Source organism: Streptomyces sp. NPDC016459 (assembly GCF_040632845.1).
Lineage (GTDB): Bacteria > Actinomycetota > Actinomycetes > Streptomycetales > Streptomycetaceae > Streptomyces.
In genome coordinates this window covers 170,253-225,425 of sequence record NZ_JBEYCR010000010.1, presented here as the reverse complement: position 1 = coordinate 225,425, position 55,173 = coordinate 170,253, and the positions used below count along the sequence as shown (strand labels likewise).

Below are 55,173 nucleotides of genomic sequence, written 5' to 3'. Positions count from 1 at the left end.
TGCGTCCCGATGCCGTCCTTGTGGTAGACGATCTTGGGGTGGGTGCCGTCCCAGCGGATCCGGTCGCGACCGTGGATGTCGAAGGCGCCGTGGGCGGACGTGGAGACGTACTGCGCCTGGTTGTTCTGCACCCACACGACGACGTGCTCCCAGTCGTGGCGGTGTCCCCCGAGGCCACTGCCGGCCACGGCCTGGTCCTTCTCGAAGTACAGGCCGTAGATGATGGCGCACCAGCCGTTGTTGCACTTCGCGCGGGCGTATCCGTTGGTCTGGGTGAGGTCCCAGGAGTCCCGGCACTGGCCGTTGACCGCGCCGGACGGGTTGAGGCCGCCGTTGACCGTGCCGTCGGGCCCGATCGCGGGGGTGGGGTAGCAGCCGTCGGTGTCGTAGTCGTAGGCCGGCTGGAACGTCTGCTCAAGTCCGTCGGCGTTGGCGGGCAGCGCCGGGGGCGGAGCGGCGAGGGCGCTGCCGGGCAGGGCGATGATCAACGTGAGAGCGCCGGCGAGGGCGAGGGCGCCCCTGGCGGCGTACGCCTGTGTCTTCACTGTCTCCCCTGGGTCGGGCGGCATGATGCGAGGGCCGTCATTTTGGCATGCACAGTTCATGAATGGAGGAACCGTGCGTGAACTCGACGCGTCACGTCCGCCACCGGCGGCCGGCCCCCGGGCCCGGAACCCCGTGGAATGCAGTAGACGATACGTATCGTCTCGCTTATGGTGGCCGTCATGACCACCACCGCGTCCCCCGCGCACATCGCCATGTTCTCCATCGCCGCCCACGGCCATGTGAACCCCAGTCTCGAAGTCGTCCGGGAGCTCGTCGCCCGGGGCCATCGGGTCAGCTACGCCGTCCCCGCGTCCTTCGCCGACAAGGTCGCGGAGACCGGGGCCACACCCGTCGTCTACACCTCGACCCTCCCGACGGACGACGACCCCGACGCCTGGGGGACGGAACTGATCGACCACCTGGAACCGTTCCTGAGGGACGCGGTCCAGGTCCTTCCGCAGCTCGCCGAAGCCTTCGACGGGGACCGGCCGGACCTCGTGCTCCACGACATCACGGCCTATCCGGCACCCGTCCTCGCCCACACCTGGGGCGTCCCCGCCATCTCCCTGTGGCCGAACCTCGTGCCCTGGGAGGGGTACGAGAAGGAGGTCGCCGAGCCGATGACCGCCGACCTCAAGGCCTCCCCGCGCGGCAAGGCGTACTACGCGCGGTTCGCGGCCTGGCTCGCGGAACACGGGCTCGACGACGACCCCGAGAGGTTCGTCGCCCGTCCGCGCCGCGCGCTCGTGCTCATCCCGAAGGCGCTCCAGCCGCACGCCGAGCGCGTCGACGAGTCCGTCTACACCTTCGTCGGCGCCTGCCAGGGCGAGCACGCCGCTCAGGGCGAGTGGCGGCGGCCGGCGGACGCGGAGAAGGTCGTCCTGGTCTCGCTCGGTTCCTCCTTCACCAAGCAGCCCGGCTTCTACCGGGACTGCGTCGAGGCGTTCGCCGGCCTCCCGGGCTGGCACGTCGTCCTGCAGATCGGCAGGTTCGTCGACGCGTCCGAACTCGGCGCCCTGCCGCCGAACGTCGAAGTGCACTCCTGGGTGCCCCAATTGGCGATCCTGCGCCAGGCCGACGCGTTCGTGACCCACGCGGGCGCCGGCGGCAGTCAGGAGGGCCTGGCCACCGCCACCCCCATGGTGGCCGTCCCGCAGGCCGTCGACCAGTTCGGGAACGCCGACATGCTCCAGTCCCTGGGCGTGGCGCGCCACCTGCCGATGGAGGAGGTCTCCCCCGAGCGGCTGCGGAAGGACGTGCTGGCCCTGCTCGACGACCCCGAGGTGGCGCGCCGCGCACGGGAGATCCAGGAGTCGATGGCCCGCGAGGGTGGAACGCGCCGGGCCGCCGACCTGATCGAGGCCGAGCTCCCGGGGTCCTGACGGGGACGGCGGCCCTGCGGACGGGTCGGACCGGGTGCGGCAGCTGAGTACGCGTGCTCATGTGGAGAACGGGCGCGGACCGCACGATGAGGGGGTCAGTGCTTCGTCCTCGGACCCAGGGGGCCCGCTCGTGCTCAGCCGTCTCGCCGCCCATGTCGTGCCGTTCTTGGGACGGTTGACCATCACCACCGACCCGGAGGCCCGGATCGAACCCGGCAGCATCCTGGTCGTGAACCACACCTCGACGGCCGACCCGGCGCTCGTCCTCGCCGCGCTCCGCAGGCGGCTGGCCGTCGAGCCCGTCCTGCTCGCCACCTCCGGGCTGTGGCGGATCCCCCTGCTCGGCCGGGCCCTGACCCGCGAGGGCCATGTGCCCGTCCACCGCAACTCGGCGCGCGCGGCCGCCGCCCTCGACCGCGCCGCGGTCGCGCTCGCCTCGGGGCGGCACGTCATGCTGTACGCGGAGGGCCGCATCCCTCGGCGTCCGGACGCCGGCGAGAACCCGCCGGAGGCCTTCCGCACCGGGCTCGCCCGCCTGGCCGCGGCCACCGGCGCGCCGGTCGTTCCCATCGGCCAGGCCGGGGCGCGACGGATCACCTCAGGCGGGCGCGTGAAGCAGGTCGCGGGGGTGCTCACGGCCCCCGTCCGCAGACCGGGCCTGCACGTCCACATCGGTACGCCGCTGCGGTTGCCCGCCGACGTGGGCGCGGCGACGGCGCTGGCCCACCGGGCCGTCACGGAGGCGTGGCGGACGGCGGCCGGGGCGCTCGGCGAACCCGCGGCGCACAGGTGACGGGCCTCGCCCCCCGTTTGACGGTCACGGTCCGGCCGGGCTCCCGGGCCGCGCGGTAGCGGCCGGGCGACTCCTCACGCGCCTTTCCCGGCTCACCGGTCCGCGGAGGCCCGCCGGGCGGCGGCGAGACCGAGGTCGCCACCGGGCGGTGCGACGAAGTAGCGGGAGACGGCCTCGTCCGTGACCTCGGGGAGCGTCGGCGGGGCCCAACGGGGGGTGCGGTCCTTGTCCACGACCTGGGCCCGGATGCCCTCGACGAGGTCGGGGGTGGTGAGAGCGGCGCAGGACACCCGGTACTCCAGGTCCAGGGCCTCTTCGAGAGTGGCGAGGGCGCGGGAGCGGCGGAGGGTGGCCAGGGTCGCCTTGAGCGCGGTCGGTGACTTCGCGAGGAGGGTGGTGGCGGCGTCCTTGGCCGCGGGCACACCGGTGCCGAAGAGGCGCTCGACGACGCTCTCGACGGTCTCGGCCGGGTAGCAGGCGTCGATCCACCGCCGCTGCTCGGCGAGGACGCCGGGCGGGGCCGCGGCGGTGTGGCGGGCGACGGCCTCCGCGGCGGGCAGCAGGGTCAGGTCGCGGGCGAGGGCGGGCAGTTCGGCGGCGGGGACGAAGTGGTCGGCGAGGCCGGTGAGGATCGCGTCGGCGGCGCCGACGTGGCCGCCGGTGAGGGCGAGGTGGGTGCCGAGTTCGCCGGGCGCGCGGCCCAGGAGGTGGGTGCCCCCGACGTCGGGGACGAAGCCGATGCCGGTCTCGGGCATGGCGACCCGGGAGCGTTCGGTGACGACGCGGACGGAACCGTGCGCGGAGACGCCGACACCGCCGCCCATGACGATGCCGTCCATGAGGGCGACGTACGGCTTCGGGTAGCGGGCGATCCTGGCGTTGAGCCGGTACTCGTCGCGCCAGAAACCCTGGGACGCGGAGCCGCCGGCGCGCGCGTCGTCGTGGATGGCGCGGATGTCCCCGCCGGCGCAGAGGCCACGCTCGCCCGCGCCTTCGATGACGACGGTGGTGACGGCCGGGTCGTGCTCCCACGCGGTCAGGGCGGCGTCGACGGCGAGGACCATGGTGTGGGTGAGCGCGTTGATGGCGCGGGGGCGGTTCAGGGTGATGAATCCGGCCCGGCCCTCCGTCCGCAGAAGTACGTCGGCGGTCGGCACGATCACTCGGTCCCTTCGGGTGGCGCGGCTCGGTGTCGCGATCACCGTACCGGCCGGGTGCGCGGGAGTGCGGAGCGGGAGGGAACCACCGCTCCGGCGGGGGCGCGAGCACCCGCCGGGGCGGTGACGGAGGGGGTTCAGGCCGGGAGCAGGTCCTGCGGGACGCGCATCTGGCGGGGGCTGGACCTGCGGAGTTGGACGATGTCGCGGACGGTGGGCCATTCCTCGTCGAGGATCGAGTAGAACGCCGTGTCGCGGACGGCTCCGTCGAGCCCGCGGGAGTGGGCGCGGCGGACGCCTTCGCAGCTGGCTCCGAGGCGTTCGATCGCGATTCTGGAACGGGTGTTGCGGGCGTCGGCGCGCATCGTGATCCGGCGGACGCCCCAGGTTTCGAAGGCGTGCCGGAGCATGAGGTACTTGGCCTCGGTGTTGATGCCCGTGCCCCGCGCGTCGCGGGCGATCCAGGTGTTGCCGATCTCGGCGGCGTCCGGCACGGCGGTCAGCGGATCGCCGTGGGGCATGCCGGGGGCGGGCGGCCAGATCAGCGGCCCCCGCCAGTAGTCGAGTTCGAGGAACCGGGTCGAGCCGACGACTCGCTCGTCGGCGGTACTGATCAGGGCGAAGGGAAGGGAACGTCCCACCGCCTGATCCGTCAGGGCGCGGGCGATGTAGTCGAGGGCCGATTCGAGGCCGTCGGGTACGGGGGTGAAGGCGTAGGCCGATCGGTCCGCCCCGCCGGCCCACGCGAGGGCTTCGGCGTGCCGCATCGCCAGCGGCTCCAGACGCACGGAGCGTCCGGTCAGGAGAACAGGTACTGGCACGGGTCCTCGGGTCTTTCACGGGCAGGGAGAGCTTCCGCCGAGGGGTGACCGCGGCGGCAGCAGGAGGGAGGTTCTCGCCGGGTGCCGATCGCGTCGTGAAGCGACAAATGTGCAGGTAAAACGGTTCGTCACCGGTGCGAGGAGGACAGTATGCAGCCCCGGGCGCTCGGAGAACAGAACCCCCGGCGAACCCGGATACACGCGTGGGTGAAGGCTCACGCGCGCCCGGGTCGACCGGTCTCACGCAACGGACGGCGCCGCCCGCCAGTCGGACGGCACAGGGGTCAGACGCAGGCGGGATGGCCCCAGCCGTCGGGGTTCTTCGCGATGGTCTCGCCCTTGTCGTAGGCCTTGCCGCACCGGCAGCGCCCGGCGAACCTCGCCTTGAGCGTGCCGCCGGACGGGCGTGTCCGACGCGCGGACGAACCACCGGCGGAACCGGTGGAGCCCCCCGCTGAGGCGGACGGCGCTGAGGAGCGCGCGCGGGGCGCGGAGGCGCGTGTCGGGGCTTCCGGCGGAGGCAGCGGAGCGCCGGCGGCGGAGCCCGTGGGTTCCTGGCTCCGGGCGGTGTGGCTGGCCGCGCGGTCGGCGGCGTCGTTGAGGGGGTCGCCGTCGACCTGGTGCGCGGGCACGTAGACGAAGTCGACGTCCCGGCCGGTGAGGAGCGCGTCGATCCGGACGACCAGGTCCTTGTTGGCGACGGGGCTGCCGGAGGAGGTCTTCCAGCCCTTGCGGCGCCAGCCCGGAAGCCAGGTCGTGACCGCCTTCATGGCGTACTGGGAGTCCATGCGGACCTCGGCCGGTACGGCGGGGTCGAGCGCTTCGAGCAGCCGTTCCAGGGCCGTGAGTTCGGCCACGTTGTTCGTCGCCCGGCCGAGCGGGCCCGCCTCCCAGCGGTCGATCGCTCCGTCGGCCCGGCCGATGACCCATGCCCAGGCCGCGGGGCCGGGGTTTCCCTTCGACGCGCCGTCGCACGCCGCGATGATCTTTTCCACCATCCCACGATCCTGACACGGCCGCGGGAGTGGGTGGGCCCACCCCCCACGGCGGTCAGAAGGATCCCGCCCGCAGGCGCCGGCCAGCAGGCGCCGGCCAGAAGGCGCCGGCCAGCAGGCGCCGGTCAGAAGGCGCCGGCCAGAAGGCGCCGGTCAGAAGGCGCCGTAGTTGACCTGCCAGGTGGGCAGGCCCATGCGGCGCCAGAGGGCGACGACGCGGTCGCGGTCGTCGAGCGAGACGCGCACGGCGTAGCGGTGGCGTACGTGGGCGTCGAAGAGCTCCGCCTTCACCAGGTCGTCGCCACGGCCGTCGCCGGAGGCACGCATCCACAGTTCGTCGTAGGGCACCTCGTGGTGGGCGAGCCAGCTCTCCGTGAGGGCGCGGTGGTCCTCGCTGCGGCCGGACAGCAGGACGATCCGGTCGCGCTCGCTGTGCCGGAAGGCGCGCAGGGCGTCCCGTACCGAGACGTTGAGCAGGTCGCGGTCGCAGCGCGTGAAGTCGTACGGGCCGCGGTCGACGCGCAGGGCGAGGGTGCCGTCGATGTCGCACATGACGGCGGTGGGGAGGCTCGGGTCGGCGATGTAGGGCTCGACGGCCGCCTGGTCGTTGAGCCAGTCCTCGGTGAGCCTCCAGCCTCCCCGGGTGGCCTTGGCGTGCTTGTCGGCGAGGACGCGGATGATCTCCTCGCCGACGGGCCGCTCGCGGGCCGCGTCGCGGCGTACGCACTCGTCGGCGGGCACGGAGGTGAAGTCGTGGACGGCGAAGGTGGCCAGGCCCGCGACGGCGGCCTTCAGACGCTTCGGGATGTGCGGGGTCAGATGCGTGTTGTCGACGACGACGTCGAAGCCGTCGTCGACGGCCGCGCGGACGGCCGCGTCCTGGATGCCGAGGACGGTCAGCTCGTGCGCGCGGGAGCGCCCGCGGTCCGCCGCGGGGAGGTCGAGCATGGCGCGGAGGTCGTCGAGGTTGACGCGGCGTACGCGTCCCTCGGCGGCGGCCTGGAGGGCGCGGGCGGCCGTCGTCTTCCCGGAGGCCGGGAGGCCGGTCATGACGTGAACGACAGGCACGGTCAGTTCTCCTGGTCGGTGGCGAAGGGGTCGGTGGCCTCGGGGCGCAGCTGGCGCCACACGAGGAGGTCGGTGGGGCGGCCGTCGAGGCGGAGGAACAGGGCGGCGCGCAGGCCCCGGTCTGCCACGCCCGCGGCGGCACGGGCGAAGGCGCCCCGGTCGGCGGCGAGGTGGGCCACACGGGTGTAGGCCTCGTCGACGGCCCGCTCGCGCTCGGCGGCGGCCTCTTCCAGGCGCGTGATCACCTGGCGCACCCAGACGTCGAACTCGTCCGGCACCTGCTCCAGAAGGGCGTCCAGCGGCTTGCCACCGGAGGCCTCGACCTCGGTGACGGCGCAACCGAGGCCCTTGGCCAGCTCGGCTGCCGGCAGGGCGGCGAACCGCTGGATGCCGTGGCCGCGCCAGATGTCGCGTTCGGTGACGCCGGTCAGCACCTTGTGGAGGCGTACGTACTCGGTGAGCTTGGCCTTGGCGCGCAGGCCGGACGCGAAACGCAGGACGAAGCCCTCGGCGTCGGTGCCGGTGGCCCGGTGGCCGGTCGGGAGGGTGTTGGACTCGGTGAGGGCGAGGAGTTCGTCGACGCTCATGGCGGGCCAGGTGCGGACGACCGAGCCGACGGGGTCCCACCCGACGGCGGCATCGGCGAGCGGTATCTCGGTGCCGTCGTGGCCGAACGCGGCGAGCAGGACGAGGTCCCGGCGCTCTCCGTAGTTCACGACGATGCGGTTGCCCGGGTAGAGGATCTCGGCGAGGTACGTGACGCCCGGTGTCAGGCCCGTGGTGTCTGCGGCGTCGAGACGGCGCCGCGCCCAGGTCGCCTGGGCGCTGGTGAAGGAGCCCTTGGAGGCGACGTGCCAGCGGTCGTCGTAGTGGAAGACCACGGCGAGGCTGCCGTCGACCTTGTCGTACACCTCGAAGGGCTCGTCGGGCAGCGGCGGCGCGTAGGGGCGGCCGGTGGCGTGTTCGGAGACGTTGAAGAACTTGGGGAGGGGGAGCGCGACGATCCGCCCGGTGGCGTCGTCGGCGACGAGTCCGCGGCAGCGTGTGGTCGCCCGGTTCCAGTGCTGGGCGTACTGGCACGCGCGCGTGTACGTGTAGATCGACAGCGGCAGCTCGGGGTGCCGCTTGCGCGTGACGTGCCCGTCCGCGAGCGCGGTGGCGAGTTCGTCGGACGGCATCAGGTCGTGCAGAGTCAGGGTCGCCTGGCTCATGGGGTCCCTCCCGGGTGTTCGATGATCCATTCTCGGCCGTCGGGTCCCGGGAGGACAGCGATTATCCGGCCCGGGGGCGCGGGGAGGGGCGGTGCGAGGGCTCCCCATCCGGGGCGTGTCGGTGGTGCCCCGTAGACTCGCCGTCTCCCCGTCGGTGAAGTGACCGGCGCAGACGAAGGAAGCGAGCCCCATGAACCACGCGGACGGCACGGCACCGATCTACGCCGAGCTCATACGGGAGCGGGGGGATGTTCCGGGTGACGTCCGCCAGGTCGCCGAGGAGGTTCTGCGGGACCTGAGCCGGGTCATCCAGGTGCCGCCGCAGGGTGTCGCCGGACCGCAGGGCCCCGGCCAGCACCCCGGTGCCGGCGGTCCGATGGGCGTCGGCGGACAGATGGGCGTCAGCGGTCCGATGGGCGTCGTGGGCCAGGCGGGCGCCGTCCTGCCGCACCGACCGCTGCGCTAGGGCCTGTCCGACCCTTCGCGTCGGGGCCGCCCCGTCGTCCCTCCCCTCCAGGCCGATTCGGGGCGTTGTCAGTGCCGTCGGCCATGCTGTGTCCCGGACGGTCCGTGCCGTGGTGGGGCGGGCCGCGGACGGTGATGAGGGGATGACGACATGGCCGAGGTTCTGCTGTTCCATCACGCGCGGGGACTGACGGAGGGCGTCGGCGCGTTCGCCGACGAACTGCGGCGAGCGGGGCACACGGTGCACGTGCCCGACCTCTACGAGGGGCGCACGTTCGCCGACCTGGAGGCGGGCGCGGGGTACGCCCAGGAGATCGGGTTCGACACGCTCGTGGCGCGGGGCGAGCGGGCCGCCGCGGGGCTGCCGGAGGGGATCGTGCTCGCCGGGTTGTCGCTCGGCGTGCTGCCCGCGCAGAAGCTGGCCCAGACGCGGGCGGGAGCGCTCGGCGCCGTGCTGATCAGCGCGTGCGTGCCGGCGGCGGAGTTCGGCGGGCCCTGGCCGGAGGGTGTGCCCGTGCAGGTCCACGGGATGGACGCCGATCCGTTCTTCGTCGACGAGGGTGACCTCTCGGCGGCCCGTGCGCTGGTGACGGACGCGGCGGACCGGAGGCTGTTCCTGTACCCGGGCAGTGCGCATCTGTTCGTGGAGCGCGGCGCGCCGTCCCATGTGCCGGAGGCGGCGGCGCTGTGCGTCGAGCGGGTGCTGTGCTTCCTGGACGGCGTGGGGCGCTGAGCTTCTCACACTGACGGACGACAGGGGGGTCGACCGTTCGGCCGACCCCGGTGTCGTCCGATCTGCCGGGGGCGGGAAGCCGGCTGGCGGACCGTACGGGCCGGGGCGTGGGCGGAGGATCGGAGCGGGGTGCGGGGCCCTCGCTCGACGGCGCCGCCCGTGTTCGCCGTACCGAGGAGTCCGTGATGACGAAGTTCCGCCGCGCGTCCGCTACCACCCGGATGCTCGTGCCCGCCGTGGTGGCCGTGGCCGTGTTCGCCGGGTGCGCGCGGGACCCTGAAAGGGCGGCGTCGGGGACGACGCCCCCTGCCGGTGCGTCCCCCTCGGCCGGTTCCTCCGTCACCGTGGCGCCCGCCCCGACCGGCAGGGCCGCTCCGGGCACGCTCCTCGTGGGCGACTTCGGCTCCGACACGGTCACCTTCGTCGATCCCGAGCGGGGTGGCACCGGCTCCGTGCAGGTCGGCACCGCGCCGTACGGTCTGGCCCTCGGTGCGGACGGACGGGCCTGGGTGGCGACCGCCGAGGGCGTGGCCGTGGTGGACACGGCGACCCGCCGGCGGCTGGCGCTCGTCCCGTACGAGACGGACACCGGGCCCGTGACCACGGGCGAGTACCGGGGCGGCGGCATGGGCATCGGGCTCGCGCCGGACGGACGACGGGTGTACGTGGGGGTGAACGTCCCCGGCGGGAACGGCGCCCTGGAGGTGATCGACACGGCGACGCTGCGGGTCACGGACACCGTGGCGGTGGGCCGGCGTCCGTTCGACGTGGACGTGTCGCGGGACGGCGCCGAGGTGTACGCGACGAACCACGACTCCTTCGACGTCACGGTCGTCTCGACGGCCACGCTCGAGCCGCGCCGGGTGGAGGTCGCCCCGTACGGCACGGAGGGCGGGCTCGGCTCCTGGCTCAAGCCGCACTACACGGCCGTGCGGCCCTCGGACGGGAAGCTGCTCCTGCCCTTCGAGGGCGAGCGGCTCGCGGTCGTCGACCCCCGGACGGGGCGGACGACGATCGAGCCGATGACCGCGAACACCCATCAGCACGGCACCACGGTGACCGCCGACGGGACGCTCCTGACGGTGGGTACGGGGCCGATCGATCCGGACGTGGACCGCGGGCCCTCCCTGACGGTCCGGACGCCCGACGGGACCGAGCGGGTCCACCCCCTGGAGGGGCCGCACGAGGGCGTGGCGGTGTCGGAGGACGGGCGGACCGCGTATGTGACCGGTGGGTTCACCCGGGACGGGTACTGGGACGGCCTGAGCGTCGTCGACCTCGCATCGGGCGGGACCCGTCGGCTGGCCGCCGGCTCCCGGCCGCTGGGGATCGTGGTCCTCTGACCCGACCGCCCCCGCGGAGGGTGGTGAGATCGTCGCGAGGGGGTAGCCGATGGCACGGGGCCGTCGCCGGGGCGGGGAACCGCGCCGAAGGGCGACAAGCCCGCAACAACGATAAAAAGGGTGAACTGAAGACAGTCGGCTGGTCGGCTGGTCGGCTGGTCGGCTGGTCGGCGACGGATCGACATACGGGTTTGCACGCTCCAACGGAAGGGCGGACAGCGTGACGCGACCGAGGATTCTCGTGGTGGGCGCCGGATTCGCCGGGGTGGCCTGCGTACGGCGGCTCGAACGGCGGCTCGCGGAGCGGGAGGCGCAGCTCGCGCTCCTTTCGCCGTTCTCGTACCAGCTGTACCTGCCCCTGCTGCCCCAGGTGGCGGCGGGGGTGCTGACCCCGCAGTCGGTCGCGCTGTCCTTGCGCCGCAGCGAACGTCACCGCACCCGGATCGTGCCCGGTGGCGTCGTCGGCGTCGACACGGCGGCGAAGGTCTGCGTGGTGCGGACGATCTCCGGCGAGTACGTGACCGAGCCGTACGACCATCTCGTGCTCGCGCCCGGCAGCGTGACCCGCAGCTTCGACATCCCGGGGCTCGCCGAGCACGCGCGGGGGATGAAGACACTCGCGGAGGCCGTGTACATCCGCGACCACGTCATCGCCCAGCTGGACCTGGCGGACGCGAGCAACGACGAGGAGGAACGAGCCGCGCGGCTGAGGTTCGTGGTCGTCGGCGGAGGCTACGCGGGCACGGAGACGGCGGCCTGTCTCCAGCAGCTCACCCGCAACGCGGTCAAGCGGTATCCGCGGATCGATCCGAAGCTGATCAAGTGGCATCTGGTGGACATCGCGCCGAAGCTGATGCCGGAGCTGGGCGACAAGCTGGGCGCCGCCGCGATGGACATCCTGACCAGGCGCGGCATCGAGGTCTCGCTCGGGGTGTCGGTCGCCTCGGTGGACGAGAAGACGGTCACGCTCACGGACGGGCGGGTGCTGCCGAGCCGAACGCTGATCTGGACGGCCGGGGTGGCGGCGAGCCCGCTGATCGGCACTCTCGGCGTGGAGACCCTGCGGGGCCGGGCCGTCGTGTCGGCCGAGATGGCGGTGCCGGGGCTCGACGGCGTGTGGGCGCTCGGTGACGCGGCGGCGGTGCCGGATCTCGCCAAGGGCGAGGAGGGCGCCATCTGCCCGCCGACCGCGCAGCACGCGATGCGGCAGGGGAAGGCCCTCGCGGACAACATCGTCTCGACGCTGCGCGGGGAGCGGACCCACCCGTACGCGCACAAGGATCTGGGGCTCGTGGTGGACCTCGGAGGCATGGACGGCGTGTCCAAGCCGCTGGGTGTGGAACTCCACGGGATGCCGGCGCAGGCCGTGGCCCGGGCCTACCACTGGGGCGCGCTGCGGACCAATGTGGCCAAGACCCGGGTGATGACGAACTGGCTGCTGAACGCGGTGGCCGGGGACGACTTCGTCCGGACGGGGTTCCTGGCGTCCAAGTCGGGCACCCTACGGGACTTCGAGTACACCGACGCGTATCTGACGCCGGAGCAGGTCCGCGGCCACACGGCGTCGTTCCGTGGGGCCGTCGGAACCGGCGGCAACTGAGGACCGTCCCCGGTTCGGGCGCTCAGCGCCCGAGCACGGGGGCCGGGCCCATGACGACCACGGGGTCCCTGGCCGGGTCGAGGGCCCGCAGCAGTTCGCGCAGGTCCTCGCGTGCCAGGGCGACGCAGGCCTGGGTGGGGCCGCCGTGGTCGACGTGGATCCAGACCCCGCCGCCCTTCCCCGCGCCGAGGGGGCGTTCCTTGTCGAGCGGGGTCCGGCCGGGCACCCGGTTGTAGTCGATGGCGATCACATGGTCGAAGGAGCCTTCGAGGGGTTCGCCGGAGAAGCCGGTGCCGCTGATGGCGAACTCGTCGTCCTGGTCGTACGGGAGGCGGGCGCCGGGGTCGGGCAGCCGGCCGCCCGCGTCGCCGAGCCGGAACACCCCGATCGGGGTGCGCAGGTCGCCGGCGACGTGGTCGTCGGTCCAGCCCCGGAGCGCGTTGTGCGCGGCCCACGGTCCGGCGACCGGGGCCCAGCGCCCGCCGGGGCCCCGCTCGTAGAGCGTCGCGGTGGAGGCGTTGGCGTCGGCGGTGGCGCCGGTGACGACGAGGGCCTGGGTGGTGCCGTCGGGGACCAGGGCGTCGGTGGCGGGACCGAGGCCGGGGATCCGGGGTTCGGGGACCGGGGCGGAGGAGTGGCTGCTCGCCGCCCCGCCCGGACCGCCGACCTCGCCGGCCGTGCGGGGTGGCGCGCCCTCGGGGCGGGAGTCACCGGCGGCGGGCGGGGCGCCGGTGGACGACCCGGCGGGCCCGGGGGCGGATGGCGCGGTGTCGGCGCAGCCGGTGAGCATCAGGGACGCGCACAGTGCGCCGGCGATCAGCAGGGCGGGGGCGCCCTTGCGGACGGACATGGACGGATCCTCCTGGCCGGGGGCAGTGCTGCGATCCGTACCCGTTCGCCGGGCGGCGCTGCGGTGACGCCGGTGCCCTCACCCGTACGGCCGCGTCTCCCGGGGTGCGGTCGCGCGTCTGAAGGCGGGCGGCCGGGCGGGGGTGGCGTGGCCGGCGACGGTCGCCGTCCGGGGAGGATTCTGGCTCCGGCTCGCGGACGGGCGGGGGGTGCGCCGCCCGCGAGCCGGGGTACTGGGGGTTGCCCGTCAGGCGCGGGCCGCCACGGCGGAGGCCGAACGGGAGGCGCCGGTGGCGAGTGCCGGTTCCGCGCGGACCGGGCCTTCGAGGAGGCGGCGCAGGAGGGCGGTGCCACGGGCGGGGTCGCCCGCGGCGCCGTCGGCGAGGAGCGTCGCGAGGACGGCTATCCGGGCCTGGGCGGCGCGGAGCGTGCCGGTGAGCAGCGCCCCTGCGGCGACGAGGTCGACGGCGCCGCCGCCGGTGTAGATCTCGGCGAGCGGTCCCGCGGGGACCCGGGTGGTCACGGCGACGAGGACGCCCTGGGCGACGGCGTCGGCCACGGCGGCGGCGATCTCGGGGGTGGCGTTGCCCGCGCCGGTCGCTTCGAGGACGATGCCCCGGGCTCCGGCGGCGACGGCCGCGTTCAGCAGGAACGGGTCGCCGTCGGAGTGGTGGCTCACGATGTCGACCCGGGGCAGCGGGACGGGGCCGCGGGCGCCGGGGGTCGCCGTGTGCGCGGCGGCGGGAAGCGGCAGCGGCGTCGGGCGCTCCGGCTGCCGCTCGATGTCGACGCGGGAGAACCCGACGCGGCCGAGTCGGTCGGCCGACGGGTCGGAGAAGGCGTCGGCCGCGAGGGTCTGGCTCTTGACGGTGCCGCGGGCGGCATGGACCCGGCCGTCGAAGACGACGAGGACGCCGAGGTCGCTGACGGTGGAGGCGACCTGGAGCGCGTCGTACAGGTTGCCCGGGCCGTCCCCGTCGCCGGTGCCGAACGGGCGCTGGGCGCCGGTGAGGACAACCGGGCGGACGTCGGTGTGGTGGAGGTCCAGGAGGAAGGCGGTCTCCTCCAGGGTGTCGGTGCCGTGGGTGACCACGATGCCGTCCACGCCGGGGTCGGCGAGGGTCTCGTGGACGGTGCGCAGAAGGGCCAGTTGATGGGCCGCGGTCATGCGCGAGCTGTTGACGTTGAACAGGTCGACGACCTCGACGGTGACGCCCTCGGGGAGGGGGGCGGTGGCCATGACGTCGCTCCCGGAGGCGTCGGCGGCGTAGCCGGTGCCCTGCCAGCGGCTCGCGATCGTGCCGCCGGTGCTGATGACGACGATCCGGCGCGCTCCTCCGTCGTTCGTCCGCTTCATGCCTGCCGTCCTCACTCCGTACCAGAATCGCCTGCGCCGCAACGATAGGGCAGAGGGCGCGCAAGACGATTGCGAAATCAGCCCATGGAATGTTTCATCGTGGTAGATGATTGCGCCATGGACCGAATCGATCTCCATATCTTGCGTGAGCTACAGAACGACGGCCGACTGAGCAACCAGGAGCTGGCCCAGCGGGTCGGGCTCAGCCCGTCACCCTGTCTGCGCCGGGTGCGCCAGCTGGAGCAGGACGGGGTGATCCGGGGTTACCGGGCGATCATCGACCCGGAGGCGGTGGGTCGCGGGTTCGAGGTCCTCGTCTCGGTGGAGGTGCGGCGCGACCGGGAGACGGTGGAGGCTTTCGAGGCCGCCCTGCAGGACGTGCCGGACGTCATCGAGGCGTACCGGCTGTTCGGCAGCCCGGGGTGCCTGCTGCGGATCGCGGTGGCCGACCTCGCGGCGTACGAACGTCTGTGGATCGAGCGCCTGACGACGCTGGCCGGGGTCACCGAGGTCAACTCGCAGATCATCATGAAGCGCATCAAGGAGCCGAAGGGGATGCCGGTGGACGTCCGGGGCGCATGACGCTCACCACTCCCCCACCGGACGGAACTGAGGGCGCGTCAGAGGCTGCGCCGTATACGAGAACGTCACGGAATCGCCTCCTTCTGGATACACGGCCATCCGCACCGCTGTGCGACGCTCCCGGCTACCACACGCAACACGCGTAGAACGCGGAGCCGTTGAGCGGGCTCGGCGTCTCCTCGCGTGCCATCCCCCGGGAAAGGGCACCCCCCATGTCCGTTGCACAGACAGGCCGCTGGAAGGCGTGGGCGGCATCCATAGCCGCCGCACTCGTCACCCTCACCCTTCCGACGGTCACCGCGACTCCGGCGAGCGCCACCACCACCGCGTACGACAGCACGTACTACGAGAACGCGATCGGCAAGACCGGCACGAGCCTCAAGTCCTCGCTGCACACGATCATCAGCAGCCAGAGCCGGATCTCGTACGACGCGGTCTGGAACGCCCTGAAGGTGACCGACCAGGATCCGAACAACTCCGCCAACGTGATCCTGCTGTACAGCGGCACCTCGCGCAGCAAGAGCCTCAGCGGAGGCGACGTCGGCGACTGGAACCGCGAGCACGTGTGGGCGCAGTCCCACGGCAGCTTCGGCACCTCGGCCGGCCCCGGTACCGACCTCCACCATCTGCGCCCCGCGGACGTGCAGGTCAACAGCATCCGCGGCAACAAGGACTTCGACAACGGCGGCAGCGCGGTGAGCGGCGCGCCCGGCAGCTACACGGACAGCGACTCGTTCGAGCCGCGGGACGCGGACAAGGGCGACGTGGCGCGGATGATCCTCTACATGGCCGTCCGTTACGAGGGCGACGACGCCTGGGTCGACCTGGAGCCCAACGAGTCGACCACCAACGGCAGCGTCCGCTTCCACGGGCGGCTCTCGGTCCTGAAGCAGTGGAACGAGCAGGATCCGCCGAGCGCCTTCGAGGAGCGTCGCAACGACCTCATCCACGGCACCTACCAGGGCAACCGGAACCCGTTCATCGACCATCCGGAGTGGGTCGAGGCGATCTGGTAGTCCGACCGCGTCGAACCGCGCCGGAACCGGACGGAGCCGGTCCGGGTGTCCCGCACCCGGACCGGCTCCGCGCACGTCGGCCGTTACGTCTGACCGCTCTCGGCGCCTTCAAACACCAAATGCCGGATGTTCTCAGGGTCTTCGACCGGGCGAAAGACACACCTCAGTCACGTTACACATCCGTTATAAACGGTGACTTCAACCCGTTTTGGTGGGATTTTCATGTGAGGAAGGATACATTCACACCGCACGGACCCTCAGAGCATCTATCACGTCCTGCTGTCCGGAACAACCCCCTGACTCCAGGAAGTTCTGAGATCCACTAGGTAACTTCGGCGCCCATGACCACAGCCCATATGACAGCCCCGGCCCCGGTCGGCGGCCTCGACATCGGCCCCGCCTCGATCGACGACGGCGCCGCGCTCTGGCGGATCGCCCGCGGCTCGGGGGAACTGGATCTCAACTCGCCCTACAGCTACCTGCTGTGGTGCCGTGACTTCGCCGGCACGACCGCCGTCGCCCGTGACGCCGCCGGGCGCCCGGTCGGCTTCGTCACCGGCTACCTGCGGCCCGACGCGCCGGAGACGCTCTTCGTCTGGCAGGTCGCCGTGGAGGGTTCGCACCGCGGAAGCGGGGTAGCCGGAGCCCTGCTCGACGCCCTGACCGCACGGGTCGCGGCCGAGCACGGAGTCAGCCGAGTCGAGGCCACCGTCACCCCGGGGAACCTCGCCTCCGACCGGCTGTTCCGGTCGTACGCGCGTCGGCACGGCGCGGACCTGACGCAGGAGGTGCTGTTCCCTTCGGCCGCCTTCCCCGCGGCAGGACACGAGTCCGAGGTGCTGTACCGCATCGGCCCCCTCGGTCCCCCGGAGTCCTGAGCCGGTCCCAGGGGCCCGAGCCGGTCCCGGAGCCCCGAGCCTGCTCCGGTGTCCTGAACCGGTCCCCGGAGCCCTGAGCCCCTAGCCGGCCCCATGGAACGCACCGGCCCCGGAGCCCCGCAGCGTCCTCCGTCCCGAGCCGTCGTCCGCACCACGTTCCCGAACCACACCTGGAGAAGAGACTCCGTGACCCTGATCGACATCGCCGCCCCCTCCATCTTCGAGGCCCTCGAGTCCGAGGTCCGCAGCTACTGCCGCGCCTGGCCCGTCGTCTTCGAACGCGCCAGTGGCAGCCGGCTGTACGACGAGCACGGGCGTCCGTACCTCGACTTCTTCGCGGGCGCGGGCTCACTCAACTACGGTCACAACAACCCGGTCCTCAAGCGGGCCCTCCTCGACTACCTCGCCGACGACGGCATCACCCACGGTCTCGACATGTCGACGACCGCCAAGCGCGACTTCCTCGAGACCTTCCACGAGACGGTCCTCGAACCCCGCGCCCTGCCGTACAAGGTGATGTTCCCCGGCCCCACCGGCACCAACGCCGTCGAGGCCGCCCTGAAACTCGCCCGCAAGGTCACCGGGCGCCAGACCGTCGTCTCCTTCACCAACGCCTTCCACGGGATGTCGCTCGGCTCGCTGGCCGTCACGGGCAACGCCGCCAAGCGCGCCGGAGCGGGCGTGCCCCTGAACCACGCCATCCGGATGCCCTTCGACGACTACCTGGACGGGCAGGTCCCCGACTTCCTCTGGTTCGAGCGTCTTCTGGGCGACGCGGGCTCGGGTCTCGACCACCCGGCGGCCGTGATCGTCGAGACCGTCCAGGGCGAGGGCGGCATCAACGTCGCACGGGCCGAGTGGCTGCGCGGGCTCGCGGAGCTCTGCCGCCGGCACGACATGCTCCTCATCGTCGACGACATCCAGATGGGCTGCGGGCGCACCGGCGACTTCTTCTCCTTCGAGGAGGCCGGCATCACGCCCGACATCGTCACGCTGTCCAAGTCGATCAGCGGATACGGCCTGCCCATGGCCCTCTGCCTGTTCCGGCAGGAGCTCGACGTGTGGGAGCCCGGCGAGCACAACGGGACCTTCCGCGGCAACAACCCCGCCTTCGTCACCGCCACGGCCGCCCTCGACGCCCACTGGCGCGACGGCGCCCTGCGCGAGCGCACCCTGAGCCGGGCCGGCCGGATGGAGAGCGCCCTCCTCGACCTGTGCGGCACCGACGGGCGCATGGGCGTCTCGGTCCGCGGCCGCGGACTGGTGTGGGGGCTGGAGTTCGCCGACGGGGACCGCGCCGCGGCGGTGTGCCGCCGCGCCTTCGAGACCGGGCTGCTCGTGGAGACGTCGGGTCCGAGCGGTGAGGTGGTCAAGCTGCTGCCGCCGCTGACCGCGACGGACGAGGACCTCGACGAGGGCCTCGGCATCCTGGCCCGTTCCGTCCGCCACACCGCCTGACCCCCACCGGGGCCGGCACCGAGCACGCACGAGCACGCACCGAAAGGCGACACCCCATGATCGTCCGTTCCTTCGACGAGCTGGAGAACACCGAGCGGCATGTGAAGGCCGCCTCGGGCACCTGGGAGAGCAAGCGCATCGTCCTGGCCCGCGAGCGGGTCGGCTTCTCCCTCCACGAGACGGTGCTTTACGCCGGCACCGAGACGTCCATGTGGTACGCGCACCACGTCGAGGCCGTCGTCTGCACGGCGGGCGAGGCCGAGCTCACCGACCACGAGACGGGCCGTACGTACATGATCGTGCCGGGCACGATGTACCTGCTCGACGGGCATGAGCGCCACACCCTCAAGGTCAAGCAGGACTTCCGCTGCCTCTGCGTCTTCAACCCGCCCGTCACCGGCCGCGAGGACCACGACGAGAACGGCGTCTACCCCCTGCTCACCGAGCCGGACGAGTCCGTCCGCGAGGAGAGCTGAGCCACGGCACGCGACCGGACGACCGAACGAACCCGTACAGGAAGGAAGCACACTCCCTCATGACCTCCGCACCCACCCGCCCCGTCGACCTCTACCCCACCCGTGGCCCCAAGGAGCAGCTGATCGGGCGCAAGGACCCCGTCGTGTGGTCCGAGCCCGGTACGGCGGGGCCGTTCTGGGCCCGTGAACTGGAGGAGTACGACCGCGACGGATTCGTCACGGTGGAGGAACTCGTGGCTCCGCACGAGGTCGACGAGCTCCGTGCGGAGCTGGACCGGCTCGTCACCGATCCCGCCGTACGGGCGGACGAGCGGGCGATCGTCGAGCCCAGCTCCCAGGAGATACGTTCCGTCTTCGAGGTGCACCGGATCAGCGAGGTCTTCGCCCGGCTGGCCGAGGATCCGCGGATCGTGGGACGCGCCCGCCAGATCCTGGGCTCGGACGTCTACGTCCACCAGTCGCGGGTCAACGTCAAGCCCGGTTTCGGCGCCAGCGGCTTCTACTGGCACTCCGACTTCGAGACCTGGCACGCCGAGGACGGCCTGCCGAGGATGCGGACCGTCTCGGTCTCGATCGCACTGACCCCGAACCACACCACCAACGGCAGTCTGATGATCATGCCGGGTTCGCACCGCACCTTCCTGGGCTGCGCCGGTGCCACGCCCCAGGACAACTACAAGAAGTCCCTGCAGATGCAGGACGCCGGCACGCCGTCCGACGATGCGCTGGCCACCTTCGCCGAGGCCTGCGGCATCCGCCACTTCACCGGTCCCGCGGGCTCCGCCACCTGGTTCGACTGCAACGCCCTGCACGGGTCGGGCGACAACATCACCCCGTACCCCCGGAGCAATGTGTTCCTCGTCTTCAACAGTGTCGAGAACCAGCCCGAAGCCCCCTTCGCGGCCCCGGTCCGGCGGCCCTCCTTCATCGCAACGCGCCGGTGAGGACGTCCGCTGCCGAGAACTGAGAGTGGTGTACGGCCCGGCGGGGAAGCCGGGCCGTACACCCCTCTCGGCCGTCGATCCCGGTCGTGCTCCGCGGTCGTGGACGGCAGCGGTCCGACTCAGTCGTCGGCGCTCGGCACGGCCAGGCCCTCGCGAAGCCGGTCGAGGCTCCGGGCCAGGAGTCGCGAGACGTGCATCTGCGAGATGCCGAGCTTCTCCCCGATCTGCGTCTGGGTCAGCTCCTCGACGAAGCGGAGGTGCAGCAGCACCCGGTCGCGTTCCTCGAGCGCCCCCACGAGCGGGGCGAGGGCGTGGAAGTCCTCGAACAGCTCGATCGCCGGGTCCTCCCGGCCGAGGATGTCGGCCAGAGCGGCGTCGTCGTCCTCGCTCTCGGGTCCGCCGAGCGTGGCGTCCAGAGAGGTGGAGTTGTAGCCGTTGGCGGCCACCTGGGCCTCGACGACCTCCTCCTCGGACAGGTTCATGAGCGGCGCCAGCTCCGCCGCGCGGGGTGCCCGGCCGAGCCGCGAACTCAGCTCGTCGGTCGCCTTCGCGAGCTCGACCCGCGCCTCCTGGAGCCGACGGGGGACGTGCACCGCCCAGGTGGTGTCGCGGAAGAACCGCTTGATCTCCCCCACGATGTACGGCACGGCGAAGGTGGCGAACTCCACCTCGCGCGAGAGGTCGAAGCGGTCGATCGCCTTGATCAGGCCGACCATGCCGACCTGGACGATGTCCTCCATCTCGTCGCCCCGCGCGCGGAACCGCCCCGCCGCGTACCGCACCAGCGACATGTTCATCTCGATCAGCGTGTTCCGGACGTACTGATGCCCTTCCGTGCCCTCCTCCCGCGCCGCGAGTTCGCGGAAGAACACCTTCGACAGGGCCCGCGCGTCCTGCGGCGGCAGTCGGTGCGGTGCGTCGAGAACCGGCAGGTCCTCACGCGTACCGCTCATCACGTACGTCGTCATCGCCTCGGCCGGCTGGGTCCGCACGGGCACAACCTCCTCCTGCTGGCGGTCGGTTCAGCGGTCCTGGTTCTCGTACCCCCGCTTCCCGCAGGCACTCCTCGCCCGTTTCGCCTACTTTCGCCGGAGGGCCGGGGGCATCAGGGCGGGCGGAACGGGCAGGCGAATTCTGTCACCTGATGACGAACCAGGAAGAAAGGGGCCTCGTGATGAACACCTGGAGCGACACCCTGTCCCGGGCGCCCGGAGCGGACCCGCACGGTACGGGGTACGGCGGCTCGTCCCCGGTCCGTACCCCGGCTCAGGCTCGGCTGCTCGTCCGCCACGCACTCGCGGCCCTCGGCCCTCTGCATCCTGCCCAGGTCGAGGATCTGCTCCTCGTGACCTCGGAGTTGGTCACGAACGCGCTCCGCCACGGCGGCGGGGTCACCGACTTCGGGATCCAGGTGGGGCCGAACCGTGTGACCGTGTCCGTGGCCGACGCCAGCGGGGTCTCCCCGCTGTACCAGCTGCGCGACGAGCTGCGTCCCGGCGGCTTCGGCTGGCCGATCGTGCTGCGGCTGTGCCGTGAGGTGTCCGTGGACAACCGCCCGGACGGCAAGACCATCCACGCGACGGTGACGATCGACCGATGAGCCGCACGCCCCGGGAGAGGCCCGGACGCCGCACACCCCGGCTGAGACCCGACGGCCGCACGCCCCGGGCGGGAACCGGACGCCGCAGACCGCGGGAGAGACCTCTGCATCACGAAGGAGGGGTGGCCACGCCGTTCGCGTGGCCACCCCTCCTGCGTCCGCGGGGAACCGCCCTGTACGGACGGTCACCGGCTCAGAGAAGGTCTCGTCGGTCGTTCTCCGCCACCGTGGTGGTGGTCGGCGGGACCACGAGCCGACGCCGCCTCAGGATGCTGGTGTAGACCGCCGTTCCGATGATGCCGACGGCCATGAGGATCAGACCGACAAGATCGAGGTTGACCCCGTCGACCTGCCAGTCGGACGCGAACGTGAGAATGGCCCCGACCGCGATCAGGATGATGCACACTCCCAGACCCATGATTCCTCCCTAGTGGGTGAGATGGGCATCGGATACCCCGGTCCTTCCACCTCATCCCCGGCTCGTGGCCTGGGGCTCGCCGCCGAGAGGCCGGGTACCCCGGTTTTGGATTGTCGGAGGATCATCAATACGATCCGGCGATGATCACGAGAAAACGGTTGGCGACAGGGGCCTGCGCCCTGTTCGCCGCCCTGAGCGTCGCGCTCCTGCCGACCGGCGCCGCCGCCGACGAGCCGGTGGCGAAGGAATCCCCCAAGGTCGAGCTGGTCCTCGACGTCAGCGGCTCCATGCGCGCCAAGGACATCGACGGCACGTCCCGGATGGCCGCGGCCAAGCAGGCCTTCAACGAGGTACTGGACGCCGTACCCGAGGAGGTTCAGCTGGGCATCCGCACACTGGGCGCCGACTACCCGGGGCCGGACCGCAAGCGCGGTTGCAAGGACACCCGCCAGCTCTACCCGGTCGGTCCGCTGGACCGGACCGAGGCGAAGACCGCCGTGGCCACGCTCGCCCCGACCGGCTGGACCCCGATTGGCCCCGCCCTCCTCGGCGCGGCCGAGGACCTGGAGGGCGGCGACGCCACCCGCAGGATCGTGCTCATCACGGACGGCGAGGACACCTGCGCCCCGCTCGACCCCTGCCAGGTTGCGCGGGAGATCGCGGCGAAGGGCATCCACCTCGTCATCGACACCCTGGGACTCGTGCCGGACGCCAAGACCCGGCAGCAGCTCACCTGCATCGCGGAGGCGACCGGAGGCACGTACACCTCCGTCCACCGCACCGAGGACCTCTCCCGCCGGGTCCGGCAGCTGATCGACCGCGCCGCCGACCCGGTCGTCACGCCCGTGGCCACCGAGGGCTCCGTGCGCTGCGCCGACGCGCCGCAGCTCAAGCCCGGCCTGTACACCGACCGCGAGTCCTTCGGCCAGCACCGCTGGTACCGGGTGGACCTGCTGCCCGGTCAGGAGCTGCGCGCCTCCGTCAGCGTGTCGGCCGACCGGGCCGTCCACAACGACTACGGGGTGCTGCTTCGCGCCGTCACCCGGCACGGCAGGGAGATCGTGCGCGGCTCCGAGGCGGGCGACGGGCGCACCGACGTCATCTCGACCGGTCTGCGCTACCCGAAGCCGGAACGCGACGACGTGGTGGACGGGTCGGGGGACGCCAAGCCTGCCCCCGAGACGGTCTGCCTCCAGGTCAGTAACTCCTTCTCCGCTCCGCCGTCGGTCAGGACGACGCCGGGCATGCCGATCGAGCTGACGGTGGACATCGTCGACGGCCCGTCAGGTGCCTCGGACGTGGCCTCGTTCGGTCTCGGCCGCGGCTGGTGGCTGCTCGGCTCGCTGGTGCTCGTCGGGTTCGTGGCCGGTCTGCTCTGGGGCTGGCTGACCCGCTGGCGCGTCGCTGTCTGGAGGACCCACTGATGCGTACCGTACGCATGCTCGCCGCGGCCGCGCTCACGGGCGCCGCTCTTCTCGGGCTCGCCGCTCCGGCCGCCCTGGCCGACTCCCCGTCCGCCACGGCGGACCCGGGCGCGGACACCCGGTCCACGGCCGGGCCGACGGAGGCCGGCACCACCTTCCGTACCGCCGCCCGGATCCTTCCGGGGCAGCACGCCACCGCCCGGGCGGCCACGGGCGACTACCTGTACTGGGTGTTCCCCGCGGACACCGGTCAGCGCCCGACGGTGAGCGCCGCCGTCACGCTGCCCGACACGGCCCTGCGGCACGGGCCGACGACCTGGCGGGTCGATGTGTACGACGGGCTGCGGCGCCGGCAGCCGTGCATGTACGGGACGCAGTCCCGTACGGCGGCCAAGGAGACCGCGACCGTGGAACTCGCCTGTGTGCTGCGGCCGGTCCGCGCCGCGGCCGACGCCTGGGCGAACGACCCGCTGCCGGGCAGCTACTACGTCCGGCTGACCGTCACGGGGCTCGCGGAGGAGGACCTCGGCCGGCCCTTCTCCGCAGGGGTCGGGGTGACTCTCCTCGACGAGGGCGGCGCCCACGCCTCGGACGGCGCGCTCGCCGCGCCCCTCGTGCCGGGGGCGACGACCGCCGACCAGGCGGAGGCCGACGCCGACGCGGGTCGGCCCTCGGCCGTCGAGGCCGCGGCCCCCGAGGACGGCTGGTCCTCCGGCTGGTGGTCCGACCGCTGGCTGTGGACCGCGGCGGGCGGTGTACTCGCCGCGCTCGCGGGCATCGGCGGCTATGTGCTCACGCGCGGCGCGGGACGCCCGTCCCGGGTCCCCCCGGCCGTCTGACGGGCTCGCGCGGAAGGGCCCCCATCGCCTCGGCGCGGTGGGGGCCTTCGTGCGCGGTGGCAGGACCGGTCCGCCTCACCGGCGGGCGGGGAGTCCATGGACGCGGGCGCCGGTCACGAGGGCCACCACCGCCAGGAACAGGACGAGCACGGTCCGGGGCGGGCTCGTCCGCCCGACGCGGAACCGGGACGCGGTGGCGGAGTACCTGGACACGGTACGGGCGAACCCGGCACCGGCGGAGGCGTAGGCGTAGGCGCCCCTGCCGCATGGCGAGACGCGGCCTACCGGGGGACGAGACGCGGACGCCTGCGGCTCCGTCGCCTCCGCCCGGCGGTGCGGGCCCCGAGCGGAGCGCGTGAGCGGAGGTGGGTGCGGGAGAGGCGGGCGCGCTGGCCGCCGCCCGCGATCAGGGCGTTGACGGACACCATCGGGTCGCCGCCCACCGGCCTGGCGAGCAGCGCCCCGACCACCAGCGGGCCGAGGGCGACCGCGAGGGCCGTGCCGGTGGTGGTGACGTGCTGGAGCGGGCGGATGCGCCGCGCGTCGGAGGTCATGGTCCCATTCCAGCAGCGGGAGGCGGTCGCCGTATCGGTCGTCGTACTCAGACGCGCGCGGCGGGCTACTCAGCCGTGTCACGCGGCCGGGGGCGGGCGGGGCCGGGCGGTCAGGGGATGCTGGGGCGGGCGTCCGTACCGTACGGGCGCGCACCGACGACGAAGGAGACCGCCGCCATGGCCGATTACCGGATCGAGACCGTCCGCACCGGGTACCGGAACTGGACCGCCCGTAACGACCGGGGCGCTGAGGTCCGGATGGCCGCGGCGGACGACGCCGACGCCCAGCCGTCGTTCACGCCGGTCGAGTTGCTGCTCGCGGCGATGGGCGGCTGCGGAGGACTCGTCGTGGACCGGACCGCGCGGGCCGTGGACCACGACGGTCTGCGGATCGTGGTGGAGTCGGTCTCCGGTCCCGAGGACGACGGCCGGGTGGGCCGGATCCGGGTGAGTTACGAGTTCGAGCTGCCGGACAACAACCCGCGGGCGGCCGAGGTGTTCGCCCGCGGGGTGCGCCTGACGCACGAGAAGTTCTGCACGGTGAGCAGGACCGTGGAGCACGGCGCGCGCGTGGAGGCGGTCCTGCCGGACGGCACGGTCGGCTTCGAGGGCTGACGGCCGCCGTCGGGCTCACTCCTCGATCGCGCCGCCGATCCGGCGCAGATGCTGCCGGAAGGTGTACGAGGGGTCCTCGGCCCGGGCCGCCAGATAGGCGTCGAACCGGGTCTGCGCGCGGAGGGTCTCCCCCGTCCTGATCCGGCGGGCCTGCTCGCGCTCCGTGTCATGGAGGGTGCGGGCGGCCTCCAGGACGGCGGCCGCCCGGTCGGCCGCCACGAACAGCACGCCGTCGTCGTCGCCGAACACCACGTCGGCGGCGGTCACCCGGTGGTCGCCGAAGCGGGCGGTGCTGAGCGCGTCCGGGTCCCGGGGATCGACCCGTACGGGGCCGGGGGCGTGACGTCCGTAGGAGAAGACGGGCAGCCCGATCTCCACGAGGTCGGGGGTGTCCCGGTGCAGGCCCCAGACGACGAGCCCGGAGACGCTCGCTGCCTCGGCCTCCAGGACGGCGAGGTCGCCGATGCAGGCCTCGTCGTCGCGGCCGGCGTTGTCGATGACGAGGACGTCTCCCGGCCCGGCGTGCGCGAAGGCCTCCAGGAAGACGTCGACGCTTCCGTAGTGCCGGGCGGGCAGCGCCCGGCCGGCGACGCGCATCCCGGGGGCGACGGGGAGGATCCCGGCGGGCGCCGCGCGCAGCGGTTCCCCGAGGCGTACGCAGGCGTCGGCGACGAGCGGCGTGGAGAGGTCGGCGAAGTCCTTCAGCATCGGGCGTTCCGTTCTGTGACGGGTGCGGCGGGCTGCGCGATCGTACCGGGCGGGGGTTTCCGGAGGGGCGGGACAGCGACTCCCCCCTCCCGCCGTACCCGGCCCGCCGCCCACCGTCTCTCGCCTCTGCCCTCCGCCGTCCGTCCGCCGCCTCTCGCCCCCGCCCGCCGTCCCCCGCCTCCGTCCTCCGTCCTCCGTCCGCTTCCGGAAATGCGGGCGAGGCCGTGCATTCCTACCATGAGGTGACATATCTCCCTGTGTGTCCGGGGCACCCCGCGGAGTGCTGCCCGGGGCGGAACCGGAGCGAGGGACCATGACCGCAGAGGACGCCGCGCCGCAGGAACGGAACCCGGGCCTGAAGGCGAACGCGATCGGCTTCGTCGACGCCCTCGTCATCGGGCTCAACTCGACCTCACCCGCCTACTCCCTGGCGGCTGTCATCGGCCCGATCGTCGCCCTCGTCGGGATCTACGCCCCCGGCGTGATGTTCGCGTCCTTCGTACCGATGCTGTTCATCGCGTCGGCGTTCTACTACCTGAACAAGGTGGACCAGGACTGCGGCACGACGTTCTCCTGGGTCACGCGCGCCATGGGGCCCTGGGCCGGCTGGCTCGGGGGCTGGGCCATCGCGATGACCGGCGTCCTGGTCGTCGGCTCGCTCGCGGACGTGGCCGTGAGCTTCGGGCTGCTCGCCGTCGGCCTGGACAGCTGGGTGGACAACGCCTTCGTACGGCAGTCGCTCACGGTGCTCCTCATCCTGGTGATGACGGCCGTCTGCGTCATCGGAACGGAGCTGTCGGCCAAGGTGCAGAACGTCCTGATCCTGGCGCAGGTCGCCTTCCTACTGGTCTTCGTCGTGGTGGCGCTGTACCGGGTGTACGCGGGCACGAGCACGTACGACTCCGTCGAACCCTCCCTCGGATGGCTGAACCCCTTCGGCGCGGGAGGCGCGGCGCTGACCGGCGGGCTGCTGCTCGGCGTGTTCATCTACTGGGGCTGGGAGTCGGCCGTGAACCTCACCGAGGAGGTGGAGGACTCCGCGTCCGCCCCCGGCAGGGCGGGGGTGTGGTCGACCGTCATCCTCCTCGTCACGTACGTCTCCGTCGGGTTCGCGGTCGTCGCCTTCGCCGGTCCGGCGTTCCTGGCGGAGAACGCGGGCGAGGAGGAGTTCCTCTTCGCCCAGCTGGCCACGGACGTGCTGGGCGGCTGGGACTGGGTCCTGCTCCTCGCCGTCGCCACGTCCGCCGTCGCCTCCACCCAGACGACGATCATCCCGGCCTCGCGCACCGCCCTCTCCATGGCCCGCCGCCGCGCGCTGCCCGCGCACTACGCGCACGTCAGTCCGCGCTTCCGTACCCCCGACGTGAGTACGTGGTGGGTCGCCGGCATCGCCATCGCCTGGTACCTCGTGGTGAACCAGATCAGCGCCAACGCCCTCCTGGACTCCCTGACCGCACTCTCGTTGCTCATCGCGTTCTACTACGCGCTCACGGGCGTCGCCTGCGCGGTGTACCACCGGCGGCACCTCACCGAGAGCGTCCACAACTTCCTGCTCATCGGCCTCGGCCCGCTCGTCGGTGCCGGACTCCTGACGTGGCTCCTGGTGAGGTCGGTGGTGGACATGTCCGATCCCGCGAACTCGTACAGCGGCACCTCGTGGTTCGGCCTGGGGCCACCGCTCGTCATCGGGATCGGCATCGCCCTCACCGGGGTGCTCGTCATGATCGTGTGGCGGTTGAGGTCACCCGCGTTCTGGCGGGAACGCCCGGGGGTGGCCGACCCCGATCTGGTCCGTGGCAAGGAGCGCTGAGATGACGGTCGTCCTCGGGTTCGACGAGTCCCCCGGCGCCCAGCGCGCCCTGCGCATCGCGATCGAGGTGGCCGCCGCCTTCGACGAGCGCCTCGTCCTCGTCTACGGGGCGGCGGCGCCCGGTCCCACCGGCGAGGAGTACAGGTCCCACCACGAGGCCATCCGCCAGGCCGGGCGCGCCGGCTTGCAGCAGGCGGTCGCGGCGGCCGACCGGGCGGGCGTGCCGACCGTCGTCGAGGTGCTCGACGCGAAGCCCGCGCAGGCCCTCATCGACGCGGCGAGCCGTCACGCGGCCCGGGTCATCGTGGTGGGCAGCTGGGGCGAGAGCCCGATGCGCGGTGCGCTGCTCGGTTCCACGCCCCACAAACTCCTCCACATGTCGACGGTGCCGGTGCTCTGCGTCCCGCCGGAGACGTGACCGGTCAGGGCCTCAGTCGAGCCAGAGCCCGCGCACCGGGCCCAGCGGGTCCGCCTCGATCCGGGGCTCCGCGTCCCAGATCATCGTGGCGCGTCCCTCGCGGGTGTAGCGCGGCCAGTCGGTGCCCGGGTCCTGGTCGGTCACGAAGGCGACCCACGCCCGGTGCAGGGCGTCGGCGAGCGCGCGCGGCGGCTCCTCGCCCGCGACGGCGGGGACGCCTTCGGCGTCGAGGAGGTCGAAGGCGAACGGCAGGTCGAGACAGTGGACGGCGAGCCCGGCGGCCGGGGACCGCCAGGCGAACTCGTAGAGCCAGGTGGGGCGCTCGCGCGCGGCACGCGCCTCCGCGACGGCGAGGTTCGGGGCGCGGAAGGTGGCATCGGTCAGCGCCTGGCCGAAGAGCCGCTCGGCACCGCCCGTCTCGTACGCCTCGGCGAAGGCTCCGGTCCTGGCGGGATCGAGGCCGAGTGCGCCGAGCAGTACGGGCAGGGGCGGGCCCTCGGGGCCGGGCCCGGGGAACATCGTGAACTCGTGCTCGGTGAAGCCGAGCATCAGCGGGACGTCGGCGCCCGCGTCTCCCGTCGTGAGCGCGTCGAGAGTGGGGCCGGGGATCAGCTCGCCGTCGGCGAAGGGGGCGAGGACCAGCATCGGCGGCAGACCCTCACGGTCCGGTCCCGGCTCCCCCAGGCGGTCCTGGAGGACGAGGAGTTCGTCGTCGCCGAGGTCACGGAGAGCGGCTGCCGTGGCCGGCACGCCGGTGCGGGAGGTGAGGAGGCGGGAGACGGCCCGGGCCACCTCGGGGCCGTCGGGGCGGAGAACCGCGCCGGAGACGGACAGCGCGCCCCGGAACAGGCCCCGGGCGGCGGGGACGGCGAGCAGGGTCTGGACGGCGCCGCCGCCCGCCGACTGCCCAGCGACGGTGACCTTGGCCGGGTCGCCGCCGAAGGCCGCGATGTTGTCCCGGACCCACTCGAGAGCGGCGATCCAGTCCCGTACGCCCCGGTTGTCGGGGGCGTCCTCCAGATGCAGGAAACCCTCGATGCCGAGCCGGTAGCCGAGCGAGACGAGCACGACGCCGTCCCGGTTGAAGGCGGCTCCGTCGTACCAGGGACTGGCCGCCGAACCGGCGACGTAGCCGCCGCCGTGGATCCACACGAGGACGGGCAGGGCGGCGGCCGGGTCGGCGTCGGGGGTGAAGACGTTCAGGTTGAGGACTCCCGCCCCCGGGACGGAGGGCTCGGGGATGGTGGTGACCTCGGCGAAGGGACGGCGCTGGGCGGTCGGCCCGTACGCGGTGGCGTCCAGCGGCTCCGACCACGCCTCCGGCGGTACGGGGGCGGCGAAACGGAGATCGCCCACGGGCGGTCGCGCGTACGGGATGCCGAGGAAGCGGAGGCTGCCGTCGGCGCGGCGCTCACCCCGGACGGGCCCTCGGGCGGTGGTCACGGTGGTGCCTGCGGTGCTCATGATGGCTGCTCCTTCTCGAGCGGTGCACGCGGGGCCGGGGGCCGGGAGAAGAGCGTGTCACGCTCGATTTACACGTGTCAACGACGACAGTCACCTCCTCGGATCCGCCGTGGGGAACTCTAGAATCGGACGGCTTGACCCGGGCCCCGGCGCAAGGGGAGGGCGGTCGCCGATATGGGGGGCATCTACGTGTGGGGATTTCTCATCGTCGTCGTGATCGGGGCGGGGCTCATCACCGCCGGCGCGGTCTGGAAGGGGCGGGCGGTACGGCCGTTCGCCGCCTCGCGCGCCCGGTCGGTGGCCCGGCGGGAGTACGCCCGCGACCTGCGGCGCGCCGCCGACGTCGTGATCGCGGCGGCGCGCCGGTCCGCAGGTGAGGGCGAACCGGCGATCGTCACCGTCGAGGCGGTGGTCCTGACGGTCCGGGAGCGCTACGGGTACGCCGTGGTGGAGAGGCAGCACGCGGCGGCGGCGCTGCGCCGCCGGTTCGAGCACCGGCGGTGCGCGGTCGACTGTGTCACGGACGCCTACGGGTGAGGGTCCGCTCCGGGTGCGGGCGTTCCCTGGTGGTAGTACATCCGCAGGCCCGAGCCGGCCGGGGCGCCCGGGTCGCGGCGCCAGAGCGAGCTGCGCCTGACCCTGCGGCCGTCGAGGAGCGTCTCGTAGGTGAGGTGGACGACCCCGGGGGCGAGCAGGACCCCGGTGAATGCCTCCGGCTCGTGACGCGGACCGCCCTCGGTGCCGCCGGCCATCTCCGGCAGGCCGGCGAGCATCTCCTCGTAGGTCCAGCGCCGGCCGGAGGCGCCGACCTCGACGAACTCCGGGTCGAGCAGCGGGGCGGCGAGCGTCCGTGAGGCACGTACCGCGGGGTCCATGAGCCGCAGCTCACCGGCGACGGCCGCGGCGACATCCGGCTCGCGGAACGTCTGCGGCGCATGCGGGGGGTGCCCCTGGGGGACGCTCACGGCGTTCACTCCCCCGTCGCGCCGTCGAGGCGTTCGCGCAGCAGGTCGGCGTGCCCGTTGTGCCGCGCGTACTCCTCGATCATGTGGGCGAGGACGTAGCGCAGGGAGTACGTCTCCTCCCCGCCGGTCCCGGTGACGTCGAGGGATTCGGCCGCGTCCACGATCGCGCGGGCGCGGGCGCACTCCTCCCGCCAGACGGTGAACGCCTCGTCGACGTCGGCCCCGTCCACGTCGAAGCCGAACCGGTCGGTGGAGCCGGGCGGAGCCCAGGGGCTGCGGCTCCGCTCGCCTCCCAGGGTGTTGCGGAACCAGCCGCGCTCGACCTCGGCGGCGTGACGGACGAGTCCAAGGAGGGAGAGCCCCGAGGGAGGGATCGCCCGCTCCCGCAGCTGGTCCGGCGTGAGTCCCGCGCACTTCAGGGCGAGGGTGTCGCGCTGGAAGTCCAGCATGGCCGTGAGAGTGGCGCGTTCTCCCGCGGCGTGCGGGACGGGCGTGCGGTGATCTTGCAAGGTCATGCGGGCATTGTGCCCTCGTCGGCCGCCGGACGCCCCGGGGTTTCCCACGGCGTCCACCAGGGTGGCCCCGGCCGGGCGGCCAGGGGTCCTCCCGGGGCGTCGGCCGACGCCACCCCGGGGGCCGCCCGTCAGCCGGTGGGCTTGGCGTAGTCGCCGAAGCCCGACCAGTCGACGACCACGCAGGCGTCGTCGCCGAGCACCCAGGCGTCGTGACCGGGCGTGACCTCCATGAAGTCCCCGGCGCCGAACTCCGTCGACTCGCCGTCGTCCATGACGACCTTCATCCGGCCGCTGACCACGTAACCGACGTGCGCCGCCTGGCAGCTGTCCGTGCCGGCGATCGGCTTCACGTGCTCGGACCACTGCCAGCCCGGTTCGAACACGGCACGGCCGACCGAACCGTTCCCGCTGGTGATCAGGTCGAGCCTGCCCTTGCCGTCCTCGAAGGGACGGGTCTCGTCCGCTGAGTCGAAGCTTTTCCGTACGATCCCGCTCATCATCCGCTCCCGGCGGTGGAGATCGGACCCCGAGTCCTCTTCCAGGTTACGCCGGGATGCCGTCGTCCACCGCACCCGGCCTGGCCCGCATACGGTCGACCCCTGTTTTGCGCGTATTCGTCAGGGACAGATCTACACATAAAGGCCATATAAGCGCACAATGAGACAGCGGTGTCGTTCGCCGCGAACGGTCAGACGTGCAGGACGCCATAAGGAGGCGAGTCGTATGGCCGACGTTTCGCACCGTCCCGGTGACATCGCGGGACACCCGGACGCGCCCGAGATGCGGGACCGATATGCCCGCATGCTGGGAACCCGAGGTGTCGCGGCAGTCGAGGAACTCGTGATCCTCGCCGGTGTCTATGCCGCGATCTCCCCATGGACGGTCCACTTCTCCGCGACCCAGCCCGCATTGGCCGTCACCAACCTGGTCGTCGGCATCGCCCTCGCGGTCCTCGGCCTGTGCATGTCGATGGTTCCGGAGCGGTCGCAGGACCTGAACTTCGTCGTCCTGCTGATGGGCGCATGGCTGATCATCGCCCCTTGGGTGGCCGGCCAGAGCCCCGACACCGGAACCGTCCTCAGCAACGTGATCACCGGTGCGTGCGTCTGCCTGTTCTCCCTGACGGCCGGCGGACTGCTCATGAGCAAGAGGAGGACGTGACCGTTCTGATCACCCCTCCCGGAAGGGAGGCAGGCCGGCCCCGGCCGACTGCGTGGCCCCTGGAAGGAACTCCTTCCAGGGGCCTTCCGCATGCCGGGCCGCACGGGGCACGCATAGAGCCGGTACGGCGCGTTCGACCGCGCCGCCTTGTGCAGGATGGCGCACGACCGGGGTCCGTGACCGCGCCTAGCCTCGCCGCAACGGCACCAACGAGGGGCGGCACCACCGGTGAACTGGCACATCCACGACTACCGCGAGAGCGATCTCGCCGCCGTCGTCCATCTGATCGACACCACCGCCGAACTCGGGCAGGAGTCCGTGTTCTCCCTGGCCGAGTGCATCGGGGCCCTGACCACGCGCCAGCCGGCCGTGGTCGCCGTCCACCAGGGCGTGCCCATCGGGGCGGCGCTCGCCTGTGTGTCCGGCGAACGGGCGTGGGTCATGCGGATCGCGATCTCCTCGGCCTGGCGCGGCCGTGGACTCGCCAGCGCCCTCCTCGTGGAGCTGGAGCGGCGGCTCGTCGCCGCCCGGGTCGGGCGGATCGCGTACGTCCTGCCCGAGGAGGAACTCCTCGGTGAGGGTCTCCTGAACGCCGGGTACACCCGTCAGCCGGCCGTCGCGTACTTCGAGAAGGTGGAGCCGCTGCACGGACCGGCCGCCGGACTCCTCGACGACCTGGGCGGCCGGCTGCTCCCCGGCGACCTGTGGGCCAAGGTCGCCGGGATGGAGCGGGAGAAGGATCTGATCGAGCGCCGGGTCGTGCTGCCGCTCGCGGAGCCGGAACGGGCCGGCCGACACGGGGTGCGACCGCCGCGCGCGGTCTGCCTGTTCGGCCCGCCGGGCACCGGCAAGACCACGTTCGCCCGCGGCATCGCCTCACGTCTCGGCTGGCCGTTCGTGGAGATCCTGCCGTCCCGCCTGGCCGACGAGGGGAACCTCGCCGCGGCCCTGCGGTCCGCGTTCGCGCGGATCGCCGAGCTGGAACGGGTCCTCGTCTTCATCGACGAGGTCGAGGAGATCGCCCCGGTGCGTTCGGAGCCCGCGCAGCCCGGCGGCATGCACGGGGTGACCAACGAACTCCTCAAGCTGATACCGGGCTTCCGCGAGCGGGACGAGCGGCTGCTCGTCTGCGCGACGAACTCGATCCGTTCCCTCGACCCGGCCTTCCTGCGCCCCGGGCGCTTCGACTACCTCATCCCCATCGGTACGCCGGACAAGGCGGCGCGGGCCGCGATCTGGGCCCGGTACACGGACGGCCGCGCGGACGTCGACATCGACGAACTGGTGCTCGCGAGCGAGCTGTTCACGCCCGCCGACATCGAGCACGCGGCGCGGATCGCCGCCCAGTCCTCGTTCGAGCGGGACCTGCTCGCCGTCGGCGGGCGGGGCGGTGACGGTCCGGCGCCGGGGGCGAGCACCGCGGACTACCTGGAGGCCATCGGGGAGTGCCGTCCGACGGTGACCCCGGATATGGTCGAGCAGTTCGCGTCGGACATCACGACACACGCCCGGACCTGATGGTGAACTCCGCCCTGGCCAGGTCCAGTTCGGCGCGGTCGGGCGGGAGGGCCCCGGCCCGCGAGACGGTCACGGCCGCCGCCGCGCCCGCCGTCCGCAGCAGTTCCGCGAGGTGGTCGGCGTCGAGTCCGCCCAGAGCCTCCCGGCCCCGCCCGGCGAGGGTGTCGAGGACGGCGGACATGAAGGAGTCGCCCGCCCCGACGGTGTCGACGACGGCGACCGGGGGCGCGTCGGCGGTGACCGTCTCGCGCCGGGTGACCGCGAGCGAGCCGGCCGCGCCACGGGTGACCAGGACGACGGCCGGGCCGAGCGTCAGCCAACGGGCGGCGACCGTGCGCGGGTCCTCGCCGGGGTACAGCCACGCCAGGTCCTCGTCGCTGGCCTTCACGAGGTCGCTGAGGGCGACGCACCGCTCGACGCGGGCGACGGCCGCGCCGTGCTCGCCCATCAGCGCGGGCCGTACGTTCGGGTCGTAGCTGACGGTGGCCCGGGCCCTGAGCCGCTCGGTCTCGGCGAGGACGGTGGCGGCGCCGGGGGCCGTGACGGCGGCGATCGACCCGATGTGGACATGGGCGGGCACGAGGTCGGCCGGTGCGCCCGCCGTGAGTGTCCAGGCGATGTCGAAGGTGTACGTGGCCGTGCCCTGGGCGTCGAGCCCGACGACCGCCGACGGGGTGCGCTCGGGGGCGTCGCCGGCCTCCACCCGTACGCCCGCCGCCGTGAGGTGCTCCCCGACGAGCCGGCCGGTGGGGTCGTCGGCGAGCTGCGTGAGCAGGGTGACGTCACGGCCGAGGCGGCCGAGGCCGAAGGCGACGTTGGCGGGGCTGCCGCCCGGGTGGACCCGGTCCGCGCCGCCCGAGCCGGCGGGGGCGCGGACGATGTCGGCGACGCACTCGCCGATCACCAGGAAGGACATGGGTCGGAGCTCCTCGTCGTAGGCGTCCTGCTGGGGCGGGGGCGAACCGCAGATGGTACGCGGCCCCGTGCCGCACCGGGACGGGGATCCGTGGAGTCAGGCCCGGTGGCGCCGGTAGAGCACCTGGTGGGCGTCCCACTCCACGAAGGACTCGGCGTACCGCAGGCCGATGGCCTCCAGGAGCCGGCGGGAGCGGCGGTTTCCCTCCTGGGTGACGGCCACGACGCTCGGCGTGCCCTCCAGGGTCCTCTCGGCGACGGCGCCGACCGCCTCCCGCGCGTAACCCGTCCCCCAGTGCTCGGGCAGGAACAGGTACGACAGTTCCGTCTCCCCGCCCCGCGCGTCCGGCTCCACCGCGACCAGGCCGAGCACGACGCCGTCCTCGGAGCGGACCACGGCGTGGAATCCGGGCGCCCCGACGATCCGGCGCCGCCGGATCCGGATGACGGACTCGATGACGGGGCCGCCGAGGTGGCGCCGTACGACGGGGTCGGTCCACAGGCGGGTCACGGCGTCCAGGTCGGCTTCCTGGACCGGCCGCAGAAGCAGGCGCCCGGTGCTGAACGACCCGGCCGGCGCGGTCGGCGCGGGAGCCGGGGCGGAGTGCGGGGGGATGGCCACGCCTCCGATCATCTCAGGGCCCACGGCTCCGCCGGCGGCGAGTCGCCCGGCCTCAGGGCCATTTCGGCCGACGGGCGGCGGGGCGTTCCGTGCTCAGTCGGCCATGCGGCGGGTCAGCGCCGCCAGGGCGCCGGGGCGGCGGCCCGGGACCCGCTGCCGCAGGGCGATGAGGGCGGGGCCGAGGGCGCGGGCCCGCGCCCGGTCGCCGATACGCTCCCACTGGTGGTGGGCCCGGTCCACGGCTCCTTCGACGTCGGGGTCGTCCGCCGGCTGCCGCAGTGCGAGCCGGGCCTCGGCGGCGGCGAGCCACAGTTCGCAGCTTCGGGCGGGTTCCCCGGCGAGGCGGGCGAGGTCGGCCCGTACCTCCGTCCAGTGGACGGCCTCCGGGGACCGGGGTCCGTGGCGGCGGAGGGCCTCGCGCTCCCACGCCGCGGCCACCGCCGCCGCCTCTCCGTGTCGTCCGGCCGTGGCCGCGGCCAGGATCGCGGGGTGCGGGTCCTGCTCCACGGCCGGGGCGGGCGCGGGCGCGAGGAGGAGCGACTCCGGTGCGAGGGTGGCGGCGTGGGCGGCGGACTCCGCGTGGAGCGTGTCGTACGGGAGCCGCGCGCCGGAACGCCAGAGCTCCGCCCAGGACCGCAGATAGGCGGGGGCCAGGGGCTCACCGCGCCGGGGGGCGGGGGTCACCCGCCCGTAGAGGTGCGGTCCTGGCCCCAGGGTGAGCAGGCCGGGTGCGGTGGTGAGGCGCTGCCACACCTCGGGGTCCGCCGCGAGGTCGGCGACGACGGTGGTGGTGCCGGGGGCCCGTACCGCGAGTTCGCCGGCGAGCCAGTGCCAGGGCAGCGCCGTGTAGCGGAGGGTGGCGGGGGTGGAGCGCGCGAGGGCCAGGTGCGGCAGTTGCTGGCGGCGGTCGAGGTGCAGTTGCCCCGCGAGGCAGACGAGCAGCGGACCGGGGCTCGCCGCAGCGGCGCGCAGGCGGGTGAGCACGGTCTGCGGGTCGAGCGGATCGGCGAGTTCGACGAGGGTGGCGGTGGTGGTGCCGGTGAGGACCCCGGGCGGCACGGCGGCGAGGGCCGGCAGGACGGAGGCGGCGTCCATGGCGCGCCCCCGCCCTGCGGGCGCCACCGCGAGCAGAAAGGCGGTGCCCGTCGTACCCGTCGCCGCTCCCGTGCCCGCACCGCCCGTGGCCGCCGTGCGCGTGCCCACCGTGCCGATTCCGTCGTCGTTCACCACCCCCGCACCGTAACGCGTCGTCCCCTGGCCGGTAATCGCCGGGCCTTTGACATATGCCAGAAGCACCACCGGATCGAGTGTTGCCAAATCCCTTACGAGCCCTCCCGGGCTGTGCAACAGTCGTATCCGGGCCTGCCTTTCACCTCAGCCTGGCCGTGCCGCGCCTGTATCGGAGTACGACATGCCGTCCCCCCTGTTCGCGGACCGTCCCGCCCAGCAGCCGGAGCCGGGCGCGGTGGACGCGCTGATCTCACAGACCCGCCGTCTGCGCGGCGGCCTCGTCGCCGTACGCCGGGACGCCGTGGTGGACGACGACGACCCGCAGCAGCGCTGGCAGCGCGCCCTCTACGACCTGGCGGTCAGCCAACTCGACGACCTGGGCGCCCAGTTGGGACAGCTCCGGGCGGGCGTCCCGGAGCAGACCACGCAGGAGCCCAGCGCCGCCGAGGCCGTCCTCGACACGGGCCTCGCGACCGACCCCGGCACCGCGTACGGCGAGATCCCGCCGGCGCGCACCGGCTCGCTCCTCTCCCGCGTCGGCAGCGCCGAATGGAACCTGCTCACCGACGAGGTCAGCTGGTCCGAAGAGCTGTTCCAGATCTTCGGACGTACGCGCGAGAGCGGACCGATGTCGCTCGACGAGATGCCCACGATGGTCTTCGCCGAGGACCAGCCCGTACTGCAGGGCCTGGTGACGGACTGTCTGATCGACGGCAAGCCGATCGACGGCGAGTTCCGGATCGTCCGGACCGACGGGCGGGTGCGCACGGTGCACATGACGGGCGAGCCCGTCCTCGACGCCGACGGCTGCACCGCCTCGATGTGGGCGGTCCTCCGTGACGTCAGCGAACTGCGGCGCGGACAGCGGGCGGTCAGGGAGAGCCGGGACACCCTGGAGCGCAGCCGGCACATCGAGCAGACCGAGCGCCGGGTCGCCGTCGAGCTCCAGGAGGCGGTGCTCCCGCCGTGGCGCGGCTCCCTCCGCTTCGCCCACGACGGCCCCGCCCCCCTCGACGTGGCGGCCCACTACCTCCCGGCCGCCAGTACCGGCCTCATCGGCGGCGACTGGTACGACGCGCTCGCCCTCCCCGACGGGGACGCGCTGCTCACCGTCGGTGACCTGACGGGCCACGGGGTAGCCGCGACCTCCTCGATGGCCATGCTGCTCGGCGCGCTGCGCGGGATGGCGGTCGCCGGGATCCGCCCCGCCGCCCTGATGACCCACCTCAACCAGCTCCTGGACGCCTCCGTGCAGCCCGCGCTCGGCAGCGCGATGTGCTGCCGCTACCACCCGGTCGCCCAGACGCTGACCTGGGCGCAGGCCGGTCACCCCGCCCCGCTGCTGTTCCGCGACGGGACGGGGCACGTGCTCCGTCGGCCCGAGGGGGTGCTCCTCGGGGCGACGACCGGGGCGGTGTACGGCGAGGCCGAGACCCGGCTGCTCCCCGGCGACCTGCTCGTCCTGCACACCGACGGACTGACCCGTGGCAGCGGTACGGGCGACGACACCGGCGCGCGACGGCTGCTCGCCCTCGGCCACCGGCTCGCCGGGGCGCGGGACGCCCAGGACGGTGTGCGCGCGGTGGTCGAGGAGTTCGGGCAGGAGCCGCGCGAGGACGACGCCTGTGTGATGGTGGTCCGGGTCGGCCGCTGAGGCTCCCGACGACGTCCGCCTGCCGACGCCCTCGTGCGGGCGCCCTCGTCCGGAGGTCGTTCGGGGCCGGGGCCCCGCTCAGGCCTGGCCCGCCCTCGGCCGGTTGACCGGGGACTGCGGCAGGGCCTCCGCGATCTCCTGGCGCAGGTGCTCGATCCTCGTGTAGCCGGCGTACTGCCCGGTGAGCCGGTACATCTCCCGCAGCCGGTCCCAGGTGCGGTGGGACGAGGTCTCCCCCATGGACATCAGCGCGAGCCGGGCGTACCGGTCGGCCTGCTCCGGGTCGTCGGCGATGAAGCAGGCCGAGGCGAGCGAGATGTGGTCGAAGAGTTTCGAGCGGTCGTGGCCGTCGTGCCGCAGTTCGATCGCCAGCCTGGCGTGGCGCTGGGCGGGGACGGCCGCGGTCGGGTCGTGATCGGCGAGGGTGCGGTAGGCGAGGGCCTGCATGCCGTGCATGTCGGCCTCGTCGAAGTTCTGCATCCAGCTCGGAGTCTTCTCGTCGCGCCGGTCGGACACGAACAGTTCCTCGGCCTCGCCGAGGGTGCGGCGCATGGCCTGCCCGCGGCCCATCGAGGCCTGCGCCCAGGCCTCGATCGTGTGGAACATGGCCCGGGTCCGGGGCAGCAGCCGTTCGCCCGAGCCGTCCTTGGCCAGCTTCATCAGGTCGAGGGCGTCGTCGGGCCTGCCCAGGTGCACCATCTGCCGGGCGGCTCGGGACAGTGCCTCGCCGGCCCGGGGCCGGTCGCCGCCCTCGCGGGCCGCGTGCGCGGCGATCACGAAGTACTTCTGCGCCGTGGGTTCGAGGCCCACGTCGTGCGACATCCAGCCGGCGAGGACGGCCAGGTTGGCGGCGACGCCCCACAGGCGCCGCTGGAGGTGGTCGGCGTGACGGTAGGCGAGCATGCCGCCCACCTCGTTGAGCTGGCCCACCACCGCCTTGCGCTGGAGACCGCCGCCACGGGAGGCGTCCCAGCGGCGGAACACCTCCACGGAGGCCTCCAGGGCCTCGATCTCCTGGGACCCGATGGGGGCGGCTTCGTAGCGGTCGAACCCGGCGGGATCGACATGGAGGGGATCGGTGGCCCGCTGGGGGGCGGACTGGCGTGAGGGGTCGGTCTGCAGCCAGTCGTGCATGGCGTTGCTGAGTACGGAGCCGGCGGCAAGCGCGGCACCCGCGCCCACCAGGCCGCGTCGGTTGAGCATGAGGTCCATTCCCGTGAATTCGGTGAGGACCGCCGCCGTACGATCGGGTGCCCACGGCAGCCCGTCAGGGTTCTCCGTCTTCCTGACGTCCTGCCGTCTTCCTGAGCGCCCGTGTCGTACGAACCCGAGGTCCTCGATGGTCACGACACGGCCGAGTCGCTCGGTGAACAGTGCTGCCAGCACCCGGGGGACGGGATCGCGCGGCGTCTCACCGCGGTCGATCCAGCGCCGGACCCGCGAGGTGTCGGTCGCCAGCTGGGGGTGGCCCATGGCCGCCGCCTGCCGGTTGACGAGTCTCGCGAGTTCGCCCTTGGACCAGCCGGCCAGGCCGAACAGGTCTGCCAGGCGGGTGTTGGTTTGTCCGGTCACGTCTAAGCCCCCAGGTTCTCGGCTGAGTTGACAGTAACCCCCTGTCATAGGGCTGGCGACTATTCGCCAGGGTTCGCCAGGGTGCGCCCGATGTTCCGCCACCCGCGCCCGGGTGTCAGGTAGGAACGCGCCACCCCGCCCCGCCGACCGGCCCTCATTCCCCAGGGTGCGGACCGGGGGCGGGCGGGGCGACGCACGCAACTCGTCGGCACACGAAGGGATCTGTCACCTCCATGTACACAGCATCGTCCTCCGTGTCCGCCCCGCCCCGGCCGCAGCACCGCATCGTCCCGGCCGGTGCCGGACCCTACCTCGCTCCCGCGCCCCAGGCCGTCCGGCCGCGGCGCTGGACGGGCGGCACCGGCACCCAGCCGATCAGCGGACGCATCGACCTTTCGGGCCCGCAGGGGGCGCAGCTGAAGAGGGCGATCGCCTCGGTCCACCGCATCTGCCCGGAGTTCAACCCGGTGCAGGTGCTGCGGCGCAGCGGACGTTCCGTACTGATCGTCGGCACGACCGGGCGGACCACGGCGGTCGCGAAGTGTTTACTGGACCACTCCCCCGCGTGGGTCGAGCGGTTCCAGCACGAGATAGCGTCCTACCGCTCCTTCGTCCGCCACCGTCCGCCGGTGCGGGCGCCCCGGCTGATCGCCGCGGACCCGGAGAACTGCACGCTGGTGATCGAACGGATGCCCGGACGGGCGGCGGCGCTCTCGCGCCACCCCGTCGAGGCGCCGCCCCGGGCCGACGTGCGGGCCGTGCTCGGGGCGATCGCCCGGCTCAACGCCTGGCGGCCGCCGGCCGGGACCTTCGACGCCCCGCTGGACTACGGCACCCGGATCGCGCGCTACCACGAGCTCGGGCTCTTCACCGACCGGGACCGGGACGACCTGCAGAAGCTGCTGCACGGTCTGGCGCAGGCGGGCGGCCGTCAGGGCATGGGCCAGTTCTGTCACGGTGACGCCCTGCTCCCCAACATCCTCCTCTCCCCCACGGGGCCGGTCCTCGTCGACTGGGAGCACGCGGGGTGGTACCTCCCGGGGTACGACCTGGCGACGCTGTGGGCGGTGCTCGCCGACGCGCCGCTCGCCAGGCGCCAGATCAGCCAGCTCGCCCAGCAGGCGGGCCCGGCGTCCCGGGACGCCTTCCTGGTGAACCTGATGATCGTGCTGACGCGGGAGATCCGTACCTATGAGACGGCGGTGCAGCGCACCATGAAGGAGGCTCCGCCGGCCGGCTCCGTGCCGGTGCCCACGGGGGCGCTCGCCCCCGGTGAGGAACAGCGGCTGCTCCTGAGGCGGCTGCACGACGACTGCGCCATGGCACGGCGGGCCGTGCGCGCGGCGGTCGGGACGCGCTGAAGGACGGGCCCGGCCGACGAAACGGGGGGTGCGCCGTGCGCCCGGTGCCGACACACCGGGACGCGGCGCACCGGCTTGTGCCGCGGCGGTCAGTGGTCCACTCCACTGACGGGTCCCAGGCCGGGGACCCGTCTCCGCGAAACTCCTCCCAATGGCCTCCATTTCTGCTCTGACGTGCGAACTTGCTTTCAGAGAGGTGTGATTGACGGATCGTCCGGGAGCCGATACCCCTGTACGGGTTCGGTCCCGCACGCCCCGTGTCACCCCCCGCCCCTGGAGGCTGCCTTGCTCCGTTCCGCGTCCCTCGGACGTCCGCCGTCCCCCCGTCTGCCCAGAGCCGTCGGCGTGCTGGCGTCCGCGGCCCTGCTGCTCCCGCTGTTGTCCGCCGCGCCTCCGGCCGGTGCCGACGTGCCCGACGCGGGATCCCTCCAGGGGCAGTTCGCCCGGGCGGCCGCGCGCCACGGCGTCCCGGAGAGCGTGCTGCTCGCCGTCTCGTACCTCCAGTCGCGCTGGGACGGCCACGGCGGTGCGCCGAGTGTGACCGGCGGGTACGGGCCGATGCATCTGACGGACGCCGTGACGGCCCTCGCCGGGGCCGCGCCGCACCACTCGGAGGGTGAGGAGGATCCGCGCGGCGACGCCTCGCGCGCGGTGCGTTCCGGCGCCGAGGTGCCGGTCCCGGCGGCGGAGTCGCTGCCGCCGCGGCTGCGGACCCTGGAGCGGGCGGCCGCGCTGTCGGGGATCGCGGCCGAGGAGCTGCGTACCGACGCGGCGGCGAACATCGAGGGCGGGGCGGTCCTGCTCGCCGCCGCACAGCGGGAGGCCGGACTGCCGGCGAGCACGGACCCGGCCGACTGGTACGGGGCGGTGGCGCGGTACTCCGGCGCGGACGACTCGGCTACGGCGACGACGTACGCGAACGACGTGTTCGACCTGATCCGGAGCGGGGAGTCGCGGACGACGGACAGCGGGCAGGTGGTGACGCTCCCGGCCGCGCCCGCGGTGGCGCCCGCCACGGAGCAGGTGACCGCACTCGGGCTGCGCCCGCCGGCCGCCGGCCCCGTGGAGTGTCCGCGCTCGGTGGCCTGCGAGTGGATCCCCGCGCCGTACGAGGAGTTCGGCGACGGCGACTACGGCAACCACGACAAGGCGGAACGGCCCTCCTCCCAGTCGATCGACTACATCGTCATCCATGACACCGAGGCCGTCTGGGACGTCACCCTGAAGCTGGTGCAGGACCCGACGTACGTGTCCTGGCAGTACTCGCTGCGCTCCTCCGACGGGCACATCGCCCAGCACCTGCCGCTCAAGGACGTCGGCTGGCACGCGGGCAACTGGTTCCTGAACGCCAAGTCGGTGGGCCTCGAACACGAGGGCTTCCTCACCTCGCCGGACTCCTGGTACACGGAGGCGATGTACCGGACGTCGGCGCGGCTCGTGCGGTACCTCGCCGCGCGCTACGACATCCCGCTCGACCGGCAGCACGTCCTGGGGCACGACAACGTGCCGGGCACGGTGACGTCCACTATCAGGGGCATGCACACGGACCCGGGGCCGTACTGGGACTGGGCGCACTACTTCCGGCTCCTGGGCCGTCCGATCACACCGAGCGCCGGGCCGGACGCCGCGGTGGTGACGATCCGGCCCGAGTACAGCGCCCATCAGCCGGTGTACACGGGCTGCGCGGTGGCGGGTCAGGCGTGTGCGCCGCACGGGAGCGGGGCGGTGCGTCTGCACACCGCGCCGAGCGCCGACGCGCCCCTGGTGAAGGACATCGGTCTGCGGCCGGGCGGTCAGGACTCGACGACCGGGGTCAACGACACCGGGGCGCGTGCCTCCACGGGGCAGAGCTACGCGGTCGCGGAGCGCAGGGGCGACTGGACGGCGGTCTGGTACCTGGGGCAGAAGGCGTGGTTCCACAATCCGGGGAAGGAGCCGACCGCGGTGAACGCGCGGGGGCTCGTCCTGACCCCCCGGGAGGGTCTCGCCTCGGTGCCGGTGTACGGACGGGCCTATCCGGAGGCCTCGGCGTATCCGGCGGGTGTGCCGGTGCAGGCGGTGTCGCCCCTGCCGTACCGGCTGCTCGCCGGTCAGCGGTACGTGGTGGGGGGCCGGACCCCGGGCGAGTACTACTTCGCGCCGGTGTTCGACAGCAGCGGGCACACGGTCGTGCGCGGCCAGGAGGAGTACTACCAGATCCAGTTCGGCCATCGGGTGGCCTTTGTGAAGGCGGCTGACGTGCGGGTCTCCCGGGCCTGACGGAGACGTGGCCGAAAGACGCGGGGCGGTGCCGGAGGAGCGTTCCAGCACCGCCCTTTCGGCGTTCATAGGACTATTCAAGAGATCGCCTGCGCCGTACGAACGACGGGTAAAGGTGGGCCGGACACAGCACTTGCTCACCGGAAGGCCCCTCCGCACATGCCTCAGCCCTTCGTCATGCCGGATTTCTATGTTCCGTATCCGGCTCGGCTCAATCCCCACGTGGAGACCGCCCGCACGCACACCCGGGACTGGGCGCGGGAGATGGGGATGCTGGAGGGCTCGGGCGTCTGGGAACAGCACGACCTCGACTCCCACGACTACGCGCTGCTCTGCGCGTACACCCACCCCGACTGCGACGCGCAGGCCCTCGACCTCGTCACGGACTGGTACACCTGGGTGTTCTTCTTCGACGACCACTTCCTGGAGGTCTTCAAGCGGACCCAGGACCGGGCGGGCAGCAAGGCGTACCTGGACCGGCTGCCCCTGTTCATGCCGGCCGACCCGGCGACGGGCATGCCCGAGCCCACCAACCCCGTCGAGGCCGGGCTCGCCGACCTCTGGCGGCGGACCGTTCCCTCGATGTCCGACGGCTGGCGGGTGCGGTTCGCCGAGGCGACCGAGCACCTGCTGTACGAGTCGCTGTGGGAGCTCGACAACATCAACGGGGGGCGCGTCGCCAACCCCGTCGAGTACATCGAGATGCGCCGCAAGGTGGGCGGCGCGCCCTGGTCGGCGGGGCTCGTCGAGTACGCGGCGGGGGCCGAGGTCCCCGACCGGGTGGCGTACTCCCGGCCGCTCCGCGTCCTCAGGGACGCCTTCTCCGACGCCGTGCACCTGCGCAACGACCTCTTCTCGTACCAGCGCGAGGTGGAGGACGAGGGCGAGAACAGCAACGGCGTCCTCGTCCTGGAGCGGTTCCTCGGCTGTACGACCCAGGAGGCGGCGAACGCCGTCAACGATCTGCTGACCTCACGGCTCCAGCAGTTCGAGAACACGGCCCTGACCGAGGTTCCGCTGCTCGCCGCCGAGCAGGGCCTGGGCCCGGAGGAGTGCGCGGCCGTGGTGGCGTACGCCAAGGGGCTGCAGGACTGGCAGTCCGGCGGCCATGAGTGGCACATGCGCTCCAGCCGGTACATGAACGAGGGCATGGCCGCCGTGCCCTCGCGGCTCGACGGGGTGCTCGGCACCTCCGCCCTCGACGTCCGCACCCTGTTCGGGCGCCCGGCCGCCTCCAGGCTCCGGACGCTCACCCATGTGCCGCACCAGCGCGTGGGGCCCTCGCTGCTGCCGGAGTTCGACCTGCCGTACCCGCTGACGCTCAGCCCGCACCACCAGGAGGCGAAGCGGCGCTCCGAGGACTGGGCGGAGCGGATGGGGTTCCTGGACGACATCTGGGACCGTCCGATGATGGACGGCTTCGACCTCGCGCTCTGCTCGGCGGGGCTCGACCCGGACGCCACCCTGGAGGAGCTGGAGCTCAGCGCCGAGTGGCTGACCTGGGGGACGTACGGGGACGACTACTACCCCCTCGTCTTCGGGCGGCCGCGTGACCTGGCGGGCGCGAAGCGGCTCACCGAGCGGCTCAAGTCGTGCATGTCGGTGGAGGATCCGGCGGCCGGGCGGGCGCTCGCCTCCCATCCCCTGGAGGTCTCGCTCGCCGACCTCTGGGCGCGCACGTCCGGCCCGATGGGTCCCGAGGCACGGGCCCAGCTCAGGGCCGCGCTCGACGCGATGCTGGACAGCTGGCTGTGGGAACTGCACAACCAGGCCCAGCACCGGGTGCCCGATCCGGTGGACTACATCGAGATGCGCCGGACCACGTTCGGCTCCGAGCTGACGATGCTGCTGTGCCGACTGCGGCACACCGAGGCCCTGCCGCCCGAGATCTACCGGACGGGCACGGTCCGTGCCCTGGAGCACTCGGTTGCGGACTACGCGGCGCTCCTCAACGACCTCTTCTCGTACCAGAAGGAGATCGAGGTCGAGGGCGAGGTGCACAACGGCGTGCTGGTCCTGCAGAAGTTCTTCGACTGCGACTACCCGACGGCGGCGGCGATGGTCGACGACCTGATGCGCGGACGGCTGCGCCAGTACGAGCACCTGAAGGAGACCGAAGTGCCGGTGCTCTACGCGGACTTCGGCCTCGATCAGAAGGGGCGGGCGGCCTTCGAGGCGTATCTGGGCGAGCTGGAGGACTGGCTCGCGGGCATCCTCAACTGGCACCGGAAGGTGCGGCGTTACCGCGCGGAGGACGTCCATGTCGGCAGCGGCACACCGCTGCTGGGGCGTGGCCCGACGGGGCTCGGCACCGCGGCCGCGCGGGTGGCCTCGGTGATCGGATCCGCGACGCGCTGACACCGGCGAGGGCCGTCCACGGGAGGTGTTCCCGTGGACGGCCCACGCGGGCGCTGCGGCTCAGGGGCGTCGGCCGCGCAGCTCGTCGAGTTCGCGGCGGTCGCGCTTGGTGGGGCGTCCGGCTCCCCGGTCGCGGACGGCGGCGACGGCCACGTGCTCGCGGGGCGGCGGGGGCGGGCTGTTGTCCACGTACGCCTCGACGGCGACCGGCGGGCCCACCCGCTTGGTGTGGAGCTCCTTGACCTCGACGATCCGCTCACGGCCGCCGTGGAAGAGCCTCACCTCGTCGCCGGGCTTCACCGGCTGGGCGGGCTTGGCCCGATCGCCGTTGACCTTGACGTGTCCGGCCCGGCACGCCGAGGCGGCCTGGGAGCGGGTCTTGGTGAGCCGGACCGCCCAGATCCAGCTGTCGACGCGTGCGCTCATCGGCCCCCGCTCCCCCGGTCAGCCCTGCTGGAACAGCTCGGCGGGCAGGGGCTTGAGCAGCGTGTACAGGTCGTCGGTGATCGGCCGGTCCCAACTGGCGATCGTCACGAGGACGTTGTCGCTGCGGTCGAACTGGACGCAGGAGATACGGCTCTCGGAGAGCTTGAGACGGCGCACGATCAGGAGGTTGTCGCCCTGCATCACGGGGACGTCCTCGACGTCGAGGACGTCGACCGGCTCGTCGTTCTCGAGGGCGGCGAGGAGCTGGGCCACCTCGAAGGGGATCTGGCCCTCCGCGAGCTCGCGCGCCGGGGAGCCCTCCGGCAGATTGCCGATGATCATCGCGGGGCCCCGGCCGCCGAACAGGTCGTACCGGAGGAAGACGCCCTGGCAGGAACCGTCGGGGGCGGGCAGCAGACCGGCGCCGAGGTTGCCGGGCCAGTCCCCCGGGTCCATGGCCAGGACATCGAAGTCCGGGCCCGCGGGTGTGGCGGCGCTACGGCGGCGGAGGAAGGACATACGGCCATGGTACGTGCCCGGGCGCGCGACGCGACGCGCCGGGCGGCTCCGGGAGGCTGCCCCGGTTCGGCGGGATCGGGCGGCCCCGTACGGCACTCCCGGACCACGGTGGCGCGGGGCCGCCGACGCCCCTGCCCCGGTCACGGACGGTGACCTGGACGGCCCCGCCAGGACCGCCGGGACCTTCTTCCGGCGGGACGGGGTGCGGTGGGTGCTCCTCGGGCACATGGCGACCGTGGACGCGGACGCGGGACGGACGTGGTCTGGAGCGCCCCGACGGCGTCGGGCCGCCGGACGATCCTCGCCATCGGTTCCAGCGAGAGCGCGATACGGTGGACGGACCGTCCCCGACCAGCGAAGGAACCGTGTCACCGTGTCCGAGACCCGGGAACCCGCGCTGCGCGGAGATTGCGCGAACTGCTTCGGCCTGTGCTGTGTGGCGCTGCCCTTCGCGAAGTCGGCCGACTTCGCCGTGGACAAGCCGCCGGGTGAGCCCTGCCGGAACCTCCGGGAGGACTTCCGCTGCGGCATCCACACCCGGCTGCGGCCCAGCGGCTTCCAGGGCTGCACGGTGTACGACTGCTTCGGCGCGGGCCAGCAGGTCTCCCAGGTGACCTTCGGCGGGGTGTCCTGGCGCGAGGCGCCGGAGACCACGAGCCGGATGTTCGACGTGTTCTATGTGATGCGCCAGCTCCACGAGCTGCTGCGCTACCTCACCGAGGCGCTGGACCGGCCGGCGGCCGGGCCGGTCCACGCCGATCTGAGGGGCGCGCTCGACCGTGTCGAGGCGCTCACCCGTGCCTCGGCGGACACGCTGGAGCAGCTGCGTGTGCCCGAGGTGCGCGCCGATGTGAATTGGCTGCTCCTGCGGACGAGTGAGCTGGTCCGCGCGACGGCCGGCGGGAAGCCGAGGAGCCGGCGCGGCGCGGACCTGGTCGGGAAGCGGCTGCGCGGGGCGCGGCTGCGCGGCACCGACCTGCGGGGGGCGCTGCTCATCGCCGCCGATCTCACGGGGGCGGATCTGTCGCTCACGGATCTGATCGGCGCCGACCTGCGCGACGCCGATCTGTCGGGGGCGGATCTGACCGGCGCCCTCTTCCTGACGCAGCCCCAGCTGAACGCGGCGCGCGGGAACGCCGACACCCGGGTCCCGGAGGGATTCGAGCGCCCCGCGCACTGGACGGTCTGACCGTCCCCCGCCTCCTACCTGGGAGGCCTAGGAGGAGGCCGCCGCGTTCCGCCAGACCGTGACGTCGAGCGTCAGGTAAGTGCTGGGCGAGTCCTCCGGGGAGATGCCCTTGACCGTGACGAGTCCCAGGTGTCCGGTGCCGGTCGTGACGCAGATCTGCCGGCCCGTGGACAGTTTGTTCACGTAGACGTTCTGGGTGAAGCGGGTCTCCGCGCGGCACACGGCGAGGGAGCCCTCCTGCCCCGGGTCGAGGAGTACCAGGCTGCCGCCGGTGACCTCCGCGTCGAGGTACCCGCCGGTGTCGTAGGAGAGTTCGTACCCGCCGTCCTCACCGTCCTGGGGTCGCACGGTGTCGTCGCCGAGGGTCAGGTGGTAGCCGGCGGTGAGGTTGACGCTCTTGTAGTCGGCGGGCTGCGGGTCGGTGCCGGTCGAGGCCCTGGCACTCGGCGTGCTGCCGGTGGTGCCGGGTGTCGTCCCTCCGCTCTGGCTGTTCGACGGGGCGCCGCCCGGCTTGTCGCCGTTCGCCGTGGTCCCCTGCCCCTTGTCCTTCAGCAGGGCGTACGCCGTCACACCGCCCACCGCGCCGAAGGCGAGTACGGCGGCGACGGCGACCAGCAGTCCTCGCCCGGCCCGGCCCCGCGAGGCGCCGGTCGCCGTGGGCGGTTGCCCGCCCGGGCCGCCGAGGTGCTGGTACGGCGTGGGGACGGGCCCCTGCGTCGGCGCGTACGCGGCGTGCACCGGCGCCGCTTGGGGTGGAGGCGTGCGGTACGGCCCGGGCTGCTGCCCGAGGGGAGGCCGGAGGACGCCGGGCGGGCCGGGCGGCGGGGCCGGAGCGACGGGCGCGGTCGGTCCCGCGGTGGCGGTGGGGGCGTAGCCGGGGGGCGGGCCCGACGGAGCGGTGGGTGAGTAGCCGGCCGCGGGGGCGGCCGCTGGGGGAGGCGGGGTCTGGACGGGTGCGGGGGCCGCCGCCCGCGCCGTGATGTCGGCGGACACGGGGGCCGGAAGCCAGTCCTCGGGGCGGCGGAGCACCGTCGCCGCGTTCGCCTCCTGGCAGAGGCTGATGATCTCGGCGAGCGTCGGCCTCGCCTCGGGGTCCTTCGCGAGGCAACGGGTGACCAGCTCGCTCAGCCGCTCCGGCACCGCGCCGAGGTCCGGCTGCTCGTGCACGATGCGGTAGAGCACGGCGTGCGAGGTGCCCTCGCCGAACGCGGGGACGCCCGTCGCCGCGTAGGCCGCGACCTGTCCGAGCGCGAAGATGTCCGTCGCCGGGGTCACCTTGCGGCCCGCGGCCTGCTCGGGAGCCATGAACGACGGGGTGCCGATGGTGACGCCGCTGCCGGTGAGCGAGGTCGCGTCGGCCGCGTGGGCGATGCCGAAGTCGATGACCCGGGGCCCGTCGGAGGCGAGCAGCACGTTGGACGGCTTGAGGTCGCGGTGGACGATCCCGGCGCCGTGGATGACGTGCAGGGCCTCGGCCATCCCGGCGACGAGCAGCAGCACGGTATCCACGGGGAGCGCCCCGTGGGCGACGGCCGCGTCGGCGAGGGACGGGCCCGGGACGTAGGCGGTGGCGAGCCAGGGCTGGGCGCCGTCGGGGTCGGCGTCGATCACGGGCGCGGTGAAGAGCCCCTGCACGCGCTGCGCGGAACGCACCTCCTGGGCGAAGCGGCGGCGGAACTCCGCGTCCTCGCCGAACTCGGGGCGGATCAGTTTGATCGCCACGGGCCGGCCACCGGGCGTGTACGACAGGTACACCTTTCCCATGCCGCCCGCCCCCAGCTTGGCGGCCAGCCGGTATCCCGCGACCGTGGTGGGGTCGTCCGCCGCGAGCGGGTGGAAGATCTCGCCCGCGCCGCCTGTACCCGGCTGCTGACCGCTCATGTACTCATGTCTCCCCACGCTGACCTCTGTTGCCGCACGGCACCCTACCGTCGTGCGGTCGCCCTGCCCGACGCGAGGACGACCGGCGGCGCCGCGCCCGGCCTATGCGGCGTACGTGTGGGGGGTGGTGGTGGAGAGGGTGAGGAAGCCGAGCCGCTGGAGGATGGGGCGGCTGGTGTCGGCGGCGTCGACCTGGACGTAGCGGTGGCCGCGTTCGGCCGCGAGGCGGGCGCGGTGGGCGACGAGGGCGCGGTAGAGGCCGCGGCCGCGCCAGCTCTCGACGGTGCCGCCGCCCCAGAGTCCGGCGAAGTCGGTGCCGGGGCAGAGTTCGAGGCGGGCGGCGCTGACGGGTTCGCCGGCCGCGAGGGCGACGACGGCGGTGACGGTGTCGGGGTCGGCCGCGAGGCGGTCGAGGAGCCGGCGGCCGATGTGGGTGCTGTCGGTGCCGAAGGCGCGTTCGTGGACCTCGACCACCTGGCGTACCCCGGCCTCGTCGGTGACCGGGCGGAGTTCGACGCCTTCGGGGAGCGGTGCGTCCAGGGGCAGTGAGGCGGCTTCGGCGGCCATCAGGGTCTCGGGGGCCTCGGCGGTGAAGCCGGCGGCGAGGAGCCGCTCGCCGAGGTCGGCGGGGGTGTCGTGGGCGTACAGCTTCCACTCGAAGGACAGGCCCGCGGTGCGGTAGTGGTCGATCTGTTCGGCGATGGCCCGGTCGGCGGCGGAGGCGTCGAGCCGGGACCAGAGAACGCCGTTCCAGGCGTGCGCCGGTCCGGTCTGGCGGACGACGTCACCGAGGCGTTCGACCCGGCAGCCGGGGCCCTCGGGACGGGCCCCGTACCGGAGCTGACGGTCGTACAGGTCGCGCAGGCGCTGGGGTTCCATGGGGGTCACTCCAGCATCGTGTCCGGCCCCGGGCAAGGGGATTTCCGCCGGTCGGGACGGTGAAGGCGAGGGCCCGGCCGGGACCGGCCGGGCCGTGGTCCCCGCGCGGTCACGGGGCGGGGGTCGCCTTGGCGGGCACGGACGGCGAGCCGGTCGTTCCCGCGTCGTGCCGGAGCGGGGTGATCTGTTCGATGTCGTAGCGGATCCGGAGCCGTTCGATGGCCTGGTGGTCGACCTCTCCGCCCGAGGCGAGGATCTCCATGAGTTCCTCGAAGTACCGCTCGTGGTCGGGCGGCGGGGAGGCCTGGAAGAGCATGCGCACGGGGTCCCCGGTGGGGTTGGCGAAGGCGTGCGGGCAGCCGGGCGGCACCAGGATCAGGGTTCCGGGGGTCGCCCGCACCGCCCGCTGCCCGGAGGACGACTCCCATTCCCGCCAGCTGTCCTTCGTGCGGACGAGCGGTTCGAAGGCGAGGACGTCGAGTTCCCCCTCCAGGACGTAGAAGAGTTCCTCGCTGTGCCCGTGGGCGTGGGCGCCGACGTCGAAGCCGGGCGGCACGACGACCTCGAAGGTGGAGGCGGTACGGGAGTGCTCGCCGGTCACCTTGAAGGTGACGTGCTGGGCGGCGGTGGTGAGGGTCTTGCCGTGGCCGGGCGGCACGATGAGGCCGCCGCCCGGTCCGATCGCGGTGGCTGTCACGGTGTGCGGGTTCCTCTCACCAGGCGACCGGGAGGGTCTCGGGGCCGCGGATGAGGGCTCCGCGCTGCCAGCGGATCTGGTCCTCGGGCACGGCGAGCCGCAGGTTCGGGAAGCGGGTCCACAGGGAGTCGACGAGGATCTCGGACTCGATACGGGCGAGCGCGGAGCCGGGGCAGTAGTGGGGGCCGTGTCCGAAGGCGACGTGCGGGTTGTAGCCGCGGTCGAAGTCCAGCCGTTCCGGGTCGGGGAAGACGGCGGGGTCGCGGTTGGCGGTCAGGTAGGACACGTAGACCGGGTCGCCGGCCGGGATGGTGACCCCGCCGACCTCGACGTCCTCCAGGGCGATCCGGGAGAGGCCGACGGCGTTGCGGTGCGGGATGTAGCGGAGCAGTTCGTCGACGGCCTGCGGAATCAGTGCGGGTTCCGCGCGCAGCCGGGCGAGGTGCTCGGGGTGGGTGAGCAGCGCGTACACCATGTTGGCGCTGTTGTTGCGGACCGCGTGGGCGCCGCCGATCTGGATGAGGACGGCGAGTCCGACGGCCTCGTGTTCGGTGAGGGTGTCGTCGTCGACGGCGTCGGCGAGGACGGCGGCGAGGGTCTCCTTGCCGGTGCCGTGGGTGCGGCCGATGAGCTCGGTGAAGTAGCGGCCCATGTCGGCCTTGGCCTGTTCGCTGGCCTCTCGGCCGGCGGCGGCGGAGATGATGGTGTCGGACCAGCGGGCCATGAGCGGTTGGTCGCCCTCGGGCACCCCCATGAGTTCGCTGACCATGGCGAGCGGGAACGGCCGGTTGACGAGCTCCATGAGGTCGGCGGGCGCGCCGTGCTCCTCGACGCGGTCCAGGAGCCGGTCCATGACGTCCTGGGCGTGGTCGCGCAGGGCGCGCAGGGCGCGGGCGCTGAAGGCGCGGGCGACGACGCGTCGCATCCGGGTGTGGTCCGGCGGGTCGGCGAAGCCGACGGCGCCTTCCATCGGGATGAAGTGGGGGGCGACCCGGGTGATGGAACGGCCCCAGACGGCCTGGCGGCTGAAGCGGGGGTCGACGGAGACGAACTTGACGTCCTCGTACCGGGTGACGAGCCAGGCGTGGCCTTCGCCGTGGGGCAGCCGGACCCGGCTGACGGGGTCCTCGTGCAGCAGCTTGGCGAGCAGCGGGTCGAAGTCGAGGCCGGTGAGGTCGGGCACGGCCCAGAAGTGGACCTGGGGGGTGTCGGCGTCGGTGGCGGTGGCGGCGGTCACGAGGCCGTCCCCTCGGGAGAGGTGAGGGCGGGGCGGTACGGGTCGGGAGCGGTGGCGGCGGGGCGCCGCTGCGGGTGGGGAGAGGTGAGGGCGGGGCGGTGCGGGTCGGGCATGACGTTCACTTTCGTCCGGGCACGCGGGCGGGCCGCCGTCCGGGCCGGGGCGGCGGGACCGAGACCGGGCGGACCTCGGCTGATCCAGCCTTCCCCGCCCCGGAGGCGGGCCGTCCCCGGGCCCGCCGAAAAGACACCCCAAGGTGTGATGATCGGTTCGCACCTGGCCGTGCCGGAAAAAGGGCCGGCGGACCCCTTGCCAACCCCCCGGCCCCTGCGGTTCTACTGACCCGGAACGCATCTACCGAATGATCGGTCGTCCGGCCCTCGACCGGGGCCGTGGAGGAGTGGCGCGATGACGGACCTGCTGGACAGCGGCGAACGGCTCGGGCGCGAGGAACTCGCGGCACTCCAGTTGGAGCGCCTGCGGGCGACCCTGCGCCACGCGTACGAGAACGTGGACTTCCACCGCCGCTCCTTCGACGCGGCCGGGGTGGCCCCGGACGACTGCCGAACCCTCGCGGACCTGGCCCGCTTCCCCTTCACCACCAAGGCGGACCTCCGCGACCACTACCCCTTCGGCATGTTCGCCGTCGAACCGGACCGGATCCGCCGCGTCCACGCCTCCAGCGGCACCACCGGCCGTCCGACCGTCGTCGGCTACACCAAGGCGACCTCGACACCTGGGCGGACGTGGTGGCCCGGTCCCTGCGGGCCGCCGGTGTCCGCCCGGGCCACAAGGTGCATGTGGCCTACGGGTACGGCCTGTTCACCGGCGGGCTCGGCGCCCACTACGGCGCGGAGCGGCTCGGGTGCACGGTGATCCCCGCCTCAGGCGGCATGACGGCCCGACAGGTGCGGTTGATCCAGGACTTCCGTCCCGAGGTCATCATGGTGACGCCCTCGTACATGCTGACGCTGCTCGACGAGTTCGGGCGGCAGGGCGTGGACCCGCGCTCGACCTCCCTGAAGGTGGGCGTCTTCGGCGCGGAGCCGTGGACGGAGGCGATGCGGAAGGAGATCGAGGAGGCCTTCGCGATCGACGCGGTCGACATATACGGCCTGTCGGAGGTGATCGGGCCCGGCGTGGCGCAGGAGTGCGTGGAGACGAAGGACGGCCTGCACATCTGGGAGGACCACTTCTACCCGGAGGTCGTGGACCCGTTCACCGGCGAGGTGCTCCCGGACGGCGAGGAGGGGGAGCTGGTCTTCACCTCGCTCACCAAGGAGGCCATGCCCGTGGTCCGCTACCGGACCCGTGATCTGACGCGTCTGCTGCCGGGGACCGCGCGGGTGTTCCGGCGGATGGAGAAGGTGACCGGGCGCAGCGACGACATGATCATCCTGCGCGGGGTGAACCTCTTCCCGACGCAGATCGAGGAGCTCGTGCTCCGTACGCCGGGCGTGGCCCCTCACTTTCAACTGCGGCTCACCCGGGAGGGACGGCTCGACGCCCTGACGGTGCGCGCCGAGGCCCGCCCGGGGGCGACGGGCGAGGAGCGGGCGGAGGCGGTCCGGACGCTCGCGGCGGCCGTCAAGGACGGGATCGGGGTCTCGGTCGGGGTCGAGGTGGTCGACCCCGGGACGCTGGAACGGTCGGTGGGCAAGATCAAGCGGATCGTGGATGTGAGGGAGGGCGAGGAGCGCTGAGGCCTGTCCGGGAAGTCACGCGCGGGTTCGCGAGGCAGACGGCGCTCCTTGCCGGAATGGCCCGAGGGGGTCAGGAGGGCTCGTCGGCGAGGCGGTCGCGGAGTTCGCGCTTGAGGATCTTGCCGCTGGCGTTGCGGGGCAGTCCGGGGGTGAAGTGGATGCGCTTCGGGGCCTTGAAGGGGGCGAGCCTCTCCCGTGCGTGGGCGAGGAGTTCGGCCTCGGTGACCTCGCCACGCGGGACGACCACGGCCGTGACCGCTTCGATCCAGCGGTCGTCGGGCAGGCCGATCACAGCCACCTCCGCGACGCCGGGGTGGGTGTAGAGCGCGTCCTCCACCTGGCGGGAGGCGACCAGGACGCCGCCGGAGTTGATGACGTCCTTCACCCGGTCGACGATCGTGTAGTAGCCCTCGCTGTCGCGGAGGGCGAGGTCGCCCGAGTGGAACCAGCCGCCTCGGAAGGCCGCCTTCGTCTCGTCGGGCTTGCGCCAGTAGCCGTCGCACAGCTGCGGCGAGCGGTAGACGATCTCGCCGGGGGTGCCGTCGGGGACGTCGTCGCCGTCCTCGTCGACGACGCGGGCCTCGACATGGCGGACCGGACGGCCGCACGACTCCATCCGCCCCTCGTGCTCGTCCGGGCCCAGGACCGTGGCGAGCGGCCCGATCTCGGACTGGCCGAAGCAGTTGTAGAAGGCGAGCCCCGGGAGCCGGGTGCGCAGCCGCTCCAGGACGGGCACCGGCATGACCGACGCCCCGTAGTACGCCTTGCGCAGGGTGGACAGGTCGCGACCCGCGAAATCGGGGTGGCCGGCGAGACCGATCCAGACGGTCGGCGGGGCGAAGAGGCTGTCCGCGCGCCCGGCCTCGATCAGGTCGAACAGGACGACGGGGTCGGGGCCGTCGATGATCGTGTTCTCGGCGCCGACGGCGAGGTAGGGCAGCAGGAAGACGTGCATCTGCGCCGAGTGGTACAGCGGCAGCGCGTGCAC

General features: G+C 73.0%; 54 protein-coding genes and 1 pseudogene (2 of these 55 running past the window's edge). 27 read left to right on the top strand and 28 right to left on the bottom strand.

Translation table 11 applies throughout. The features are described from left to right. Positions 1–545: the 5' portion of an NPP1 family protein gene (locus ABZ567_RS23910; RefSeq protein WP_360793172.1), read on the bottom strand. 223 nt of this gene lie to the left of the window's left edge; only the first 545 of its 768 coding nucleotides appear in the window; its start codon is at positions 543–545; the stop codon falls past the left edge of the window. Positions 546–725: 180 nt separating this feature from the next. Between ABZ567_RS23910 and mgt the strand changes: the two genes are divergently transcribed. Both mgt and ABZ567_RS23900 read left to right on the top strand, forming a co-directional pair. Beyond that, positions 726–1,928, top strand: a complete 1,203-nt coding sequence (gene mgt, locus ABZ567_RS23905; protein WP_360793170.1) for a macrolide-inactivating glycosyltransferase — start codon at positions 726–728, stop codon at positions 1,926–1,928. Between the two features lie 130 nt (positions 1,929–2,058). After that, positions 2,059–2,721, top strand: a complete 663-nt coding sequence (locus ABZ567_RS23900) for a lysophospholipid acyltransferase family protein (protein ID WP_360793168.1) — start codon at positions 2,059–2,061, stop codon at positions 2,719–2,721. 92 nt (positions 2,722–2,813) lie between these two features. Here the strand turns inward: ABZ567_RS23900 and ABZ567_RS23895 are convergent, their stop codons facing one another. The 5 genes from ABZ567_RS23895 to ABZ567_RS23875 form a co-directional block, all read right to left on the bottom strand. After that, complete coding sequence (locus ABZ567_RS23895; RefSeq protein WP_360793166.1) at positions 2,814–3,884, bottom strand: enoyl-CoA hydratase/isomerase family protein; 1,071 nt, start codon at positions 3,882–3,884, stop codon at positions 2,814–2,816. A 131-nt stretch (positions 3,885–4,015) separates the two neighbouring features. Then, positions 4,016–4,699, bottom strand: coding sequence for a GNAT family protein (locus ABZ567_RS23890; protein ID WP_360793164.1), 684 nt, complete (start codon positions 4,697–4,699; stop codon positions 4,016–4,018). Between the two features lie 284 nt (positions 4,700–4,983). Continuing rightward, the gene (locus ABZ567_RS23885) at positions 4,984–5,697 is read right to left on the bottom strand and encodes a ribonuclease H (RefSeq protein WP_360793162.1); all 714 of its coding nucleotides are present in this window, start codon (positions 5,695–5,697) and stop codon (positions 4,984–4,986) included. Positions 5,698–5,847: 150 nt separating this feature from the next. After that, positions 5,848–6,762, bottom strand: a complete 915-nt coding sequence (locus ABZ567_RS23880) for an AAA family ATPase (protein WP_360793160.1) — start codon at positions 6,760–6,762, stop codon at positions 5,848–5,850. 2 nt (positions 6,763–6,764) lie between these two features. Next, positions 6,765–7,973 carry an RNA ligase gene (locus tag ABZ567_RS23875; protein WP_360793158.1) on the bottom strand — a complete coding sequence of 403 codons (1,209 nt, stop codon included), beginning with the start codon at positions 7,971–7,973 and terminating at the stop codon, positions 6,765–6,767. Positions 7,974–8,163: 190 nt separating this feature from the next. Here ABZ567_RS23875 and ABZ567_RS23870 point away from each other — a divergent pair, with 190 nt between their 5' ends. The 4 genes from ABZ567_RS23870 to ABZ567_RS23855 all read left to right on the top strand — a co-directional run bounded on the left by ABZ567_RS23870 (position 8,164) and on the right by ABZ567_RS23855 (position 12,114). Continuing rightward, positions 8,164–8,439 carry a hypothetical protein gene (locus ABZ567_RS23870; protein ID WP_360793156.1) on the top strand — a complete coding sequence of 92 codons (276 nt, stop codon included), beginning with the start codon at positions 8,164–8,166 and terminating at the stop codon, positions 8,437–8,439. 150 nt (positions 8,440–8,589) lie between these two features. Beyond that, the gene (locus ABZ567_RS23865; RefSeq protein ID WP_360793154.1) at positions 8,590–9,171 is read left to right on the top strand and encodes a dienelactone hydrolase family protein; all 582 of its coding nucleotides are present in this window, start codon (positions 8,590–8,592) and stop codon (positions 9,169–9,171) included. A 185-nt stretch (positions 9,172–9,356) separates the two neighbouring features. After that, a complete protein-coding gene (locus ABZ567_RS23860) occupies positions 9,357–10,514 on the top strand; it encodes a hypothetical protein (RefSeq protein ID WP_360793152.1) in 1,158 nt (385 codons plus the stop codon). 220 nt (positions 10,515–10,734) lie between these two features. Further along, entirely contained in the window at positions 10,735–12,114 is a 1,380-nt protein-coding gene (locus tag ABZ567_RS23855) for an FAD-dependent oxidoreductase (RefSeq protein WP_360793150.1), read from the top strand. Between the two features lie 22 nt (positions 12,115–12,136). On the opposite strand, the gene ABZ567_RS23850 is transcribed toward ABZ567_RS23855, so the two are convergent. Continuing rightward, positions 12,137–12,964: a L,D-transpeptidase family protein gene (locus ABZ567_RS23850; protein ID WP_360793148.1), complete on the bottom strand. Its 828-nt coding sequence runs from the start codon at positions 12,962–12,964 to the stop codon at positions 12,137–12,139. A gap of 246 nt (positions 12,965–13,210) precedes the next feature. Further along, positions 13,211–14,320: an asparaginase gene (locus ABZ567_RS23845; RefSeq protein ID WP_360793146.1), complete on the bottom strand. Its 1,110-nt coding sequence runs from the start codon at positions 14,318–14,320 to the stop codon at positions 13,211–13,213. 117 nt (positions 14,321–14,437) lie between these two features. Between ABZ567_RS23845 and ABZ567_RS23840 the strand changes: the two genes are divergently transcribed. From ABZ567_RS23840 to thpD, 6 genes are all read left to right on the top strand, one after another. After that, positions 14,438–14,902, top strand: coding sequence for an Lrp/AsnC family transcriptional regulator (locus tag ABZ567_RS23840; protein ID WP_360793144.1), 465 nt, complete (start codon positions 14,438–14,440; stop codon positions 14,900–14,902). Between the two features lie 212 nt (positions 14,903–15,114). Then, on the top strand, positions 15,115–15,918 hold the full coding sequence (locus ABZ567_RS23835; protein WP_360793142.1) for an endonuclease: 804 nt from the start codon (positions 15,115–15,117) through the stop codon (positions 15,916–15,918). 356 nt (positions 15,919–16,274) lie between these two features. Next, positions 16,275–16,796: a diaminobutyrate acetyltransferase gene (ectA, locus tag ABZ567_RS23830; protein WP_360793233.1), complete on the top strand. Its 522-nt coding sequence runs from the start codon at positions 16,275–16,277 to the stop codon at positions 16,794–16,796. Between the two features lie 192 nt (positions 16,797–16,988). After that, a complete protein-coding gene (gene ectB / locus ABZ567_RS23825; RefSeq protein ID WP_360793231.1) occupies positions 16,989–18,254 on the top strand; it encodes a diaminobutyrate--2-oxoglutarate transaminase in 1,266 nt (421 codons plus the stop codon). Positions 18,255–18,310: 56 nt separating this feature from the next. After that, positions 18,311–18,730 (top strand): ectoine synthase, encoded by a 420-nt coding sequence (locus tag ABZ567_RS23820; RefSeq protein WP_360793140.1) that lies wholly within the window; start codon positions 18,311–18,313, stop codon positions 18,728–18,730. Positions 18,731–18,789: 59 nt separating this feature from the next. Beyond that, positions 18,790–19,674, top strand: coding sequence for an ectoine hydroxylase (gene thpD, locus ABZ567_RS23815; RefSeq protein WP_360793138.1), 885 nt, complete (start codon positions 18,790–18,792; stop codon positions 19,672–19,674). Between the two features lie 119 nt (positions 19,675–19,793). On the opposite strand, the gene ABZ567_RS23810 is transcribed toward thpD, so the two are convergent. Then, complete coding sequence (locus ABZ567_RS23810; RefSeq protein WP_360793229.1) at positions 19,794–20,627, bottom strand: RNA polymerase sigma factor SigF; 834 nt, start codon at positions 20,625–20,627, stop codon at positions 19,794–19,796. A gap of 191 nt (positions 20,628–20,818) precedes the next feature. Here ABZ567_RS23810 and ABZ567_RS23805 point away from each other — a divergent pair, with 191 nt between their 5' ends. Then, positions 20,819–21,274, top strand: coding sequence for an ATP-binding protein (locus ABZ567_RS23805; protein ID WP_360793136.1), 456 nt, complete (start codon positions 20,819–20,821; stop codon positions 21,272–21,274). Between the two features lie 193 nt (positions 21,275–21,467). Here the strand turns inward: ABZ567_RS23805 and ABZ567_RS23800 are convergent, their stop codons facing one another. Further along, a complete protein-coding gene (locus ABZ567_RS23800) occupies positions 21,468–21,692 on the bottom strand; it encodes a DUF6458 family protein (protein WP_360793134.1) in 225 nt (74 codons plus the stop codon). A 140-nt stretch (positions 21,693–21,832) separates the two neighbouring features. Between ABZ567_RS23800 and ABZ567_RS23795 the strand changes: the two genes are divergently transcribed. Together ABZ567_RS23795 and ABZ567_RS23790 are read left to right on the top strand one after the other, a co-directional pair. Continuing rightward, positions 21,833–23,116, top strand: coding sequence for a VWA domain-containing protein (locus ABZ567_RS23795; protein ID WP_360793132.1), 1,284 nt, complete (start codon positions 21,833–21,835; stop codon positions 23,114–23,116). Next, complete coding sequence (locus ABZ567_RS23790) at positions 23,116–23,955, top strand: hypothetical protein (protein ID WP_360793130.1); 840 nt, start codon at positions 23,116–23,118, stop codon at positions 23,953–23,955. Before ABZ567_RS23795 ends, ABZ567_RS23790 begins: the two co-directional genes overlap by 1 nt. A 75-nt stretch (positions 23,956–24,030) precedes the next feature. Here ABZ567_RS23790 and ABZ567_RS23785 read toward each other — a convergent pair whose 3' ends face one another. Together ABZ567_RS23785 and ABZ567_RS23780 are read right to left on the bottom strand one after the other, a co-directional pair. After that, positions 24,031–24,168 carry a hypothetical protein gene (locus ABZ567_RS23785; protein WP_360793128.1) on the bottom strand — a complete coding sequence of 46 codons (138 nt, stop codon included), beginning with the start codon at positions 24,166–24,168 and terminating at the stop codon, positions 24,031–24,033. Between the two features lie 68 nt (positions 24,169–24,236). Further along, positions 24,237–24,509, bottom strand: coding sequence for a hypothetical protein (locus ABZ567_RS23780; protein WP_360793126.1), 273 nt, complete (start codon positions 24,507–24,509; stop codon positions 24,237–24,239). Between the two features lie 177 nt (positions 24,510–24,686). Here ABZ567_RS23780 and ABZ567_RS23775 point away from each other — a divergent pair, with 177 nt between their 5' ends. Continuing rightward, positions 24,687–25,124 (top strand): OsmC family protein, encoded by a 438-nt coding sequence (locus ABZ567_RS23775; RefSeq protein WP_360793124.1) that lies wholly within the window; start codon positions 24,687–24,689, stop codon positions 25,122–25,124. Between the two features lie 15 nt (positions 25,125–25,139). Here ABZ567_RS23775 and ABZ567_RS23770 read toward each other — a convergent pair whose 3' ends face one another. Continuing rightward, entirely contained in the window at positions 25,140–25,832 is a 693-nt protein-coding gene (locus ABZ567_RS23770) for an RraA family protein (RefSeq protein ID WP_360793122.1), read from the bottom strand. Positions 25,833–26,145: 313 nt separating this feature from the next. Between ABZ567_RS23770 and ABZ567_RS23765 the strand changes: the two genes are divergently transcribed. Both ABZ567_RS23765 and ABZ567_RS23760 read left to right on the top strand, forming a co-directional pair. After that, the gene (locus ABZ567_RS23765) at positions 26,146–27,642 is read left to right on the top strand and encodes an APC family permease (RefSeq protein WP_360793120.1); all 1,497 of its coding nucleotides are present in this window, start codon (positions 26,146–26,148) and stop codon (positions 27,640–27,642) included. A gap of 1 nt (position 27,643) precedes the next feature. Then, positions 27,644–28,060 carry a universal stress protein gene (locus ABZ567_RS23760; RefSeq protein ID WP_360793118.1) on the top strand — a complete coding sequence of 139 codons (417 nt, stop codon included), beginning with the start codon at positions 27,644–27,646 and terminating at the stop codon, positions 28,058–28,060. 12 nt (positions 28,061–28,072) lie between these two features. Here ABZ567_RS23760 and ABZ567_RS23755 read toward each other — a convergent pair whose 3' ends face one another. Further along, positions 28,073–29,524, bottom strand: a complete 1,452-nt coding sequence (locus ABZ567_RS23755) for a carboxylesterase family protein (RefSeq protein WP_360793116.1) — start codon at positions 29,522–29,524, stop codon at positions 28,073–28,075. A 174-nt stretch (positions 29,525–29,698) separates the two neighbouring features. On the opposite strand from ABZ567_RS23755, the gene ABZ567_RS23750 reads away from it, so the two are divergent. Further along, complete coding sequence (locus ABZ567_RS23750; protein ID WP_360793114.1) at positions 29,699–30,061, top strand: hypothetical protein; 363 nt, start codon at positions 29,699–29,701, stop codon at positions 30,059–30,061. Here ABZ567_RS23750 and ABZ567_RS23745 read toward each other — a convergent pair. The 3 genes from ABZ567_RS23745 to ABZ567_RS23735 form a co-directional block, all read right to left on the bottom strand. Further along, positions 30,052–30,399 (bottom strand): nuclear transport factor 2 family protein, encoded by a 348-nt coding sequence (locus tag ABZ567_RS23745; protein WP_360793227.1) that lies wholly within the window; start codon positions 30,397–30,399, stop codon positions 30,052–30,054. The genes ABZ567_RS23750 and ABZ567_RS23745 overlap by 10 nt on opposite strands. 95 nt (positions 30,400–30,494) lie before the next feature. Beyond that, entirely contained in the window at positions 30,495–31,004 is a 510-nt protein-coding gene (locus ABZ567_RS23740; protein WP_360793112.1) for a DinB family protein, read from the bottom strand. Between the two features lie 128 nt (positions 31,005–31,132). Then, positions 31,133–31,501 (bottom strand): cupin domain-containing protein, encoded by a 369-nt coding sequence (locus tag ABZ567_RS23735; protein WP_360793110.1) that lies wholly within the window; start codon positions 31,499–31,501, stop codon positions 31,133–31,135. A 226-nt stretch (positions 31,502–31,727) separates the two neighbouring features. Here ABZ567_RS23735 and ABZ567_RS23730 point away from each other — a divergent pair, with 226 nt between their 5' ends. Both ABZ567_RS23730 and ABZ567_RS23725 read left to right on the top strand, forming a co-directional pair. Beyond that, the gene (locus ABZ567_RS23730) at positions 31,728–32,165 is read left to right on the top strand and encodes an SPW repeat protein (RefSeq protein ID WP_360793108.1); all 438 of its coding nucleotides are present in this window, start codon (positions 31,728–31,730) and stop codon (positions 32,163–32,165) included. Between the two features lie 228 nt (positions 32,166–32,393). Beyond that, the gene (locus tag ABZ567_RS23725; RefSeq protein WP_360793106.1) at positions 32,394–33,683 is read left to right on the top strand and encodes a bifunctional GNAT family N-acetyltransferase/ATP-binding protein; all 1,290 of its coding nucleotides are present in this window, start codon (positions 32,394–32,396) and stop codon (positions 33,681–33,683) included. Here ABZ567_RS23725 and ABZ567_RS23720 read toward each other — a convergent pair. The 3 genes from ABZ567_RS23720 to ABZ567_RS23710 all read right to left on the bottom strand — a co-directional run bounded on the left by ABZ567_RS23720 (position 33,661) and on the right by ABZ567_RS23710 (position 36,315). Beyond that, a complete protein-coding gene (locus tag ABZ567_RS23720; RefSeq protein ID WP_360793104.1) occupies positions 33,661–34,599 on the bottom strand; it encodes a carbohydrate kinase in 939 nt (312 codons plus the stop codon). The genes ABZ567_RS23725 and ABZ567_RS23720 overlap by 23 nt on opposite strands. Before the next feature lie 96 nt (positions 34,600–34,695). After that, positions 34,696–35,220: a GNAT family N-acetyltransferase gene (locus ABZ567_RS23715; RefSeq protein WP_360793102.1), complete on the bottom strand. Its 525-nt coding sequence runs from the start codon at positions 35,218–35,220 to the stop codon at positions 34,696–34,698. A gap of 93 nt (positions 35,221–35,313) precedes the next feature. Beyond that, positions 35,314–36,315 (bottom strand): hypothetical protein, encoded by a 1,002-nt coding sequence (locus tag ABZ567_RS23710; RefSeq protein ID WP_360793225.1) that lies wholly within the window; start codon positions 36,313–36,315, stop codon positions 35,314–35,316. Positions 36,316–36,631: 316 nt separating this feature from the next. Between ABZ567_RS23710 and ABZ567_RS23705 the strand changes: the two genes are divergently transcribed. After that, the gene (locus tag ABZ567_RS23705) at positions 36,632–38,104 is read left to right on the top strand and encodes a SpoIIE family protein phosphatase (RefSeq protein ID WP_360793100.1); all 1,473 of its coding nucleotides are present in this window, start codon (positions 36,632–36,634) and stop codon (positions 38,102–38,104) included. A gap of 78 nt (positions 38,105–38,182) precedes the next feature. Here ABZ567_RS23705 and ABZ567_RS23700 read toward each other — a convergent pair whose 3' ends face one another. Further along, positions 38,183–39,676, bottom strand: a complete 1,494-nt coding sequence (locus ABZ567_RS23700; protein WP_360793097.1) for a hypothetical protein — start codon at positions 39,674–39,676, stop codon at positions 38,183–38,185. A 233-nt stretch (positions 39,677–39,909) separates the two neighbouring features. Between ABZ567_RS23700 and ABZ567_RS23695 the strand changes: the two genes are divergently transcribed. From ABZ567_RS23695 to ABZ567_RS23685, 3 genes are all read left to right on the top strand, one after another. Beyond that, positions 39,910–41,037, top strand: coding sequence for an aminoglycoside phosphotransferase family protein (locus tag ABZ567_RS23695; RefSeq protein ID WP_360793095.1), 1,128 nt, complete (start codon positions 39,910–39,912; stop codon positions 41,035–41,037). A 345-nt stretch (positions 41,038–41,382) separates the two neighbouring features. Beyond that, entirely contained in the window at positions 41,383–43,296 is a 1,914-nt protein-coding gene (locus ABZ567_RS23690; RefSeq protein ID WP_360793093.1) for an N-acetylmuramoyl-L-alanine amidase, read from the top strand. Positions 43,297–43,455: 159 nt separating this feature from the next. Continuing rightward, positions 43,456–45,654 (top strand): terpene synthase family protein, encoded by a 2,199-nt coding sequence (locus ABZ567_RS23685; RefSeq protein ID WP_360793091.1) that lies wholly within the window; start codon positions 43,456–43,458, stop codon positions 45,652–45,654. A gap of 60 nt (positions 45,655–45,714) precedes the next feature. Here the strand turns inward: ABZ567_RS23685 and ABZ567_RS23680 are convergent, their stop codons facing one another. Continuing rightward, positions 45,715–46,080, bottom strand: a complete 366-nt coding sequence (locus ABZ567_RS23680) for an RNA-binding S4 domain-containing protein (RefSeq protein WP_360793089.1) — start codon at positions 46,078–46,080, stop codon at positions 45,715–45,717. An 18-nt stretch (positions 46,081–46,098) separates the two neighbouring features. Continuing rightward, positions 46,099–46,599: a hypothetical protein gene (locus tag ABZ567_RS23675; protein WP_360793087.1), complete on the bottom strand. Its 501-nt coding sequence runs from the start codon at positions 46,597–46,599 to the stop codon at positions 46,099–46,101. A gap of 373 nt (positions 46,600–46,972) precedes the next feature. Between ABZ567_RS23675 and ABZ567_RS23670 the strand changes: the two genes are divergently transcribed. Then, complete coding sequence (locus ABZ567_RS23670; RefSeq protein WP_360793085.1) at positions 46,973–47,788, top strand: pentapeptide repeat-containing protein; 816 nt, start codon at positions 46,973–46,975, stop codon at positions 47,786–47,788. Positions 47,789–47,815: 27 nt separating this feature from the next. Here ABZ567_RS23670 and ABZ567_RS23665 read toward each other — a convergent pair whose 3' ends face one another. The 4 genes from ABZ567_RS23665 to ABZ567_RS23650 all read right to left on the bottom strand — a co-directional run bounded on the left by ABZ567_RS23665 (position 47,816) and on the right by ABZ567_RS23650 (position 52,482). Beyond that, positions 47,816–49,669: a serine/threonine-protein kinase gene (locus ABZ567_RS23665; protein ID WP_360793083.1), complete on the bottom strand. Its 1,854-nt coding sequence runs from the start codon at positions 49,667–49,669 to the stop codon at positions 47,816–47,818. Between the two features lie 102 nt (positions 49,670–49,771). Continuing rightward, positions 49,772–50,548: a GNAT family N-acetyltransferase gene (locus tag ABZ567_RS23660; protein WP_360793081.1), complete on the bottom strand. Its 777-nt coding sequence runs from the start codon at positions 50,546–50,548 to the stop codon at positions 49,772–49,774. A gap of 109 nt (positions 50,549–50,657) precedes the next feature. Then, entirely contained in the window at positions 50,658–51,245 is a 588-nt protein-coding gene (locus tag ABZ567_RS23655; RefSeq protein ID WP_360793079.1) for a cupin domain-containing protein, read from the bottom strand. 16 nt (positions 51,246–51,261) lie between these two features. After that, positions 51,262–52,482, bottom strand: a complete 1,221-nt coding sequence (locus ABZ567_RS23650; RefSeq protein ID WP_360793077.1) for a cytochrome P450 — start codon at positions 52,480–52,482, stop codon at positions 51,262–51,264. A gap of 408 nt (positions 52,483–52,890) precedes the next feature. On the opposite strand from ABZ567_RS23650, the pseudogene paaK reads away from it, so the two are divergent. After that, a pseudogene (paaK, locus tag ABZ567_RS23645) lies at positions 52,891–54,185 on the top strand (phenylacetate--CoA ligase PaaK). Between the two features lie 70 nt (positions 54,186–54,255). Here the strand turns inward: paaK and ABZ567_RS23640 are convergent. Further along, positions 54,256–55,173, bottom strand: the 3' portion of a protein-coding gene (locus ABZ567_RS23640) for a fatty acyl-CoA synthetase (RefSeq protein ID WP_360793075.1). The gene runs 597 nt beyond the window's last position; 918 of the gene's 1,515 nt are visible here — the last part of the coding sequence; its start codon lies off the right edge, out of view — the gene reads right to left on this strand; its stop codon occupies positions 54,256–54,258.

Excerpts from the sequence above, each read along its gene's own strand:
- mgt (WP_360793170.1), top strand. The coding sequence starts at position 726 with ATGACCACCACCGCGTCCCCCGCGCACATCGCCATGTTCTCCATCGCC.
- ABZ567_RS23885 (WP_360793162.1), bottom strand. The coding sequence starts at position 5,697 with ATGGTGGAAAAGATCATCGCGGCGTGCGACGGCGCGTCGAAGGGAAAC.
- ABZ567_RS23875 (WP_360793158.1), bottom strand. The coding sequence starts at position 7,973 with ATGAGCCAGGCGACCCTGACTCTGCACGACCTGATGCCGTCCGACGAA.
- ABZ567_RS23870 (WP_360793156.1), top strand. The coding sequence starts at position 8,164 with ATGAACCACGCGGACGGCACGGCACCGATCTACGCCGAGCTCATACGG.
- ABZ567_RS23865 (WP_360793154.1), top strand. The coding sequence starts at position 8,590 with ATGGCCGAGGTTCTGCTGTTCCATCACGCGCGGGGACTGACGGAGGGC.
- ABZ567_RS23860 (WP_360793152.1), top strand. The coding sequence starts at position 9,357 with ATGACGAAGTTCCGCCGCGCGTCCGCTACCACCCGGATGCTCGTGCCC.
- ABZ567_RS23850 (WP_360793148.1), bottom strand. The coding sequence starts at position 12,964 with ATGTCCGTCCGCAAGGGCGCCCCCGCCCTGCTGATCGCCGGCGCACTG.
- ABZ567_RS23845 (WP_360793146.1), bottom strand. The coding sequence starts at position 14,320 with ATGAAGCGGACGAACGACGGAGGAGCGCGCCGGATCGTCGTCATCAGC.
- ABZ567_RS23840 (WP_360793144.1), top strand. The coding sequence starts at position 14,438 with ATGGACCGAATCGATCTCCATATCTTGCGTGAGCTACAGAACGACGGC.
- ABZ567_RS23835 (WP_360793142.1), top strand. The coding sequence starts at position 15,115 with ATGTCCGTTGCACAGACAGGCCGCTGGAAGGCGTGGGCGGCATCCATA.
- ectA (WP_360793233.1), top strand. The coding sequence starts at position 16,275 with ATGACAGCCCCGGCCCCGGTCGGCGGCCTCGACATCGGCCCCGCCTCG.
- ABZ567_RS23820 (WP_360793140.1), top strand. The coding sequence starts at position 18,311 with ATGATCGTCCGTTCCTTCGACGAGCTGGAGAACACCGAGCGGCATGTG.
- thpD (WP_360793138.1), top strand. The coding sequence starts at position 18,790 with ATGACCTCCGCACCCACCCGCCCCGTCGACCTCTACCCCACCCGTGGC.
- ABZ567_RS23810 (WP_360793229.1), bottom strand. The coding sequence starts at position 20,627 with ATGAGCGGTACGCGTGAGGACCTGCCGGTTCTCGACGCACCGCACCGA.
- ABZ567_RS23805 (WP_360793136.1), top strand. The coding sequence starts at position 20,819 with ATGACGAACCAGGAAGAAAGGGGCCTCGTGATGAACACCTGGAGCGAC.
- ABZ567_RS23800 (WP_360793134.1), bottom strand. The coding sequence starts at position 21,692 with ATGGGTCTGGGAGTGTGCATCATCCTGATCGCGGTCGGGGCCATTCTC.
- ABZ567_RS23795 (WP_360793132.1), top strand. The coding sequence starts at position 21,833 with ATGATCACGAGAAAACGGTTGGCGACAGGGGCCTGCGCCCTGTTCGCC.
- ABZ567_RS23790 (WP_360793130.1), top strand. The coding sequence starts at position 23,116 with ATGCGTACCGTACGCATGCTCGCCGCGGCCGCGCTCACGGGCGCCGCT.
- ABZ567_RS23780 (WP_360793126.1), bottom strand. The coding sequence starts at position 24,509 with ATGACCTCCGACGCGCGGCGCATCCGCCCGCTCCAGCACGTCACCACC.
- ABZ567_RS23775 (WP_360793124.1), top strand. The coding sequence starts at position 24,687 with ATGGCCGATTACCGGATCGAGACCGTCCGCACCGGGTACCGGAACTGG.
- ABZ567_RS23770 (WP_360793122.1), bottom strand. The coding sequence starts at position 25,832 with ATGCTGAAGGACTTCGCCGACCTCTCCACGCCGCTCGTCGCCGACGCC.
- ABZ567_RS23765 (WP_360793120.1), top strand. The coding sequence starts at position 26,146 with ATGACCGCAGAGGACGCCGCGCCGCAGGAACGGAACCCGGGCCTGAAG.
- ABZ567_RS23760 (WP_360793118.1), top strand. The coding sequence starts at position 27,644 with ATGACGGTCGTCCTCGGGTTCGACGAGTCCCCCGGCGCCCAGCGCGCC.
- ABZ567_RS23755 (WP_360793116.1), bottom strand. The coding sequence starts at position 29,524 with ATGAGCACCGCAGGCACCACCGTGACCACCGCCCGAGGGCCCGTCCGG.
- ABZ567_RS23750 (WP_360793114.1), top strand. The coding sequence starts at position 29,699 with ATGGGGGGCATCTACGTGTGGGGATTTCTCATCGTCGTCGTGATCGGG.
- ABZ567_RS23745 (WP_360793227.1), bottom strand. The coding sequence starts at position 30,399 with ATGGACCCCGCGGTACGTGCCTCACGGACGCTCGCCGCCCCGCTGCTC.
- ABZ567_RS23740 (WP_360793112.1), bottom strand. The coding sequence starts at position 31,004 with ATGACCTTGCAAGATCACCGCACGCCCGTCCCGCACGCCGCGGGAGAA.
- ABZ567_RS23735 (WP_360793110.1), bottom strand. The coding sequence starts at position 31,501 with ATGAGCGGGATCGTACGGAAAAGCTTCGACTCAGCGGACGAGACCCGT.
- ABZ567_RS23730 (WP_360793108.1), top strand. The coding sequence starts at position 31,728 with ATGGCCGACGTTTCGCACCGTCCCGGTGACATCGCGGGACACCCGGAC.
- ABZ567_RS23720 (WP_360793104.1), bottom strand. The coding sequence starts at position 34,599 with ATGTCCTTCCTGGTGATCGGCGAGTGCGTCGCCGACATCGTCCGCGCC.
- ABZ567_RS23710 (WP_360793225.1), bottom strand. The coding sequence starts at position 36,315 with ATGGACGCCGCCTCCGTCCTGCCGGCCCTCGCCGCCGTGCCGCCCGGG.
- ABZ567_RS23705 (WP_360793100.1), top strand. The coding sequence starts at position 36,632 with ATGCCGTCCCCCCTGTTCGCGGACCGTCCCGCCCAGCAGCCGGAGCCG.
- ABZ567_RS23695 (WP_360793095.1), top strand. The coding sequence starts at position 39,910 with ATGTACACAGCATCGTCCTCCGTGTCCGCCCCGCCCCGGCCGCAGCAC.
- ABZ567_RS23685 (WP_360793091.1), top strand. The coding sequence starts at position 43,456 with ATGCCTCAGCCCTTCGTCATGCCGGATTTCTATGTTCCGTATCCGGCT.
- ABZ567_RS23680 (WP_360793089.1), bottom strand. The coding sequence starts at position 46,080 with ATGAGCGCACGCGTCGACAGCTGGATCTGGGCGGTCCGGCTCACCAAG.
- ABZ567_RS23675 (WP_360793087.1), bottom strand. The coding sequence starts at position 46,599 with ATGTCCTTCCTCCGCCGCCGTAGCGCCGCCACACCCGCGGGCCCGGAC.
- ABZ567_RS23665 (WP_360793083.1), bottom strand. The coding sequence starts at position 49,669 with ATGAGCGGTCAGCAGCCGGGTACAGGCGGCGCGGGCGAGATCTTCCAC.
- ABZ567_RS23660 (WP_360793081.1), bottom strand. The coding sequence starts at position 50,548 with ATGGAACCCCAGCGCCTGCGCGACCTGTACGACCGTCAGCTCCGGTAC.